The sequence below is a fragment of the Cereibacter sp. Soil_C_27 genome, from assembly GCF_057657095.1.
In genome coordinates this window covers 56,286-102,571 of the sequence record NZ_JBDGJD010000009.1, presented here as the reverse complement: position 1 = coordinate 102,571, position 46,286 = coordinate 56,286, and the positions used below count along the sequence as shown (strand labels likewise).

The window sequence follows — 46,286 nt, the reverse complement described above, 5'->3', positions numbered from 1 at the left end:
CGCGCTTCGCCGCCGAAGATGATCGCCGCATCGGCCATCAGAAACAGCAGGAAGGCGAAGACGGGAATCCAGAGCACTGTTTCAACGGTCGCGGAGCCATCCTCCTTGCGGACAAGCCGCCAGATCCTCGAGAAATCCATTCCTGCCATGCCCCTGCAGCCCCGAGCCGTCTAATTTAACGACAAAATTTGGGCTCAAATAGGGCAGACGGACCCGGGCCCGCCGCTTTTCGCGTGCGGCGGCCTCATGATCAAGCCGCCGCCTTGATGGGCCTCTCGCGGTCCTCCGCTAGCACATCGGAAGCTCCGCTTCGGGCCGCTCGGCGGGCTGGATTGCCATGATGTCGGACAAGTAAATCTTGCTGCGCGCAGGCACGGCGAGAGCCCCTACAAGTTTGCCGTGCGTATGCGGGCCCGTCTGCAACAGAGCAACCTCACGCGCTTGTCGGTCGGAGACACCGACGATGCACGCGTCGAGGACTGAACTCCAACTGTCACGCTCCCAACCACGTCCGGGCCAGTTCAGGCGCAGGCGGTCAGCGCGACCGCGTGCATCTCTAATCAGTCGTAGCGCACCACTTCACTGTAGACCCCAGCGACCCGCAACGTGACATTCGCCAGCGCATCGCCGCGGTTGCGCCAGAACCAACCGCGGTTACCGGTGAAGGCCGCTGCCAGTTCACCGGCGTCGCGCGGCACGGCACGGCCCTTCTCGTAGCTGATCGAGTCGCCACCGCCGTCGCCATGCAGGTCGAAGTTAACCTCTCCACCATCCACGCTCCAGTCGAACGGGGCGACGGCGCCTTTCCTCCACGGCGAGCTTGATCTCGATCCCTTCGCCTGGCTGGAGGGCAAAGGTGATCTCGTCTTTCCAGGCCGGCGCCTCCTGTGCGTGGGGCCGCACCGATGAGCAGGCCAAAGATCTTCCACCCAAACCGGACTGGTCGTCGGCAGCCTCCAGCATCTGCCGATCGGCTTCCGCCTTCTCAGCAAGCTGCTGCTTGATCTCGCCCATCTCGGTCAGTCCGAGGATGCCGCCGATCCCCGTCGGGGCGATGTTGTATTCGGACGGCAGCACGACGGTGGTGAGGATGACGGCCGCTGCACCGAGGGTAGGATCCCAGTTCACGGTCCAACTTAGACAAAGCCGCCCGCCATCTGGCCGATGCCCGCCTTGATGCCGCTTACTAGGCGGCACCATCAAATATCTTCTAACCCTTCGTAGTCAACTTCGTCAGTGACGTCAGGCAAGCTTCAGATTGGTCGCGGAGTCGCGTCCGTCCCGACCAGACTCGATGTCAAAGGTAACAGCTTGGCCATCTGCCAACTCGCGGATTCCCGAACGCTCCAAGGCGGATATGTGGACAAATACGTCGTTTCTGCCGCCCTCAGGCGCAATGAAGCCGAAGCCCTTGGTGCTGTTAAACCATTTTACCGTGCCTTTGGCCATCGCAAGATCTCCCCCCTGTGTGACAATAGTTTCCTATAAAGCCCAAGACCTGCTTTAGGTCAACGGTTGCGGTGCTGAGAGTATCCAATCGCGACGCTTGCAAAAGGTCCGGCGTGCGCGTCGAATGTTTATCTCAAGTAGCTACCCTTTCCCCATGTTCATTCTCTGGATGCCCAATGCCACCCGATCCCAAGAATACAGAGCCAAAGCCTGCACCTTCTGAACCGCGCCCGGTGTCCTTGTGGATCGTGGTGCTCGGCGTTCTCGGGCTGCTGCTGCTGGTGGCGACCGTAATCTACATGAACTGGAGCATTCTTAGCTCAGAGGTGTGACCTGCGGGCGGTGTCGCGTGCTCTCCACGAGACCATCGGCAAGATCAGCAGGTCGCGTGTCAAGTGAGAGGCAGCCGAAAGATGAAGCATGTCTCCGCGTCGGTCGAAGAGACGCCAAGTGATCCTCTGTGGGCTTTGGCGATTTGTGAACAGATGTAGAGGCCAAGCCCAAGCCCACTGGTCTCTCGCGCGCCCTCCCCGCGGACGAACGGTCGAAACAGCGAGGAGATCTGCTCCTTTGGGATGGCCTTGCCGCTGTTTGTCACTGTAAAGGTCACGTGGCCCTCATTTACCGCACTGACCAGCCGCACCTCGCCCTTCTCCGCACCGTGTTTGATGGCGTTGCCCAGGAGATTGGACAGCAGCTGCCCCAAGCGGACCGGGTCGCATTTTGCCTTTGCTGCGACAGAAACAGAGGTGATGCTTCGGTCTGGATGAATACTCCGCATCTCCTCGACAACCTGCGACACTACATCGCCCACCTCAACGCCATCTATCAGTGCAACGGGGATGCTATTGGAGATCCCGCTCTGAGCAAAATCCATCACATTGTTGATGATACGGAACATTCTGGCCGCGCTTCCGCTCATCAGCGAAAGGATTTCCCGGCCTTGTTCGTCAAGCGGTTGACGCTCGAGAAGCCGAGCGCCTGCCGCGATCGAGGACAGCGGATTTCGTAAATCGTGACCAAGAATGGCAACAAACTGCTCGCGCGCGGCAACACGCTGTCGTTCCACCGTCGCCCTGGCTTCGGCTGCCTGAACACGGGACTGCGCATCCAGTTGCGCGGCAATAAGGCTCGCGAAGAGCGTGAAGGATGTCAGAATTTCCGCTGCGCCGAGATCGTGCCTATGCGGATCGATGGCACACAAGGTGCCGAAGAAGCTGCCGTCCGCCAAGGTGATTGGCACCGAAATGTAGCTTTTCAGACCATAGCGCTTGGGTGTGTGGTGGGAGACATAGAGGGGATCTGCATCAACGTCATGAATGAGCACAGGCTGCCGGTGCTCACGGATCTCGTGGCAAATCGTGGACTCTAGCTCCAGCTCGTCGCCTTCCTTGAGGCCGAAGCCGATCCTGTCCAGGACGCTGCAGGCGATCCACCGATCGTCCGTGACGCGGGCAACAGCGGCGAACCCCATCCCCGTCATGCGGCAGACAACATCGAGGATCGCGCCGACAGAGGGGATTGTCGCTACGGCATCCACGGCTTTTCGGACGTCCCTTTGCATCTGCGCTCCCCCTGCTGACCGAGCGTTATCAGAGGCAGGAGCTGAAATGCAACGCACGCAGCGTCCTATAGCTCATCCCACACAGTTCAGTGACTACAGGGGCAAGATGGGGTGACGCAAAACTTGGCCACCCAGCCTGATCTGCCTCTCTACGTCCGCATGACCTCGAGCTCCGCGATGATCCTTGGCACTCCCCATTCCGTGCGGCTCTTCACGGTTCTGGGCTCACAGTTGGTGATCAAGGCGCAGGTCTCATAGCTATCGCCAAGCACGATGATGAGCATCAGCGTCTCCCGAAGCGGCACCGGCAACCGCAGAACAGCTATCACCGAGTCTTCAGACTTGATGCGCCCCGTCCAGTCCTGAGCCGTTTGCGCCAAGGGCCAGCTACCCGGACGTGGCCCTCTTTCATCGGCATCTTACCGCCAGTATAAAAGCTGCGACGCATGTTGATAAACAGCCAAGCGCGCGGATCGATATCGGACCAAAACCGTTGGTTGAGGGTCATGGCATTCAGCAAGGTATCGTGAATCAGCTCATTCGCTTCCGCTTCGCCACATGCCAGAGAGAGGACATAGGCACGAAGCGCTGAGATCACCGTAGCCACATCGCTCTTTGTATCGAGCTTGCGCCCAAGATCACTTACCTGTGTCACCTTCAGATTGCGATGCTTGACAGGGCCTGCAACTCCTATGGCTACTCCCGCATCCGCTGCATATAATAGCATGAGCCTGAAGGTTCATCTTCAATACATATTTGATCACGAGAGGCCGTTCTGATCAAATTCAATCAGCAGGTCGAGACCGAGCCCTCCGCATACAACACGACTCCACCAATCAAATGACGTTTGATCCCCTACGCTGCTTCGTCAATCGCTTCGCTCAGTTCCTGAAGGGTGAACGGCTTTTGTAGAACGACGCGTTCCTTGAACTCATCTGTCAGACCTTGGCGCCCATAGGCGGTTGCGAACATGAAGGGAACGCACCTGCGCATCAGGGCCGCCGCGATTGGCATGGACGTCTCGCCGGCGAGGTTCACGTCGAGGATGGCAAGGTCGAGGTCCTCCCCTTCGGCGAAGGCCAATCCTGGTCTAAGACGTGTAGCCGGTCCGATGACTTCGTGACCTAGCTCGGACAGATAGTCTTCCAGCATAAGCGCGATCAGGATTTCGTCCTCGACAACCAGAATCCGAAGAGCCGGCCGAGAAGTTTCATCGGATTTTTTCAACGTCTACTTCCAGCATGAATGTCAGGCCCTCGGGAGGATAGTCCAAACGAGCGGTGCCTCCAAGTTCAAGAGCCAAACCGCGCTCGATCAGCCGGGTGCCAAAACCGCGCCGGGTGGGCCGGGTGACCCGCGGTCCTCCAGACTCTCGCCATGAGAACATGAGGAGCGATGCGTTGTTCCCGGTCTCAAGGCCCCAGAATATCTCAACCCGACCTCCAGGGGCGGAGAGAGCGCCATGTCTCACAGCATTGGTAGCAAGCTCATGCAGGGCAAGAGACAACGCAGTCGCGGCAGAGGGCGTCAGTTTCAACGCCGGGCCCTCGATATGAAAGCTGTCGCTCGATTGGTCGAGATGGGGCAGCAGAGCCGAGGCAACGACCGCTCGAATGTCACCCTGCTCGCCCAAGGGGGTGGTTAACACGTCCTGCGCCCGCGCCAGAGCCCTTATCCTGTCCCCCAGCCTTTCGCTCGCCTCCTCGGTCGAGCTGGCGTCTCGCAAGGTGCGGGTGGCTATGGCATGCACGATCGCCAGAGTATTCTTGAGCCTGTGATCCAGCTCGCGCATCAGCAATCGCTGGTGACGCTCGGCGAGCACCCGATCAGTCACGTCAGAGCCTTGGATGAAGATGCGATCCACTTTCCCAGCTTCGCTTCGGATGGGCTGGAACACGAAATCGACGTATCGTTCTTCTTGCGGCTCGCCTTCCCGCCGCTGCAAAAATACCAGGAGACCAGTGCCCAAGGCGGCCTCACCGCTGCTGTAGGCACGGTTGAGCATTTCGAGAAACCCCTGCTCGACGACTTCCGGCAGTGCTTCTTTGACAGGTTTACCAATGATGTCCCTGGTGCCGACAAGTCGCTGATACCCGGGGTTCGCCATCTCGAAGATGTGGGTCGGCCCGATTGTCATCGCCATAAAGGTGGGAGCCTGCTCGAACAGGCGCTGCAGTCGTTCGTGCTCGGTCGCTATCCGCTTGGTCGCACGCACAAGGTCCGTCGTCTCGACCACGATCGCGAGCACGCCCACTACCTCGGCCGCTTCGTTCTCGACGGGTGAGTAGTCGAGGTTCATCCACACTTGTTCGGGATGACCGTTGCGAAACAATGTCAGTTCCTCATGTCGGTATGCAAGGGTCCGCCCAGCCAGCACCTCCTTCATGACGTTGTCGTTGAAGGCAGCGACCTCGGGCCAGCCATCCCTGACGCAGGACCCAAAGAGCGCCGGATGCCGCGCGCCCGCGAACTCTGCGTAGGCATCGTTGTAGATCATCACACCGTCGGGTCCCCAAAGGACGACCATCGGCACTTTGGACCGCATCACGAGATTGATCGCGATCCGGAGGCTGACAGGCCAAGCCTGCTGGGGCCCGATGGGTGTCGCTGCCCAGTCATGTGTCCGCAGCAACTTTTCCAATGTGGCGGGCTGCCCCCGGGGATCGAGGGGACCCTCAGCTGATCCAGCTTCTGTCATTTGCAAGCCTCCAAAGGCAGAGAGTCAACTAGGATCCCTATTCATTTCTCTGAACATGTCTGAACTTACTTGAAACATCATCTTGCTTTTGACGCGGCTTCCCTCAGGCGACACAGCTTGAGTGCCCGCTGAAGATCCTTCTCAGCATGATCCGCACCCGTGCGGCGGCAGAGCTCTGGCTCGCTTCCCACAATGCTCCCGCCGATGACGATGGGAGCATCTTCGCCCGCTCTACGGACCGCAAGGACGAGGCGCCTCAGGGTTTCCATCCTGTTACCTTGTGCGGCAGAGATCATGACCGCGTCAAAGTGCATGCCGGCGATCTTTTCAGATAGAGTATCCGGACGCGCGCCCAAGAGGAGGCGCACCGAGCACTCCTGACGACGCAGCTGCCCCAGCAGCACCATTGCGCCAAGAGTGTGATCATTATCATGAGATACGAGCAAAAGAACCCTTGGCTGTATGCTGATCCCCGGACGCTCCGGTCTCGGGCCCTCGTCAAGAGAGCGAAGCAAAGTCTGCAGCCGCGAGACCGATATCGTCACATCTGCGAAGGAAACTTCGTCCTGCATCCACTGCTCCCCGATCCAGCGAGCTGCTGCCGGGATGTGGTCATCGGCGACCGCGACTGCCGTTACGCCTATGCGCATCAACCCGTCAACCGCGCGTCGGCAAGCGTCGGGGTCAGGATTCAAGGCGGCTTCGCTAAGCTTGCGAACTTGGCGGAAAAAAACTTCAGGCCCGCGGACGGATGGGGATGTCGCGTTAGGGATCAAGAGGCATACTTCTCCAGATGGGGCAGAACATGCCCGGCACTTGGAAAGGAACACGTGTCGTCAACCCAACCCCGTCAACATCATCTCTCAAAGCGGAGTTAGCAACGACGGGCAGATCTCTTCTCGGCTCTGCGCTGCAGAGACCCAGCTACAGCGCAGGCGGCTCGAAGATGAAATCGCACAGCTGACAGTCAAGCTCTGTAGCCGAACCGTTCTTCCATCAACACTTGCGTTATTGGACAGGTTCCCGCGATACTCTACCAGTGGTAGATTGTTATGAAGATCTTCCTGCCCGGTGATCTAGACGTTGAAGCAGATCAGGCTGAGGTTGCCGTGGCGATATTTTTGCACATTATCAACAGCGCGATGTCGATCGCCACCTTGGCCATGATCTACGGCGCAATCCAACGGTCACCGTGGGGAGTTAATGTCAGGCATGTCGCTCTCGGTATTTGCTTTGGCCTTGGCGCGGTCATCGGCATGCTTCAGCCACTCTCACTGAGTCCGCAAGCAATCGTCGATGCACGCGCGCTGTTCTTGGGCTTTGCCGGTGCGTTCCTCTCCCCACTGGGGGCCTTCACGGCACTGGTGGTGGCAGTGCTCGGAAGGATCCTGATCAACGTCAACTCTTATACGGTCGTAGGAATCGCCTCGATATTTTCTGCTGTTCTGATGGGAAGCCTCTGGCCAAAAGTGCGCGACCGCCTACGCGTCTCGGGGATCCCAGCGCTCCTCGTGCTTGGAGCTATGATGTCAGTCTCCTTGTTTGGTGCCTACCTAGCACCGACCGATGGCAATCCTGTTCATCTGGTTCTGGTTCTGGCTGCATACAACCTGTGCGGTTCCGTGGTCTTTGGCACGATCATCCAAAGGCAGCTTCGCCGTGCATTGAGAGAGCGCGCGGCGCAGATTGACGCCACGACAGATCCTTTGACCGGTCTCCTGAACCGACGGAGCTTCGAGCGTCTTTATCAGCAAAGCAAGGATCAGCAAGGGTCGCGCGGCACTGCCATTCTCCTTATCGACATCGACCGCTTCAAGGGCATCAATGATCGGTTTGGCCACGCTTCGGGCGACAAGGTATTGAGAAAACTAGCAAAGACCTTGCGTGGTGTTGTGGCAGTCGAGGATAGTGTTCTTCGCCTGGGCGGAGAAGAGTTCGGCGTCATCCTCCAAAACAGGACTATCGAAGGGGCGATGCGAGCGGCAGAGAACATTCTCAGCGAGCTGAGGATCCGTTTAATTCTTGATGACACAACGACGATTTCTGTAACAGTAAGCATAGGCATGCACCACGTTACGGTGCCAACAACAACATTAAGCCAAGCCCTAAAGGCTGCCGACGAGGCTCTTTATGCGGCAAAAGCAGAAGGACGTGACAGACTTGTCATTAGCAATCCTCAAGAAAAAATCGAACTACAGCTTGCTTGACTAGCACACCATACAAGAAACGCCGATAGCCGTTGAAACCATCGTCAGACGTGGATAAGTAGGTTTTCCAAACAGGAGTGCGTCATGTCCATCGATCTTGAAAACCTATCTCTCAAAGAGTTGAAATCTCTCCAGTCGCAAGTCGCGAAAGCCATTGCTGATTTTGATGGTCGCCGCAAACAGTCGGCGCTGACCGAGCTCGAAGAAAAGGCACGCGAACTGGGCTTTTCGCTCGCAGAACTGACAGGTGTAACCGTTGGGCGCAAGCGCTCTCCAGCAACTCCCAAGTATGCTAATCCTGCGGACGCCCGCGAGACCTGGAGCGGTCGTGGCCGGAAACCGCGTTGGTTCGAGCAAGCCCTTAAAGACGGCGCAAGTGCCGAAAGCATGGCCATTTGAGAGCATGTAGGGCGAAACAGAGACGGCTCGTTCCCCGTCAGGTCGGTTGATCAGGCGGGGTCTGCGCCGATCAAGGTGCGCCGGCTCAAAACGCAGTGGACGCCCTCCTTTCCATTAACTACTTGAGTAGTGCGCAGGTCGGCACAAATGCTGGCGTGCCTCCAGGCTTCGGCGCAGCCGAGCCCTGTGTGTGCTGTTATCCAAACGAGCGTCCAAGCGGTTACGTCTCTCGCCGCCACGTCGAGCGTCTCGTGAAATGCCATGATTACAATCAGGCCGCACAGTTCAATCTCTTGCGCTGCGGAGGCGGTGCCTTCTCGAGCATGAAGCGGAAATGGCCATTAAACGCCGTCTCGAGGGCCGTGTCTCAGGCCTCACCGTCGCCCTGAAGCGCAGGTCCATCGCTAGCAAAAAAAAGCCCGCCCGGACAGAAGACAGGGAATGCAATCCGCGGGCCCTTTTAAAGAACCGAATGTCCACGGTGCCCTCAAAAGAGCCGGGCGCGACTGAGCTGACGCAACCCACATCGAGCGGTGGTGCGACGGCGTGTAGAGGCTGGATCAATTTCCCCAAAAGTGCTGTCGCAAAAATCCTCACCTCGCCGGTTCGGCGATCAGCCGTGCATGTTTTGATGGGGGCCTCCGTTCTTCGGCGGCCATGGATGCATGACAGTTACCGCCGGGACGCCCTCAAGCGCGCTGGAATTTGGCTGCGTGTATTTCACAAACGCACACAAACATTCGGCACGCGGTAGGATGCTGAGCTGACAGCTTTCCGGCTGCCTGCCCTGGAGGGAGCTGATGCCGATCTCCGGCTTGCCGTGCTCGCCTGCTCAAGCGTCGCGCGCGGCTCGGCGCTCTGCGCAGCAAGGGCCATGCCGCATGGCGACTACCAATTGCAGAAACTGTTTGACTCAGGTCAGCAAATTCTCGGTTTTAACAGGCCGAGACACCGGATTGGCAGCGTGTTCTTCGATGTGGCGCGCCTCTGTCTCGGCATCGAACTGCATCGTGGGCTGGCGAAAGAAGCCGGCACTCCCAAGACGATTTGGCATCAGACCGCCGCTCCTTCTACGAGGGCTACAGCGCGATACCGTCGAGACAGGTAGCGCTTCATGATCTCGTCGAGGATCTGGTGATATTGCGGAATTGGCATCATTTTCACGTCCGCCCGCAAAGCGCGGACTGCCGCAGAAAGGCAGCTCTCCTGCGTAACTCGCTAATTCAACGCGGCTTGTTGGGAACAGAGGTGCCCGATGCCCGGCCGGGCAGGCTCGTAGCGCCTCTGCTGCGCAGCATAGTCTGGACCGAGCAGGCACCGCGCTCGTGATGCTGTCCAGACGTTGTGTGGGTTCGTTATCATCAGTTGGCGGCAGCGCTGTGTCTATTTCCGCGAATGGGCTAACTGGATCAATCTTGACGGTGCTGTGCAGGGGCAGGATATTCGAAGCCGCCGCCGCGTCGCGCGGCCCATCTGCAAGTTAAAGACGGTGGTTTCAGGCCTACCGGCGCTATGAAATTGGGGCTGAGGCCTATTCGCCGTCGTCACCCACGTCAAGATTGGCGTTGTGGGCGGCGATGGCCTCCTCGACATCCTCGTAATAGACTAGCTTGCCCTGCTCCAGCACCGCGCCCGCCTGACACATCTTGCGCAGTTGCTGTGCCGAGTGGGTCACCACGATCGCACCCGAGTTGCGCATCCGCTCGTCGAAGATCGCCCGGCTCTTCGCGCGGAAGGAGGCGTCGCCCACGGAGGTCACCTCGTCCACCAGATAGGTGTCGAAGGGGATGCCCAAGGAGACGCCGAAGGCCAGGCGCGACTTCATCCCCGAGGAATAGGTCCGCACCGGCAGGTTGAAATGCGAGCCGAGCTCGGCGAAATCGGCGACGAAGCCGACCAGCGAGTCGGTATCCACCCCGTAGATCCGGGCGATGAAACGGACGTTCTGCACCCCGGTCATGTCGCCGTGGAAGCTGCCGCCGAAGCCCACCGGCCAGGAGATCGTGCCGGTCGAGACGATCCGGCCCGAATCCGGCCTGACCCGCCCGCCGATCATGCTGAGCAGCGTCGACTTGCCTGCCCCGTTGCGCCCCAGAAGCCCGACGGAGAGCCCGCCGGGGATGGTGAGGGTGATGTTGTCGGCCACCATCTTGCGCCCGTCCGGGGTGCGGAAGCCCTTGGTCAGGTTCTCGAACCGGATCATCGCCCATTCTCACTCATCGGCGGGTCTCAGCGGCGGTCGCGCAGCGAGTAGTAGACGAGGCTTAGGATCGACCAGAGCAGGAAGCTGAACAGCGCCACCAGACCGACGATCAGCCCGCGCTGCGGGAATTGCGACTGCTCGGCCACCGTCGGCTTGATATAGGCCGCGAGATAGCGGCTCTGCCGGTTGGCCTGGGCCACCGCCGCGTCATAGGTGGCCAGCGCCGTGACATAGGCCCGCTCGGCGAACTGGCTGTCGACGCTCATCCGCTCGAAGTTCGACAGGGTGGTGGCGTAGTTCTCGCCGCCCTCGACCAGCGTGCCGGAGCCGAACTTGCGCCGCTCCTCGGCGATGCGGCTCTCGATCACCGCGATCCGCCGCTGCGCCTGCGACAGGCGCGGGTCGTCGGAACGGGTGTTGCCGACCAGGAGGTCGAGCTCGATCAGCGCCTGCGCCAGCTGGCCCTGCAGCCGGTTCAGCAGCCCCATCTGGCCCTCGGCATCCGCCACCGGGTCGACGATCTGGTTCTGCACGCGGTAGGCGGTCAGCGCCTCGCGCGCGGTCTTCAGCCGTTCCACCGCCGTGTCGAGATCCTCGCGGGCATAGCGCGTCGCATCCTCGCGGGCGATATCGGAAAGATTGTTGATCATCGCCGAACTCTCGTCGAAGATCGCCCCGGCGATGAGCCGGGCCTCCTCCGGATCGAAGGCCAGCACGTTCAGCTCCATCATCCCGGCGCTGGCATCGTAGGTGATCCGCACCATGCGCTGCCAGTAGTCGGTCAGATCCTCGATCGTGCTGCCTTCGGGATGGAACCCCAGGAGCGGATCGCTCTCGACATGGCGCGCATAGAGCGTGCGCAGGTCGAGCCGCTCGTCGATCGCCTGCACGATGTTCTGGCTGCGGATGAATTCATAGAGGATGTCGCCATCCTGCGTGGTCGAGCTGCCGACGCCGAGGCTGCTCAGCCCGCCGAGGATCGCCGAGGCGCTGCTGCCCGTCTCCTCGCTGCGCACGGTGAAGGCCAGTTTCGAGGCATATTGGTCGGCGGCGCGCAGGTAGAGATAGGAGGCCGAGGCCAAGACCGGCAGGAGCACGATCAGCGCGAAACTGGCCAGAAGCCCGCGATGGCGCAACTGGAAGCGCGCCGCCTTGGCCACCGGATGCAGCCGGGCCTTGTAGGCCTTGCCCTGACGGCCGCCGGGGCTCTTGTTCGGCTTGGCCGGGGCCTCTTCGGGCTCCACCGCCGGGGCGGGAGCGGGGGCCGCGACCGGCGCGGCAACGGGGGCGACAGCGGGGGCCATGCGGGCGGCGGCGGCCTTGGGGCCTCCTCCGCCGGATCCGGCTCCGGCGGAGGCGCGCGGCGCGGCATCGGCCTTGGTCGAGAGCGGCGGCGGGGCGGCGAGGCGGACGGCGGGCTCGTCGCTGTCGAGCGGCTGGGTCCGTGCGACGGCCTTCAGCACGGGCGGAACACGCGCACCTGTGGATTTCGTCATCAGAACAGGCCTTCCCCCATCCGTGGCGCCGCCCAGCAGGGCGGCCTTGCGATCTGCACGCGCCACCCGCTGGTGGACGGCGTCATTGCGGCCCCTGCGGCCGCGGAGCCCGTCGCGGATGCCCTGCCACATCAGGCTGCGGTAGAGGGAACGCTCTTCGGGACCGTAATGTTTCGCCTTGCGGCTCCAGCTCAGGATATACCAAGCCAGAGCAGCTGGATAGACCACCGGCCCCGCCGCCTGACGGGCGATCGCCACGCCGTTGCGGCAATGGTAGTAGACCTTCCAGAACGGCCGGTAGGTGAAGCCCGTGCCCATGGTGGCGCAGTCATGCTCGAAGCGCACCGAGGGCCAGAGATCGATGCTGAGCCCGGCGCGGCGCAGCCGGAGGCTGTAGAGCACATCGTCGCCATAGATGAAGAGCCCGCCTTCCGGCAGGCCCGCGCGGCGCACCGCCCCGCGGCTGACGAAGAAGCCGACGAAGGAGGCGACATCAATCGGCAGGGCGGGGGCATCGGCGGCGAAATCGGGGTTCTTCAGGTGAAAGCCCGCCCGGGTGCCGCGCCGCAGGGTGCGCAGGATCAGCCGCGGGTGCCAGAAGGGGTTGCGCGAGGGCCGGTTCATCTCGCAGACCCGGCGCCCGCCGGGCAGGAACACCGCCGCCGCCACCGCGCCGAGCGCCCGTCGCCCACACGCATCGGGGTCGATGCCGGCTGCCGCCGCGCGGAACTCGGCCATGGCGCCGCGCATCGGGCGGGCGTCATCGTCGAGAAGCACCATCCAGTCGGGATCGAACCGGTCGGCCGCCGCTGCCATCCCGGCCTCGAACCCCCCTGCCCCGCCCATGTTCTCGGCCAGCCGCAGCACGGTGATGCGCGAATCGTGCGGCCGGGCGAGGAAGGCCGCGGTGTCATCGGTCGAGGCATTGTCGACCACGATCACATGGTCGATCTCTTCCGCCATCAGCCGCCGCAGGGTGATCTGCAGCTGCGACAGGCGGTTGTAGGTCACGACCACCGCCGCGACCCGGAGCGGTCCGGCAGGGGCCGGGCCCGGCTGCAGCCTGCGCGTCACAGCGGAGCCACCGCGAAGACCGGGGCGGGCCGCGCCGCCTCGCGGGCGGCGAGCCAGCCTGCCGCCGCATCCAGCGCCTCGCGGATCGTCACGTCCATGTCGAGATAGCGGTAGGTGCCGAGCCGCCCGAGGAAGGTCACGTTGCCCAGACCCTCGGCCAGCGCGATGTAGTCGCCGAGCAGCGCCTTCTCCTCGACCAGACGGATCGGGTAATAGGGGATGTCCTCGGGCCCGCAGGCCCGCGCGCTCTCGCGGTAGAGCACCGACCCCTCGTGGCTCTCCCAGGGCGAGAAATGCTTGTGCTCGGTGATCCGGGTGAAGGGCACGTCCGGATCGCCGTAGTTCATCACCGCGCAGCCCTGCCAGTCGCCCGTGGCGCGGAACATCTCGAAATCCAGCGTCCGGTAGCCGAGCCGCCCGAGGCTCGCCCCGAAGAAGCCGTCGAGCGGGCCCGACCAGAACACATGGTCCCAGTCGCCCGCCCGCGCCGGATCGAAGGGCCGCGACAGATGCAGGTCGATGCCCGGATGATCGAGGATAGCCTCGACCAGCGCGGTATAGCCCGCCTCGGGCATGCCCTGGAACTTGTGGAAGAAATAGTCGTCGTTATAGGAAAACCGCACCGGCAGCCGCTTCAGGATCGCGGCGGGCAGCTCGGTGGGCGAGCAGCCCCACTGCTTTTCGGTATAGCCCTTGAAGAAGGCCTCGTAGAGCGGGCGGCCCAGCATCGACAGGGCCTGCTCCTCGAAGTTCTGCGGATCGGTGATGCTGCGGTCGGCTTGGGCCGCGACGAAGGCGCGGGCCTCGTCGGGGCGCAGCGTCTTGCCGAAGAACTGGTTGATCGTGTGCAGGTTGATCGGCAGCGAGAAGACCTGCCCCTGCACGGTGGATTTCACCCGGTTGCGATAGGGCTGGAACGTGCCGAAGCGGTTCACATAGGCCCAGACCTCGGCATCGTCGGTATGGAAGATGTGCGGGCCGTAGACATGCACCATCACCCCGGTCTCGGAATCGCGCGCGGTGTGGCAGTTGCCCGCCGCATGCGGCCGCGCATCCATCACCGTCACCCGGTGGCCCGCTTCCGCCAGCCGCCGCCCGACCACCGCGCCGGACAGCCCGGCCCCGACCATCAACAGTTTTTCCGTCATTCCTGTCTGAAATCCCCGCCGGACTCTCTGCCCGGTTGCCTGAAATCCCCGCCGGGCGCTTCGCCCCGCCTCTCTGCTCTTGCGGCTCTATAGCACATTGTCCCGCCACGGACAGGTCAAAGCCCTCTGCCCTGCCCCGCAGCCCGGCAAAACCGGCAGTCAAGCGCGCAAGGCGCTGCTGCAGGGCGGCACGGGCGATTGACCCTGCGCCGCGCCTCGGTATGGTGCACGGACTTTCCTGCCCGCCGCGGGAAGCGACCCGAGAAACGACCAGCCTGGGAGGCTATATGGGCATCCGATACCGCCGCGCGACGGCGCTTGTCCTGAGTCTCGCACTTGCAGGCTGCACCACGCCGCGCGGCGCCGGTTTCGAATCCGAGGTTCTCTCGGCGAGCAAGGTCAAGGATCCGCAGAACCCGAACGGCGAGAAGATCGCCGATTTCACCGTGCATCCGGTGACCCGCGATTCGCTGGCGGTGCTGGCCAGCTGGCCCGCCACCGGCCTGCGCAGCTACTCCTGGATCCCGCGGCGCGAGCAGCCCGCCTCGATGATCATCGCCCCCGGCGACACGGTCGACGTGCATGTCTGGGACACCGAGGACAATTCGCTGCTCGCCGGCCCGGGCGAGCGGGTGGCCAACCTGCAGAACGTGCGCGTCTCGCCCTCGGGATCGGTCTTCCTGCCCTTCATCGGCGAGATGAAGATCTCCGGCATGGCGCCCGAGACCGCCCGTGCCCGGATCGAGGAGCGCTTCCTCAGCTCGATCCCCTCGGCGCAGGTGCAGCTCTCGGTGGCACCGGGGCGCGAGAACACCGTCAACCTGGTCTCCGGCGTGGCCAATCCCGGGGTCTACCCCCTGCCCGACCGCAACGTCACCCTGCTGACCCTGCTGGCGCAGGGCGGCGGCGTGCAGCCGGTGCTGAAGAACCCGCAGGTCCGGCTGATGCGCGACAACGGCATCCACGGCATCTCGGTGCAGCGGCTGTTCGAGGAACCCTCGCTCGACACCACGCTGCAGGGCGGCGACCGGGTGATCGTCGAGGAGGACGAGCGCTACTTCCTGTCGCTCGGTGCCGCGGGCACCGAGGCGATGCATCCCTTCCCCAAGGATCAGGTCAGCGCGCTCGACGCGATGTCGCTGATGGGCGGGCTCGAGGAAAACACCGCCAATCCCAAGGGCATCCTGATCCTGCGCGAATATCCCGTCACGGCCCTGCGGCAGGACGGCAGCGGCCCGGCGCAGCCGCGCATCGTCTTCTCGATCGATCTGACTACCGCCGACGGGTTGTTCAGCGCCGGGCGCTTCAGCATCATGCCGGGCGATCTGGTCTATGCCACCGAGAGCCGCGTGACCTCGGCCCGCACCGTGCTGGGTCTGGTGGGCACCGTCAGCGGGCTGGCAAACCGATTCTGAGCAAGAATCCACCCAGAGAGGAGCGAAATATCCACTCTGGGTAGCAATACGGCTAAAAATGCGCTGAAATTGGCAGGTAATGCCTCGCATTATCCGGATCCCGTCCGTTTGCCTGAAAATGGTCTTGTTTACGTCAGAACGGCACCCACTTTGGCGCTGATCATGATCGCTGCCGTCACCGTCGCTCTTCCCTGCCAGGGAGAGCCGCAGAGCATTGGAGCCCCCATGGCCATCTCCGCCGCCGAACAATATCTTCTCGAACTGATCAACCGTGGCCGGCTCGATCCGCAATCAGATGCGGCGCGCTTCAAGCTCGACCTGAACGCGGGCCTCGCTTCCGGCACGATCAACGGTTCGGCCCGGCAGGTTCTGGCCAGCAATGCCGAACTCGAGAAGGCGGCCACCGTGCATTCGGGCTGGATGCTCGACGTCGACAGCTTCAGCCACGACGGCCCCGGCGGCAACGATGCGGGCGATCGGATGCGCCAGGCGGGCTATGACTTCGACCAGCCGGGCAGCTGGGCCTGGGCCGAGAACCTGTCCTACCGCGGCGGCACCGGCGGCACCGAAGGGATGATCCAGGCCCATTACGAACAGCTCTACCGCAGCGCCAGCCACCGTGAACACACCTTCGACGGAAAGATGCGCGAGGTCGGCCTCTCCGAGGTGATGGGCAACTACCAGTCGAGCTCGGGCTCGATGCTGACCGAGAACTTCGGCCTGGCGGGCCAGGATGTCTTCGTGACCGGCGTGGCCTACAAGGACAAGAACACCAACGATTTCTACAACATCGGCGAGGGTCGGGGCGGCATCCGCCTCACGGCGGAGGGTCAGGGCGCCACCACCGCGGGGACGGGTGGCTATTCCATCGGCGTGACGCCGGATTCCAGCGTCGACATCACCGTGCAGAAGGCCGGCAAGGCCATCGGCGCGCTGACGATGGATCTCTCGCAGGGCAACGGCAAGCTCGACCTCGTGCAGCAGGGCAATGGCAGCTGGGAGGTGGCGCTTTCCTCCAGCGCCACGCTTCAGAGCGGCATCTCGCATGGCACGCTGCTCGGCGTCGCCAGGCTCGGGCTGACCGGCAATGAGGCCGGCAACCGGCTCACCGGCAATGACGGCGCCAACCTGCTCGACGGCAAGGGCGGCAAGGACACGCTGCGCGGCGACGACGGCGCGGACAGGCTCCTTGGCGGCAACGGCAACGACAAGCTGTTCGGCGACGGCGGCAAGGACAGGCTGGAGGGCCAGAATGGCAACGACCGGCTCGTGGGCGGCGGCGGCAACGACAGCCTCTGCGGCGGTGGTGGCAAGGACAAGCTGCTGGGTGGCAGCGGCGCGGATGCCTTCGTCTTCAAGTCCGCGGGCGACAGCCCGGTTGGCAACAAGCGCGACACCATTCTCGATTTCGGCAATGGCAACGACCGGATCAACCTTTCCGCCATCGATGCCGACAGCACCGCGGCGGGCAACCAGAACTTCCACTTCATCGGCGCGAAGGGCTTTTCCGGCGAGGCCGGAGAGCTACGCTACAGCGGCTCCGGCAAGGGGCTGATGGTAGAGGCCGACATCGACGGCAACGGCAAGGCCGACATGCAGATCTTCGTCGACCAGCTCGGGCATTTCTCGGCAAGCGATTTCATCCTCTGATTGCATCGGCGGCGGGTCCGGGCACTGCCCGGCCCGTCGCGTTTTTCCCGCGACCCTCAAACCCCTTGCGTGACGCTGCGGAAACGGCAACGCTTCCCCGGACAGGTCGTCCGGTGGTTCATGGTGAGGGCTCAGATTTCAGGCGGATTCCGGCCCTTCCCCGTTCTGCGGCCGCTCTCCCTCGCCCTGGGCCTCGTCTTGGGCCCGCCGGTCCTTGGTCTGTCCGCCCTCCCCTCCCCCACCCTCGCCGGACCGACGCCTGCCGACGGACCTCCTGCGCAGACGGACATCACGGGTGAATTTCTCGCCCCCGACGTGCTCTGTCCCCGCTTCCGCCTCATTGATGGCGAGGAGATCAGCCTTGACTCCCTGCCGTCCGACCCGGCGCTGCGCCCCGGGGCGCGGCTGCGGCTGACCGGGCGCTTCCTGCGCGTTTCGCGCTGTCTGCAGGGCCGCGCCTTCGATGTGAGGAACCTTACTCACCTCCCCTAGCTTTACTCCAAAATTCTTTTTCCGACGGAGCCTTTGCGATGATCCCACCTGCCGACCCGTTCTATCAGAAGCAGTGGCATTTCGCGCTGATCGGTGACATCGAAACGGTCTGGAAAGATTACGATGGCAGCGGGGTGACGGTCGGCATCTATGATGACGGGGTGGATTACCGGCATGGCGACCTCGACGGCAATTACGACGCCGCCCTGCAGGTGACCGATGCCGCGGGTCAGCCGCTCGACGGCTTTCCCAGCGCCTATATCCCCGGCGGCTTCGGCACGAGCGACCTGCATGGCACGGCAGTGGCCGGGATCATCGCCGCCGAGGCCAATGGCAGCGGCGGCACCGGCCTTGCCCCCCGCGCCTCGATCACCGGGATCAACATCTTCGGCACGGATGTGCCGGGTAATGTGAACACCGACCCCGAGACCTTCTTCGCGCTGGCGGCGCAGGGCGACCGTTTCGCCATCTCGCAGAACAGCTGGGGCTCCATCCCCTGGCAGCTGGCCGATTCCAGCCTTGCCGATCCGCAGGGCTTCGCGGGCCAGCTGGAAACGGCCTATGCCGGGATCGCCGCCAGCGGGCGCGGCGGGCTCGGCACCGTCATCACCCAGGCCGCGGGCAATGACGCGCTGGATGCCAACCGCGACGGGGTGAATGCCTCGCGCTACACCATCACCGTCGCCGCCACCGACCCGAGCGGCTTTGCCGCCGCCTATTCCAACTTCGGCGCCAGCATTCTCGTCGCCGCTCCCGCGGCCTCGGTCACCACCGATCTCGCGGGCTTCGCGGGCGACACGACGGGCGATTACCAGACCGGCTTCGGCGGCACCTCGGCGGCGACGCCGGTGGTCTCGGGCATCGTGGCGCTGATGCTCGAGGCCAATCCAACCTTGGGCTGGCGCGACGTCCAGGGCATCCTCGCCGCCTCGGCCACCCATACCGGCAGCGATTTCGGCGGCCTGATCTGGCCCGAGGACGGGGAATGGACGCTGAACCACGCCGGGGGCTGGAACGGCGGCGGCATGCATGTCGCCTCCAACTACGGCTATGGCATGGTGAACGTGTTCAATGCCGTGCGCATGGCCGAGGTCTGGTCGCTGTTCCAGCCCGCACCGGCCACCAGCGCCAACGAATGCCGCGTCACCTCCACGGGCTTTACCGGCAGCCTCGCGGTGCCCGACGGCGGTTCCACCGGCAGCAGCCTGCGGCTGACGGTCGGGCAGGGTATCACCATCGAGCATGTGGCGCTGACCCTCGACATCAAGGCGCAGCGGATCGGCGACCTGCGCGTCATGCTGGTCTCGCCCCAGGGCACCGAGGTGGTGGTGGCGCTGGAGCAGCGCCAGCTGCGTCAGGGCGTCGACGGCACCTGGATCTACGGCATCGACGGCCTGCGCGGCGAGCTCTCCGCGGGCGCCTGGACAGTGACGCTGGTCGACCGGCTGGCAGGCAATGCCACCACCCTGCACAGCGCCGCGCTGGAGATCTACGGCAGCCCCACCAGCGCCGATGACGTGCATCACGTCACCGACGAGTTCCGGATGATGACGGCGCTCGATCCGGCCCGGGCGCGGCTGAACGACACCGATGGCGGCATCGACTGGCTCAGCTTCGTCACCGTGGCGGGCAATGTGGTGCTGAACCTCCTGGCGGGGCAGGCCTTCTCGGTCGGCGGCCAGATCTGGGGCAGCCTCGCCGCGGGCAGCAGCTTCGAGAATGCGGTGACCGGCAACGGCGCCGACAACCTGATCGGCAATGCCTTGGCCAACTGGCTGGAGGGGCGGCGCGGCAATGACACGCTGGCGGGCGGTGAGGGCCACGACCGGCTCGAGGGCGATCTGGGCAATGACCGGCTCGACGGCGGCAGCGGCCATGACACGCTCTCGGGCAGCGACGGCAAGGACCGGCTGTTCGGGGGCGGCGGCAACGACAGTCTGATCGGCGGCGGCGGCGACGACAGGCTCAGCGGCGACGCGGGCGATGATGCGCTGAAGGGCGGCACCGGCAACGACACGCTGCAGGGCGGCAGCGGGGCCGACACGCTCTCGGGCTTCGACGGCGCCGACTGGCTCGACGGCGGCGAGGGCGATGACAGGCTGAGTGGCGAGACCGGGCAGGACAGGCTCTTCGGCAACGAGGGCGACGATCTGCTGGACGGAGGCGCAGGAGACGACAGGTTGCATGGCGGCACCGGGACAGACACGCTCTCGGGCGCCGACGGCAGCGACCGACTCGAGGGTGGCGAGGGCGACGATCTCTTGCAAGGAGCAGGGGGCGCCGACAGCCTCTCGGGCGACGCGGGCCGTGACCGGCTCGAGGGCGGTGCGGAAAACGACCTTCTGGAGGGCAAGGCGGGCAGCGACAGCCTGCAAGGCGACGGTGGCCATGACCTTCTGAAGGGCGGCGCCGGCAACGATGTTCTGGACGGTGGCAAGGGCAACGACGCGCTGAAGGGCGGGGCAGGCAGCGACCGGTTGAAGGGCGGCGACGGCAACGACCGGCTGATCGGCGGCAAGGGCCAGGACTGGCTCGACGGCGGTCATGGCGCGGATCTTTTCGTCTTCAAAAGCACGGACGACAGCGGCACCGGGGCAGAGGACCGCGACATCATCGCCGTCTTCGAGCGAGGCCATGACCGCATCGATCTCGCGGGCTTCGATGCCGACAGCAGCAAGGGCGGCATCCAGGGCTTCGACTTCATCGGCGACGATACCTTCACCGAGGCGGGCCAGCTGCGCTGCAAGGTCACGGGCAAGGGGGTGATCGCCGAGATGGACATCGACGGCGACGGACGGGCCGAGATGCAGATCCTCGTCCAAGAGCTGGACTGGCTCGGGGCAGGGGATTTCCTGCTCTGAGCCGGGCCGGAGCGGGGCTCTCGGCAAGGATCGGCCCCGGGGGACGGAGAGCCGAGTTGTTTTCCGCCCTGTCACATGGCAAGACGCGCCCGTCCTGCCCTAGAATGAACTGTCAGCGAGCATGCCCCCTTCCACCAGCTTTCCCGGCCTCCGCAGCACCTCGCAGCGCGTCGGTCTTCTCTCGCACTGGTTGATGGCGCGGCTGCGCCAGAAGGTGCGGGTCGAGGCGCCGCCGCTGCGCGGCCCCGGACCGGACCGCCCGCGGGTCGTGCTCTTCATCGGCCACCACAAGGTCGGTTCTTCCTCGCTGCAGGATTTCCTGTCGCGCAACGCGCTGGCGCTGCTGCGGGCGGGCATCCTCTATCCCAGCGTCGAGATGCAGGGCCATGCGCTGATGCTGGCCGCCGCGCTGCGCGGCCATGACGGCATGACCGCTCTGCCGCTGAACCTGCGCGAGGCGCATAACGCCCTGGCCTTCCGCATGATGTCCGAGCACAAGCAGACCGAACCCCCGGCGCATCACCCCAACCTGCCCGGCTCGGACCAGATGCTTCTCGCCATCCGCCATCAGATGGAGGCGCTGCGCCCCGAGGCGGTGGTGCTCTGCGCCGAGGTCTTCTCGAATTTCGCCGCCACCAATATCGGCATGATCGAGCGGCTGCGCGACTTCTTCGCCGGCTGCGACGTGACCCTGATGGCAACGCTGCGGCGGCCCGACGAATATCTGGTTTCCTGGGAAAGCCAGCGGATGAAGTTCGGCCAGTCGAGCCAGCCGCTGCGCCATCCCCGGCGGCTGGTCTGGACGTCGCGCAACATCCACCTGAATTACGAGCTGATGCTGCGCGGCTGGATCGAGACTTTCCCCGAGGCGCGGATCGTGCTGCGCGACTATGCCGAGGTGATGCAGGCCGGCGGCTCGATCGCCGATTTCCAGGCGCAATCGGGGCTCGACTTCCCGCAGGGGCTGATGCCGGTGCCGCGCTCCAACCCCAGCATCAAGATCGCCCTGCTGGAGATCATGCGCCGCATCAACGAGACCTTCCCGGGCCCCGCCGCGCATCGGCTGCGCGATGCGGTGCAGACCCAGGCCAGACAGCTCGACCTGCCGGCCAATGGCGAGATCGAGATGTTCGGCGCCGAGAACCGCCAGCAGCTCATGGAGCTCTTTGCCCCCTCCAACGCCTATCTGCAGCAGGTGACGGGCAAAGCCGCCTTCTTCGCCGATTACGACCGGATCGCCGAGCCCCGGCCCCTGCCGCAGCTCGATGTCAGCCGGGCGGCGCTGGAGGGGCTGAAGCCGCTGATCGCCGTCACCGACCTGCCGGAGGACATGCGCGCCTTCATCGCCGGGCTGGAGCTCTGACGCCGGAGCCCCGCCCGAATGTTTCGCGCACGAAACATATTATGTAATCCTTAACGGGCCTCGCGCAGCAGGGCCAGCAGCCGGGCGCGGAAGGCCGGGTCGGCCAGCGCCGGGCCCTGCAGCTTCAGCCCGCCGTCGGCCAGTTCGGTCAGCACCAACCCCTCGCGCAGCTCCTCTGGCTCAAGGCGCTGCGCCCCCTCGGTCCGCAATTCAGGCGCGGCTTCGGCCTCGGGCGCGGCCTCTGCCGGGGCGATCATCGACCGGGCGATGACCCGGGCCTCCTCCTCGGCGCTCTGCACATCGGCGGCGCGCAGCGCCTCGACCAGCCGCGCCTCCAGCCCCTCGTCCCGCTCCAGCCCCGCCGCCAGCGCCAGCCCGGCCTTCTCGCTGAGCGAGGCCGGAAAGTGCAACACCGCATCCAGCGCCCGCACGATGCGCAGGAAGGAACCGATCTTCGACCGCTTCGCCCGGGGGGCGGCGGCAAACAGCGCCGCGAGCGCCACCCGGTCGTTGCGATAGACCCCCTTCTCCACGGCGCGGACCACGATGCGGGCCCGCTCGTAGAAGGACAGCCCCACCCGGATCTCGTTCTCCTCGACCATGGCGAGATAGGCATCCCCCGCCTCGGTCGGCTGGCGGGCGATGGCCAGCACCGTCCCGGGCCCCCCGCCCTCGGCCCGCAGCCGCTTCAAGGCGGAGAGCCGGCGCCAGCCCGAGATCAGCCCCCAGCGGCCATCGCCGAGATCGGTCACTTCGATGGCGGTCTGCTGGCCGCGGGCGCGCAGACTGTCGCAGAGCACCTGCATCTCCTCCTCGCCGACCTCCATCCGGTCGCGCACCAGATAATCCTCCTCCACCGCCTCGAGCGGCAGACGCTGGATCAGCCGGCCCTCGGCCCGGGCATCGGCGAGGTTCTGCGCCACTTCCTCGAAAGCCGCAGCCGTGGCGGCATCGCCTGCCACATCGGCGATCGGCGCGCGGCGCGGGCTTGTCTCGGCAAAGCGCGGGAAGATCGATTTCGTCTCGAGCCCGGCCGGAAGGGTGTCGGGGTCGTGCAGCCCGTCCAGACGGGCGGGCATCAGCCGCTTGCGCTTGGCCATCAGCTTTGTCCTCTCGATGGGGCAGGGGGCGTGAGGGCGGTCATTCCGCAGCCGCCTTCGCCGCCAGATCCTCGCGGCGCCAGATGCCGACCAGGAGCGCCTTGAAGGCGGCATAGGTCTCGTCGAAGGTCTCGCGGCCCCGGGCATAGGTCTCGCGGTTGAAATCGCGGTAATCGGCCTCGTAGATGCCCTGCACCTGCTCGCCCGCCTGACCGATCAGCGCGGTGAAATCCTGCCGGTGCGGGCTGAGCGTGCGCCCGAGATAGGCCTGCATCAACGAGGCGAGTTCGGCCTGCTGCGCCCCGTCATAGCGGGTGACCACGGCGCGCACCGCATCCCACTGGAAGGCGGTCTCGGGTGTGCCGAGCGCCCGGGCCGCCAGATTCTCGCCCTCCTCGATCGAGCGGAAGGTAGTGTGCAGCATGTCGAAGAACCGCCCCGTCGAGTCGAACTCGAGAAAGGACGCCCCGACTGGCACCAGCAGGATATCCGCCGCCGCCAGCCCGTTGATCGTCAGATAGCCGAGGGCAGGGGGAGTATCGAGGAAGACGAGGTCGTATTGGTCTAGGATACCATCCTCGCCCAGCACATCGGTCAGCGCATCCCAGAGCTTCCAGCCGCGTGCCTGCATCCGCCAGACCGGCACCTGGAACTCGGCCCAGTAGAGGTTCAGCTGCGCCCCGATCAGGTCGATGTTGGGCCAGTGCGTCTTCTGGATCAGCGTCTCGGCCTTCACCGCCAGCGCCTCGGTCAGCGTGTCGTCGAGCGGGGTCGGCATGTCGCCCCGGTCCATCCGGCGGCGGTTCTCGGCCCGCAGATGGGTGGCGTAATGCCGGGCCAGCAGCGGGAAGACCGTCTGCCATTCATCCTCGACCTTGCCGCCGAAGACGCTCGTCATCGAGGCCTGGCTGTCGAGGTCGATCACCAGCACCCGGTAGCCGTCGAGCGCCGCCGACATCGCGAGATGCGCGGCAGTAGAGGTCTTGCCGACACCGCCCTTGAAGTTGGCCACCGCCACCACCTTGGCCGCGAGACCGGCGGGACGGTAGGGCAGGTAGTTCTTCGCCTTCGAGCCCTCGGCGGCGAAATGCGTGCGCAGCCGCAGCACCTCGTCCAGCGTGAACCACTTGGCGCCGCCCTCGGTCTCCGACAGGCCCTGCGGCAGATCCGGGTTGGCCTTCAGCACGCGGCGGAAATGCGCGGGCGCCACCGGGATCAGATAGCGGGTGATCTCCCAGGTCGAGAACAGCCGCAGCCGGCGCTGTCCATCCTCGCCCAAGCCGCGCCCGGCCAGATCGTCGCGCCCGGCCTCGCAGGCCCGGGCGATGGCCGCGAAGCCTTCGGTCGTGGTGGGGGCACCAAGTTCGGCCAGAGCCGAATCCGGGTTGATGTTGAAGTAGGGAGGAATCGGCTGGCTGCTCATGTTATCCCCGCATGTCGCGTGTTTTCGGCAAGATATCACAAAAGGCAGCATATGTAAGCAGAAGTGGCAGGAAGTTTTATTTCCAAGCAAATACAACAATTTGCGGCATGAGCGACGTATGGGGTCCTTGGCGCCCAATCGCGCTTCGCAAAGTTATATTCAGTTAAATGATATGTTATGCCCAAATCACCTGTCACCAAACCGTTGAAGCTGCAGGCAAAATTCTGCTCTTTTCGGCAAGGGGCGACTCTGATCCTCCGTTGCGCCGACTCTGATCCGCCGATCCTCCGACTCCGATCCGACGTTCGCGGCTGACGCCGGACTGGACGAAGCATGTGGATAACTTTAGGGTGGGTGTCACTGAAACCCCGAAGCAATCGGGGGCAGGCAAGGGGGCCCGCCAGAGGCCCTCAGCAGAGGCAGACGGGCAGATGCAGCAATGACGACCGTTCCGGGCGCCGCCCTGGCGCGCATGGGCAATCCATTGGACGCAGGCGCGGGACCGATCGGGTCTGGCGGACCGCGGGATTTCTTCCTCTGCGATATCTTCGATGCCAGTCCCAAGGACGATCTCGGCACGATGGAACATCCGATGTTCTCGCTCTCGACCCGGCCCGACCGGACGATCCGCAGCTACGAGCACAACGGCATGCAGATCACCGTGACGCCGTCGGTGCGCGGGCGGGCGACGATCCATGACAAGGACATCCTGATCTATTGCATCAGCCAGCTGATGGCGGCGCTGAACGCGGGCCGCGCCATCTGCCGCACGCTGCGCCTCACCGCGCATGACCTGATGGTGGCGACCCGGCGCGACACCGGCGGCGACAGCTATGCCCGGCTGATCGAATCCTTCGAGCGGCTGGCGGGCACCCGCATCACCACCAACATCGCCTCGGGCGGCTACGAGGCGACCTCGGGCTTCGGCCTGATCGAGGCCTGGGAGATCCTGCGCAAGAGCCGCGGCGGGCGGATGATCTCGGTCAGTGTCACGCTCTCGGAATGGCTGTTCCGCGCGGTCCTGACGAAATCGGTGCTGACGCTCAGCCGCGACTATTTCGGGCTGAGGAAACCCCTCGAGCGGCGGGTCTACGAGATCGCCCGCAAGCATTGCGGCCAGCAGCGCGAGTTCCGCATCGGCCTGCCGCTTCTCCATGCCAAGGCCGGCTCCGAGGCGCCGGTCCGGGTGTTCCGTGCCACAATCCGCAAGATGATCGAGGCGGATCTCTTGCCCGACTACCATCTCTCCGAAGAGCCGGGCGACGTGATCCGCATCACCCGGCGGCAGCTGGTGGAAGAGACCGCGGCCCCGCTCTTCGGCGCCGCGGTGCTGGAGCAGGTGCGCGCCCTCGCCCCCGGCTGGGACCCCTATGCGCTCGAGGCCGAATGGCAGGGGTTCTGGGCCGCCACCGGGCGGCCGAAGCTGCGCGTCCCGGAGAAGGCCTATCTCGCCTGGGTCAAGGGCCGCGTCGCCCGCGGCTGATGATTTGGATCCTCGCTGTGGTATAGTCAGATTAGGTGCTACGAAAAATCTAAGACGATGCCGCCGTCGCGTTTCTCGCGTTGGTGCAAATCTTCAGAGCCGCCGTGGTGTAGGTGATAGCCTGTTCCGGTTGACGCTCATTGCCAAATTGCCGAAGCAGGCGGCAACCCCGGAGACCCTGCCGATGACACCCTCTCTGCCCACTGATCCTTCCCCCGTGCCGGAAACTGTCGAGGCGCTGCTCTCGGCCCAGTTGGATGCGCTGCAGCAGACCGCCGAGTCCCAGCAAGCCGAGTTGCGCCGCTTGCGCGTCGAAGGAGACGCACTGCGTGCGGAAGGCAATGCGCTGCGCACCGAGCGCGATGCGGCGCAGGCTGGGCGCGAGAGGGCCGAGGCGGAGGTCGCAGCGATGCTCGGCTCGACGTCATGGCGCATTTCTGCACCGCTGCGCTGGTTTCGCCGCCGCTTCGCCTGACCCGCAGGTTGTCTTCTCCCGAGGTTTGACTGTAGCGTGCAGCCGCAGAAAAAATCGCCCTCTTCAGGAGACTCCCCCTTGACCCGCACAGCGCTCATCACCGGCATCACCGGGCAAGACGGCTCCTATCTTGCGGAATTCCTTCTGGAAAAGGGATATGAGGTGCATGGCATCAAGCGCCGCGCCTCGCTGTTCAACACCTCGCGGGTCGATCACATCTATCAGGACCCCCATACTGACAATAGCCGCTTCCGGTTGCACTACGGCGATCTCACCGACAGCTCCAATCTGACGCGCATCCTGTCGGAAGTCCGGCCCGACGAGGTCTACAACCTCGGCGCGCAAAGCCATGTCGCCGTCAGCTTCGAGGCACCGGAATATACTGCCGATGTCGATGCGATGGGCGCGCTCCGGCTCCTGGAGGCGATCCGCTTCCTCAAGCTCGAGGAGAAGACCCGCTTCTACCAGGCCTCCACCTCCGAGCTCTACGGTCTGGTGCAGGAAGTGCCGCAGACCGAGACTACGCCCTTCCACCCGCGCTCGCCCTATGCCGTGGCCAAGATGTATGCCTACTGGATTACGGTGAACTACCGCGAGGCCTATGGCATGCATGCCAGCAACGGCATCCTGTTCAACCACGAATCCCCGCGCCGCGGCGAGACCTTCGTCACGAGGAAGATCACCCGCGGCCTCTCCAACATCGCGCTGGGGCTGGAGCAGTGCCTCTACATGGGCAACATCGACTCCTTGCGCGACTGGGGCCATGCCAAGGACTATGTCCGCATGCAGTGGATGATGCTGCAGCAGGACGAGCCCGACGATTTCGTCATCGCCACCGGTGTGCAATATTCGGTGCGCGAGTTCATCTCCTGGGCGGCGGCCGATCTCGGCATTACCCTGCGCTTCGAGGGCAGCGGCACCGAGGAGGTGGCGGTTGTCGAGACGGTCAGCGGCGGTCTGGCGCCGATGGTGCGCGAGGGGCAGGTGGTGATGCGCATCGACCCGCGCTACTTCCGCCCCGCCGAGGTGGAGACGCTCTTGGGCAATCCCGCCAAGGCCAAGGCCAAGCTCGGCTGGGAGCCGGTGATCACCGCCCGCGAGATGTGCACCGAGATGGTGGCCGAGGACCTGCGCGCCGCCCGCCGCCATGCCCTGCTCACCTCGCACGGGCTGAACCTGCCGGTTTCGCTGGAGGGCTGAGGCATGAAGATCTATCTGGCCGGTCATCGCGGCATGGTGGGAGGCGCGATCCTGCGCCGGCTGCAGGCGCGCGGCGACGAGGTGGTGACGCGGACCCATGCCGAGCTCGATCTGACCGATCAGGCGGTGGTGCGCGGCTTCATGGCCGAGGAGAGGCCCGATGCGGTGATCCTCGCCGCGGCGAAGGTTGGCGGCATCCATGCCAACAACACCTATCCCGCCGATTTCATCTACGACAACCTTCTGATCCAGACCAATGTCATCGGTCAGGCTCATGCCGCCGGGGTGCAGGATCTCCTGTTCCTCGGCTCCTCCTGCATCTACCCGCGCGAGGCGGCGCAGCCGATGTCGGAGGATGCCCTGCTGACCGGCGTGCTCGAATCCACCAACGAGCCCTATGCGGTGGCCAAGATCGCCGGCATCAAGCTCTGCGAGAGCTTCAACCGCCAGCATGGCCGCAACTACCGCTCGGTGATGCCGACGAACCTCTACGGCCCGGGCGACAACTTCCACCCCGAGAACAGCCATGTGCTGCCGGCGCTGATCCGCCGCTTCCACGAGGCTGCGCAGGCCGGGGCGGAAGAGGTGGTGATCTGGGGTTCGGGCAAGCCGCGGCGCGAGTTCCTGCATGTCGACGACATGGCCGAAGCGAGCCTCTTCGTCATGGATCTCGACGCCGCCACCTACGAGGCCGAGACGAAGCCGATGCTGAGCCACATCAACGTCGGCACCGGCAGCGACGTGTCGATCGCCGAACTGGCACAGATCGTGGCTCGCGTCACCGGCTTTCAGGGCCGGCTGGCCTTCGATGCGAGCAAGCCCGACGGCACGATGCGCAAGCTGATGGATGTCGGCCGGTTGAAGCGGCTTGGATGGGTGGCGGGCGTCGATTTGAGGACGGGGATAGAAAAAACCTATCGATGGTATGTCACGAACGAGGCCCGGCAGTAGCGGAGCATATGAGTGATGGCGCTATATCAAGGGAGTATTAAATGAAAGTTCTCGTTTTTGGTTTTAGCGTAACTGCCGAGGCAGCGGGATATGTCGAGCGGTGGAGTGCGGAAAATGGCAGCTCCTACCCTGATCTGAGCATCTCGAAAGTCGGAATTGGGGGGCTTCAGCCGTTTTCCATACGTCATCTTCTGGGAGGAATTCTCGACAAGAACGATCCTGATGCGTTGATCGTGGAGATCGCCACCGCGGCAACCCGCGGATTGCCTCCTTTGAAGGAGAGGTCGGAAGACCATCAGGATACGGTGACTGCAATATTTTCAGAGTGCCAGCGCCGCGGCATCAAATGCGGATTTCTGGATCTGCCTTTGACCGGAGTCAACCCGAACAAGGACTGGATGGCCCAGGTTCATTTTCAGTTGTGCGCTCAGCATAAGGTGCCCAGGGCTGTCGTTGAATACCGGGAGGGAACCTTGCGAGATAACGTCCATCCTAATGATGTCGGAAAAGCAATCTACGCTGATGCTTTCGCGGGCCTCTTGAAGGATGTTCTCGAGGCAGAGTGCAGCTTCGAGGGTTTGGAGGGCGCGCGTAGATTTGGTGCTTATACGGTCGATATGTTGACGGTGGACGGCGGCACGAGGCGAGAATTTTCCCGCGGCGGTTTTCTTGTCCCCGCACTATCTATTCCTGCTGGCGAGACTGTTGTGATAACACTGCCGAATGAGGTGGTGGTAAGCGGGGTTCTGGCCCTCATGGGGCCGCAGACCGGCTTCGTGGAAATCGATCTGGCGGGAAAGCCCCAGAGCGTCTGTTTCTATGATCCGCATTGCTATTATGAAAGGGTGGGAGGGAGAAGAGTTGAACCTGCCGTCACTTCGAGACTTACCATAACTCAGACAGAGGAAGTTCCGGCTATCGAGCTGCTCAAGGGCGAGAAGAACACATCTTCGCGGATTGGCGGCCTGACGCATATATTGTATGAGCTGCAGTGAGGCGACGTTACCCCTGTTTGTGTCCGTAAAAGGGACTGGAGCGTCCTTGAGTTTTCCCAGTCCCCAGCAGTGAAGCAATCGAGAAACCACATGATCACTCCCGTTCTCCTCTGCGGCGGTTCCGGCACCCGGCTCTGGCCGCTGTCGCGCAAGAGCTATCCCAAGCAGTTCTCGGCGCTGATGGGGGCGCAGAGCCTGTTCCAGGCCTCGGCGCTCCGGCTCGAGGGGCCGGAGTTCGCCGCCCCGCTCGTGATCACCGGCGAGGAGTTCCGCTTCATCGTCTCCGAACAGCTCTGCGAGGCGGGCTGCGCCAGCAGCGACGTGCTGATCGAGCCCACAGGCCGCGACACGGCGCCCGCGATCCTTGCCGCGGCGCTGCATCTGGCGGCGACCGATCCCGAGGCGATGATGCTGGTGGCGCCCTCCGACCACGTCATCCCCGATGCGGCGGAGTTCCGTGCCACCGTGGCCGCGGCCCTGCCCGCCGCCGAGGCCGGGCGGCTCGTGACCTTCGGCATCGCCCCCGACCGGCCCGAGACCGGCTACGGCTATCTCGAGCTCGACGCCGTGCCGCCCGCCGGGGCCACCCCCGCCCCGGTGCCGCTGCGCGCCTTCGTCGAGAAGCCCGATGCTGCCCGCGCCGCCGCCATGCTGGCCGAGGGCCGCTATCTCTGGAACGCCGGGATCTTCCTCTTCAAGGTCTCGAGCCTGCTCGAGGCCTTCCGCGCCCATGCGCCGGATCTGATCGCCCCGGTGCAGGCGGCGCTCGACGGGGCCAAGCGCGATCTGGGCTTCACCCGGCTCGACGCCGGCCCCTGGGCCAGGGTGCAGACGATCTCGATCGACTATGCGGTGATGGAGAAGGCCCGGAACCTCTCGGTGGTGCCCTACGCGGGCCGCTGGTCCGATCTCGGCGACTGGGCCTCGGTCTGGCGCGAGACGGCGGACGAGACCGGCGTGGCGCTCTCGGGGCCGACGCTGGCCATCGACTGCACCAACACGCTCCTGCGCTCCGAAGGCAGCGGTCAGCGCGTGGTGGGCATCGGGCTCGACGACATCGTCGCCGTGGCCATGCCCGACGCGGTGCTGATCGCGCACAAGTCGCGCACCCAGGAGGTGAAGGCCGCCGTCGCCGCGCTGAAGGCCGAGGGCGCGCCTCAGGCCGAGACCTTCCCGCGCGACCATCGGCCCTGGGGCTGGTTCGAGAGCCTCGTGGTCGGCGAGCGCTTTCAGGTGAAGCGCATCGTCGTCCATCCCGGGGCCGCCCTGTCCTTGCAGAGCCACCACCACCGCTCGGAACACTGGATCGTGGTGCAGGGCACCGCGCGGGTGACGGTGGGCGAGGAGGTGCGTCTGGTGACCGAGAACCAGTCGGTCTACATCCCGCTCGGCGCCGTGCACCGGATGGAGAACCCGGGCAAGCTGCCGATGGTGCTGATCGAGGTGCAGACCGGCAGCTATCTGGGCGAGGACGACATCGTGCGCTATCAGGATGTTTATGCCCGCAGTTGAATACCCTCAGGTGGCAGATCCTCAACGGCCTAGCTTGCTGGTGCAGGACCATGACTGGTAGTTCCCTGCCATCACCGAGTAACATGCCCTTCACCGATTACGGAAGGCGGGCATCCCGCTCTATACGCTCCATGTGGCTACTTCCCGAGGTTGAGGATCGGCAACATATTCTGGTCGCGCGCCATGCTGCAAAAATCTGATGACGCTAGATGTCTCCAGCGACTGACTTTTCCTACTCTATATTGGAATCTTGGAGAAACGCACGTTCCGGAGCAATTGGATTATTCGGTTTGCTTTTAATGAGGTTTTAAGGCTGCCTGGTGGCTGTTTCCATTGACTGAGCAGCGGCTCTCTGTTCAATGAGAATTTCAAGCTGAGCGAGGGCTTCGAGAGCGCTTGGGCTAAAATACTGAACTTTGCTTTGAAGGTCCGGATTTTTGTGATTAGCCACGATTGATAGATCCATCTCGGCAATCAAAATACATGCGTCAACAAAAGCAGAGACTTGTTCGTCAAGATCAGACATAAGATCTATCCCATAAATTCAATTTTAAGTATGATTAACTTTATTTTTTTACCGAAATTTTTTATCGTAATGATCACATCTGGATATTTCAGCCCCACCATAACCCAAGAAGCTCGAACATTATCAAGTGTATCATAATATAGATGAATCGTCTGTAAATGGCTTGTTCATCTCCCGTTCATCTAGAGGTTGCTCAGAAAAGTTATACACTCAAGCTGTTTTGGCACCTCTCATAAAAAATCTTGCTGACAGCAACGGCAGTAGCTGCTCAAAGGTTAGGCTTAGACAAGTCATGGACGGCTGTGTGACCCCCGCATAGAGTGCCGCCGAACCCGGCCCGGCCGCAGAGAGGACAAGACATGCCCCCCAAATTCGGCACTAGCGGCCTGCGCGGCCTTGTCACCGAGCTGACCCCCGAACTGGTGATGGCCCATGTCGCGGCCTTCCTGCGCGCCTGCCCGGTGGGGACGGGGCTGTTCGTCGGGCGCGACCTGCGGCCCTCCTCGCCGGATCTTGCCGCGGTGGTGATCGCGGCGGGGCGGGCGGCGGGGCTCGCGGTCACCGACTGCGGCGCGCTGCCGACGCCGGCGCTGGCGCTGGCGGCGATGAATGCGGGGGCGGCGGCGGTCATGGTGACCGGCAGCCATATCCCCGCCGACCGCAATGGGCTGAAGTTCTACACTCCCGAAGGCGAAATCACCAAGGCGCATGAAACCGCGATCCTGGCCGGGTTGGAGACGGTTTCGCCCGCCCTGGCCGGTCCCGAACCGCGTCTGGACGGCGCCGCCGGCCCGGCTTGGGTCGCGCGCTATGTCACCGCTTTCGGGCCGCAGGCACTGGCAGGGATGCGGATCGGCGTCTACAGCCATTCCTCCGTGGCGCGCGATCTGATGGCCGAGACCCTTGCGGCGCTGGAGGCCGAGGTAGCCGATCTCGGGCGCTCCGACCAGTTCATCCCGGTCGATACCGAAGCGGTGGATGCCGCGACCCGGGCGCAGCTCGCGTCTTGGGCGACCGAGGGCTTCGACGCCATCGTCTCCACCGATGGCGATGGCGACCGGCCGCTGATGACCGATGCAACCGGACGGGTGATCCCGGGCGATGTGCTGGGCCAGATCACCGCCGCCAGCCTCGGGGCGGAGACGGTGGTGACGCCGGTCTCCTCCAACACCGGGGCCGAGGCCTCGGGGCGCTTTGCCCGGGTGATCCGCACTAGGATCGGCTCGCCCTTCGTCATCGCCGGAATGAAGGCAACGGGCGGCAAGGTGGTGGGTTACGAGGCCAATGGCGGCTTCCTCCTGGGCTTTACCGCGCAAGGCCCCGCCGGCCCGCTGCCCGCGCTGATGACCCGCGACAGCCTGCTGCCGCTGATCACGCCCTTGGCCGCCGCCCGGAGTTGCGGCCTCGCCGCCCTCGTCGCGGCGGAGCCCGCCCGCTTCACCGCCGCCGACCGGCTGCAGGAGGTTCCGGTGGAGGCCTCGACCGCGCTGGTGGCGCGGCTGATTGGCGACGAGGGCGCGCGGGAGGCCTTCCTCGCCCGGCTCGGCGGCCGGGCGGTGGCCGAGGACCGCACTGACGGGCTGCGGCTCACGCTGGATACCGGCGCCATCGTGCATCTGCGCCCCTCGGGCAATGCGCCGGAGCTGCGCTTCTATGCCGAGGCTGCGAGCCCCGAAGCCGCCGAGGCGCTGCTGGCGACCGGGCTCGATCTGCTGCGCGAAACGCTTCGCTGATCAGGCCGGCCCCAGATTGGCGAGCCGCGCCATCTCGGCCCAGAGCGTGGCGCGCAGCCGTGCCCGCTCGGCGAGCCAGATCCGCGGCGCCCCGAAGAGCCGCGCCAGGGCGTGCTGCGCTGCGGCATAGGCGGCGAACTCCGGCTCTTCCGCGGCATCGACCCGCGCGGCGGCCTGGCGGCTGTCGAGCCCCCAGAGGTTGATCCAAGCGCCCTCCGGCAGGCCGAGCCCGTGCAGCCGGTGGCCGGGGCTTGCCATCGCCAGCGGCGCGGCACCGCAGGCGAAGGCGTCGAACAGCTTTTCCGACAGGTAGGTCGGCTGATGCGTGTTCTCCAGCGCCGAGATCATCCTCGCCCGCCCGTCGAGCTGCACCAGCTTGTCGAGATGCCAGTTGTCGATGTCGAAGCGCGAGGGCCCGCCCTGCCAGCTCGCCCCCAGCCGCTCCACCCCCCGGCTGCAGGCCTCGGCCAGACGGGTGCGCCAGGCGCAGAGGCCGAGGATATCGCCCTCGGGGAAGGCCACGTCATGGAAGGCCTCGGGCCGCCGCTCGGCCATGAAGACGGTCCGCAGCGGGCGGCGGGCGAAGGCCGCGCGCCAGTCCTCGGGGCCGAGCGCCGCGTTGCGGGCGAAGCGATGCGCATAGGCCGGGGCGAAGCGGTGGTCAGTCAGCAGGAAATAGGGGATCACGTCGAAATCGAAGATCGCCGAGCGGTGATGGTTCACCTGATGCAGCCTAAGTCCGCCCGTCAGCGTGATCGCCGAAGCCAGCGGATCGGGGCTGAAGATCGTGTCCCAGAAGGGTTCTTCCGACACCAGCGCCAGCGGCTTGCGCCCGGCCTCGCGCAGCGCCTCGGGGCGGGCAGTGGCCAGATCCATCGGATGCGCCCAGATGATCAGATCGGCCTCGGCGGGATCGGCGGTCAGCGCGATCCGGTCCTGCCAGAGCGGGGCCAGCGCCGGATAGGCGAAGGGGGTGCGCCGGGCATGCGGCCCCTCGCAGGCGATGCGCAGCGGCGCGCCGCCCAAGGTGGGGGCCGCGAGGGCGGGATCGGGGCAGAGCCTGCGCATCGCCTGCGGCGCGCCCTGCCGCAGCGCGGCGATCCCCTCTTGCAGCGGAGCGGGCGTCAGGGCCTGCCAGCCCTCCGGCAGGGCAAGGGCCAGCGCCTCGGCCGTGGGGCGGGCGGCGGCGGCAGCCCCGGGGGGCAGATCGTCGAGGAGTTCCGACAGGCCCTGCATCAGCCAGCCTGCCCGTTCGGGGGCCTCGCGCAGCAGGGCGAGGCTCGCGGCAAAGAGCGCGGGCCCGGCGGAGGGCAGCGGCGGCAGGTGGGCGAAACCCTGATCCGTCCGCCCCTGCCGCAGGGCCCGGGCGGCGGCGCCCGACAGCAGCCGCAGATCGCCCTGCGCCGCGCGGCCCTCGTCGCAGCGCAGCCGCGGCGTTTCGAGCAGCGCCCGGCGCAGGATCACACGATGCATCGAGGGCGCGCCCGGGGCGGCGAGCAGGTCGAGATCCTCCGCCTCGAGCCGGGCGCGGGCTTGGGCGAAGCCCTCGGGGTCGAGCCGCGCCTGTCCGGGCAGCAGCAGCACATGGCGCGCCTCCGCCGCATCCAGCGCCAGATTGGCGGCGATGCCGAGATCGCCCTGCCCGCGCGCCGCCGTAGCGATCCGCGTGACCCGCACCCTGGCGCCCCAGCCGCGCATCGCCGTAGCCCGGCCGATCCAGGCCAGCGTGTCGTCCCGCGAGCCGTCATCGACCAGCACCACCTCGTCGCCGGGCCGGGCCAGCGCCGCGACATCGCCGGCCAGATCGTAGAGCCGCACGCCCGCGTCGCGGATCAGGATCAGAAAGCCGAGGCTCATGCCATCCGCTCCCCGAGCCGGGCGGCCAGCGCCGCATCCTCCGCGGCGATGCCGGGCAGCCAGTCTGCCATGCGCCGGGTCAGCCAGCGCGCCTCGGCGGCGCGGAAGGTCTGGCGCAGGCCGGGGTCGAGCACGCCCTCGACCCAGTCGGCCAGTCCCAGCGCGAAATCGGCCAGAGCCGCCTGCCAATGCGGATCGCGGGCCGCGGCGGCCACCGGGTCGAGCGCCTCGAAGACCTGCAGCCGCTCGGCCCCGCGCCGGTTGGTCAGCCGCCCGCCTGCCGGATCGACATGGTGCCAGGCGCAGATCCGGTCCGAGACCAGCACCCGGCGCGCGGTGAGAAAGCCGAGCCAGTGCAGCGGGATGTCCTGATGCACCTGCGTGTCGGCGCAGCCGATGCCATGCGCGCGCAAGAAATCGCTGCGGTAGATCTTGTTCCAGGGGTAATTGGCGGTCCGGGCGAGGATCGGCAGGGCGCGGGTGTCGGCCTCGCGCAGGGCGCCGATGCCATGGCCCGCCGCCTGCCAGAAGCGGTCGTCCCAATCGGGCTGGCCCCAGCGTGCCTCGGCGCCGACCCGGATGTCGGCATATTTGAACAGGCAGAAGTCGAAGGCGGGTGCCTCGGCCAGATCGGCCAGCAGCAGCGGCAGTTCGGCGGTCAGCAGATCGTCGGCATCGAAGAACAGCAGGTGCTCGGTGTTGACGGCTGTCAACCCGAGATTGCGGGCGATGCCGCCGCCCCGCGAGGTCTCGTGCCGCAGCAGCGTGAGATCCGCCGCCCCCGGCACCGGCGGATCGGAGCCGTCGTCCACCACGACGATCTGGGCGAAGACCGCCATGGCCCGCGCCTGATCCAGAAGCCGCGCCAGCCCCTCGGGGTCGTTCCAGACCGGGATCACCAGCGCCAGATCGAGCTTCGACGCGGGCACAGGAGCTTCGGGCAGGGCCTCCGGCGCGGGATCGGGGGGCGGGAGGCTCACAGCGCGAACAGCCGCAGATCGTGCAGCGCCCAAGCCAGCGGGCGATGCGGCGGCAGGAAGAGGACGATCTCGCGCCAGGGCGCCCTCTGCGGCAGATCGGGGCAGCGGTCGGGGGCCAGCATGTCGAGATGGTCGCTCTCGGCGGGCTGCGACAGCAGATGCCGGTCGAAGAAACAGTCGCGGAACCCGCCCGCCGCCAGACCCGAACGCAGGCAGACCCTGACCGCCAGCGCCTCGGAGGCGGCACTGCGGGCGGCAAGGCCGATCCAGGCGAGGGGCGAAAGATCGTCCAGCGGCAGCGGCAGATGCAGCCCGAGCCAGCGGCCCGGGGTCTCCGGCCGGGTTTCCAGCTCCAGCAGCCGGCCGCGCGGGCTCTGCCAGCGCCCGCTGCGCGGCGCCTCGGGATCGGCATGCAGCACGAGGCCCGGCGGCAGGGGGGCCGCGAGATCGGCCCAGGGCAGAACCGCAGGGCGCAGCGCCGCGAGCGGGGCGTTCAGCCGGTCGGTCAGGCTGGCTGCGGCGTCGGGCGCAGTATCGGGCGGCGTCTCGGGCATCGGGGCACTCCGTCTGGCAGGCAGAGGGGCCCCGCGGTGCTCTCCCCCGGGCGTTCCCTCCGCCTCCGGCCCTGATAAGCGTTTCGGGCCGCGCGGAAAAGCCGCGATCCGTTGCCCCGCGTCAAGCCTCGGGGGCCGGCGAGGCGGGTGCCGGATCTGCCGGGGCGGCCAGCGGCACCGGGCCGCGGGCGAATTCGGCGCGCCAGAAGCCGCGGCTGGCGATCTCGGGGTAGCGCGCGCGGTAGGTCTCGCGCAGTGCGGGATAGGCCCGCTGCCAGCGCAGCGCCAGCCGCAGCGCCCGCAGGCCGAGCCCGAAGGCCCGCGCCTTGTCATGCCGCACGGTATAGCCGCGCCCGGTCGCCGCATCGACATAGCTCAGTTCCGCCGCGCCCCAGACCGGCCAGAGCAGCGCGCGATCGGCGATGCCGAGCCGCACCCGCCGCCCGAACCGGCCGAAGAAGGGCAGGAGATGCCCGTTCAGCGTGAGCTTCATCAGCTGCGGCAGGGGCCGCCGCAGGTCGTGGGGCTCCTCCACCCCGAGATCGGTCGCCGGCTGCCAGGCCTCGCTGCGGATCAGCCGGCCGATCTCCGCGCGTTTGGCAGTCATGTCGGCATTGTCGGTGAAATGCTCCGGCCCCTGCATCACGCTCTCCCAGGACAGAAGCTGCGCCTCGGCGCTGTCGTAATGCATCCGCACGATGGAGCGGGCGAGGAAATGCAGCGCGATCCGTGCCGTGCCCCAGGCGCCGATCTCCATGTCCGGCTGCACCAGATGGTGGTGCAGGTGGTTGCGCAGGTCGAGAAACAGCGTCTGCGCGCTTTCCTTGGCGGCGAAATCCTCCTGGAAGGAGACCACGCCGTTCAGCGTCGCCGTGTCGAAGCGGTTGGCCAGCGAGAAGGAGATGTCGTCGCCGCGCACGAAGAAGGGGAAGGGATGGCGGGTGACGCCCGCCAGCGGGAAGGCGAAGAACCACCAGCCGCCGTAGAAGCCCGGCGGTTTCGGCCGCGCCGTGGCCAGCTCCATCCGCATCACCTCGAGCCGCAGCCGCAGATCGGCCAGATGGCAGAGCGGGCGGCAGAAGCGGTCGAAGCGCGCGCCGTTCTCCCAGATCGCCCAGGGCTTGCCCGCCGAGATCATCGCCCCGGCCAGTGCCGCCCTGGGGCTGGTGGCGAGGCTGAGGAAGGCGAAGCAGCGGATCAGGTTCTCCATCTGGAAGGAGGCGTCGTCATCCATGAACAGGCAATGGCTGAAGCCCTGCGCCTCGGCCTCGGCCAGACCGCGGGCAAAGCCGCCCGCCCCGCCGAGATTGCGGTTCGGGATGACGCTGACCCCCGGGGTCGGCGGCAGGTTCAGGCTCTGGCCGTTGTCGATGACGAAGACATGGGCCGAGGCGCCGATCCACGCCCCGGCACCGGTCTCGGCGAAGAGCCCGGCGATGCGGGCCACCGTCTCGGCCACGGCGGCCTCGCGGCGGAAGGTGGTGATGACGATGCCGAGCCGCGGCGGCGCGGCGTCGGGCAGAGGGGTGACAAAGGCGCCATGGCCCAACCGGGCCGGGCCCAGGGCGGTCAGCGCCACCACCAAAAGCCCGCGCTGCCCGGCGGGGGCCTCGAGGCAATCTCCCAGATCGACCGCCGTGCCCGTGTCCTGCAGCTCGAGATCGAGACTGCGGATCACCGTCTCCTCCGGCGCGCCCTCGATCCCCTGGACCCCGCAGAGCACCCGCGACAGCCGCAGCCTGACCCGGCCCTCGCCCGAGAATTGCAGCGCGAGCCCCTCGAGCCGGCAGCGGCCCTGCCAGGTCTCGAGGTTGAGCAGGTTCATGTAGCTGCCGAAATCGGCCTCGGCCCCCGCCGCCGGAAAGCGGATGCTCTCTCCCTCCAGCGCCGCCCCGCCCGAGAGCCGCAGGAACAGCACGGTCTGGTCGCTGATCGCCGGATCGGGCAGGCAGAGGCTCTGCAGCACCAGCGCCTTCCCGCTCTGCTGCGGCTCGGTGCTCGGGGCCCCGGTCGTCTGCCGAAGGGGCGGGACAAAGGTCTGGGTCATGCGGGTCTTCTTCCGGGAAGGCGGTGCGGGGGAGGAGGGTGCGGGCTCTCTATGGAAAACTCCGCGCCCCGGCGCAACCCGGCGCGTCTCCTGCCCGCGGCGGGCCGCTCAATCCTCCAGCGTGGCGAGATAGCCGCGCCGCAGGAAGATCAGCGCCACCGCGATCAGCACCATCGACACGCCGAAACCGTAGGTCAGCGAGACATAGGGCGCGTAATAGGTGGAGTAGAAGCCGCGCCGCACCAGCCCGATGGCATGGATCAGCGGGTTCCACCACAGTATGGCCTGGATGTCCTTGGAGAGGTCGTCATAGAGGAAGATCACCCCGGAGGCGAGCATCAGCGGGCTGCGGATGATGCCCCAGATCCGGTCCCAGGTTGGGAAATAGCCGGTGAGCAGCGAGTTCATCAGCCCGACCCCGGTGGCGAAGGCGACCGCCATCGCCAGCCCGGCGAGAATCGGGCCGATGTGGAACATGCTGCGGATGTCGACGAAGGCGAGGATGCCGCCCATGACGAGGCAGAAGACCACCGCCTCGGTCAGCCCGTTGAGGATGAGCCGCGCCAGCATCGCATCGAGCCAGTTCACCCGCGGATAGGCCAGGAGCGCCCGCGAATAGCGCACGGCGCCGCCGATCTTGTTCGAGAGCGTGCCGAAGATGCCGAAGGGCAGGAAACCCGTGGCGTAGAACAGGATGAAGCTCGTGCCGAGCGGCGGGGTGCGCACCAGGAGCGAGAAGCAGAGCGCCATCACCGTGATGCTGCCGACCGGCGAGGCCAGCGCCCAGATGTAGCCGCCCGGCGAGCGCCCGTAGGTCGAGCTCATCTCGCGCAGCACCAGCGCGCCGATCACCCGCAGCGACTGGAACCGCGGCGGCGGCAGCGTCACGTCCCGTGTGGGCAGAGGAGCATCGGTGGAGGCCATGCGGGTTGAAAAGCACAGCCGCCGCCGGCTGGCAAGTCCTTCGCGTGGAGGGACGGCGGGCGGTTGCCCGGCAAGGCCGCGCCGAAGGGCGTTCACGATTGCAGAGGCAGGCCGGCTGATCCGCGGGCTGGCCGATACCGGCGAGGGTTCGGCCGGGGTCACGCGCTTGCGGGGCGACGGGGTCAGCCTTCCAGCAGCCCGCGCAGATAGGTCCCGTAGTCGTTCTTCGACAGCCGTTCGGCCATGGCGGCCATGGCGTCGCGGCTGATCCAGCCCTGGGCGAAGGCGATCTCCTCGGGGCAGCCGGTCTGCAGGCCCTGGCGCTGCTGCAGGGTGCGCACGAAGTTTCCGGCGTCGAGCAGGCTGGCGTGGGTGCCGGTGTCGAGCCAGGCGAAACCCCGGCCCATGCGCTGCACCTCGAGCGTGCCTTCGGCGAGATACATCTCCAGGAGCGAGGTGATCTCCACCTCGCCGCGGGCGGAGGGCTTCACCCGATGGGCGAACTCGCTGGCGCGGCCGTCGAGGAAATAGAGCCCGGTCACCGCGTAGTTCGAAGGCGGCACCGCGGGTTTCTCGACGATTTGCGTCACGCGGCCCGCCTCGTCCATCGCCACCACGCCATAGCGTTCGGGATCGGCGACATGGTAGCCGAAGACCGTGCCGCCCACCTCTTTCGCATCCGTCGCGGCCAGGAGTTCGGGCAGGCCATGGCCGAAGAAGATGTTGTCGCCCAAGACCATGCAGGAGGGCGCGCCGTCGAGGAAGTCCTCGGTCAGCGTATAGGCCTGCGCCAGCCCGCCCGGATGCGGCTGCACAACGTAGTGCAGGCGCAGGCCCCACTGGCTGCCGTCGCCGAGCGCGCGGCGGAACTGGTCCTGATCGAGCGGCGTGGTGATGAGGGCAATCTCGCGGATGCCGGCCAGCATCAGCACCGACAGGGGATAGTAGATCATCGGCTTGTCGTAGATCGGCATCAGCTGCTTCGAGACGCCGAGCGTGATCGGGTAGAGCCGCGTGCCGGAGCCCCCGGCGAGGATGATGCCCTTGCGTGCGGTCATTGGGTTGTCTCCAGCTCTGCCAGAACCTGCGCGAGGCCCGTGCGCCAGTCGGGGCGGGGGATGCCAAAAGCCTCGGTAAGGCTGGTGTTGTCGAGCCGCGAATTGGCCGGGCGCGGCGCCTTCTGCGGATAGTCGCGGCTGGGGATCGGGGTGATGCGGCAGCCGAGGCCCGCGGCTTCCATGATCGCGGCGGCGAAACCCGCCCAGCTGACATCCGGGGCGCCGGAGAGGTGATGGGTGCCCGACAACTCCGGGGTCTGCTGCAGGGCCTGCGCCAGGGTCAGGCAGGCCGCGGCGATGGCGGCCGCAGGGGTCGGCCCGCCGATCTGGTCGTCGACCACCGAGAGGCTGTCACGGCTGGCTCCGAGCCGCAGCATGGTCTTCACGAAATTCGTGCCATGGGCCGAGAACACCCAGGAGGTGCGCAGGATGGCATGGGGGCCGCCCGCCGCCCGCACCGCCATCTCGCCCGCCAGCTTCGTGCGGCCATAGGCGCCGAGCGGGCCGGTGGGGCTGTCGGGGGTCCAGGGCGTCGCGCCGCTGCCGTCGAAGACGTAGTCGCTGGAGATCTGCACGAAGGGGATGCCGAGCCCGGCGCAGGCCCGGGCCATGGCGCCGGGGGCCTCGCCGTTGATGGTCGTGGCCGCGGCTTCGTCCTCCTCCGCCGCATCCACCGCCGTCCAGGCCGCGGCATTGATCACCGCCCGGGGCGCGTGCCGCAGGATCGCGGCGGCGCAGGCCTCCGGATCGGCCAGATCGGCCTCGGCACGTGACAGGAACGTGGCTCCGGGCGCCAGACGCGCCAGCTCGCGCGCCACCTGCCCGCTCCGGCCGAAGACGAGGATCATGGCGCGGCCCCCGCCACATGCCCCGCCGCCTGCCCCAGCCTTTGCCCCACGCCGTCGCGCGCCTGCAGCGCCCGCCACCAGGGCTCGTTGTCGAGGAACCATTGCACGGTGCGCTCCAGCCCCTGATCCAGCGTCACCGAGGGCCGCCAGCCGAGTTCGGTCCGGATCCGGGTCGGGTCGATCGCATAGCGCAGGTCATGGCCGGGGCGATCGGTGACGAAGGCGATCTGCCCGGCGTAAGCCCGGGCCTGCGGCCGCATCCGGTCGAGCAGCGCGCAGATCTTCTGCACCAGATCGATGTTCGTCACCTCGTTCTCGCCGCCGATGTTATACGTGCGCCCCACCGCGCCCCGCCGCAGCACGGTCAGCAGCGCATCGGCGTGATCCTCGACATAGAGCCAGTCGCGGACGTTCAGGCCCTGCCCGTAGACCGGGATCGGCTCTCCCGCCAGCGCCTTCAGGATCACCACCGGGATGAGCTTCTCGGGGAAATGGTAGGGGCCGTAGTTGTTCGAGCAGTTGGTCAGCACCCAAGGCAGCCCGTAGGTCTCGCCCCAGGCGCGCACCAGATGGTCCGAGGCGGCTTTCGAGGCGGAATAGGGGCTGTTCGGCGCATAGGGCGTCGCCTCGGTGAACTGCCCGGTGGCGCCCAGGCTGCCATAGACCTCGTCGGTCGAGACGTGGTGGAAGCGGAAGCCTTGGGGTCGGCCCTGCTCTTGCCACCAGGCCCGCGCCGCCTCGAGAAGCACGTAGGTGCCGCGCACATTGGTGTCGATGAAGGCGCCCGGCCCGTCGATCGAGCGGTCGACATGGCTCTCGGCCGCCAGATGCATCACCGCATCGGGGCGATGGGCGGCGAAGATCCGCGCCATGGCCTCCGCGTCGCGGATATCGGCCTGCTCGAAGGCATAGGCCGGATGGTCCGCCACCATCGCCACATTGGCAAGGCAGGCGGCATAGGTCAGCGTATCGACATTGACGACGGCATGGCCGTCGCGGATCGCCTGCCGCACCACGGCCGAGCCGATGAAGCCGGCGCCGCCGGTGACGAGGATCTTCATTGGGGTCATTTCAGGCCTCGAAGCTGAAGGGAGAGCGGAAATCGGCAAAACCCTGCGCCGCGCGGTCCTTGTCCGACAGCACCGCCTGCGCCGGATCGATGCCCCAGTCGATGCCGAGATCCGGATCGTCGAAGCGCACCGCCCCGTCGCACCCGGGCGCATAGACGTCGGAGCATTTGTAGAGCACCTCGGTGTCTGGCCGGAGCGTCACAAAGCCATGCAGGAAGCCCGCCGGGATGAAGAGCTGCCGCCCGTTCTCCGCCGAGAGCTCCACCCCGACAGAGCGGCCGTAGCTCGGCGAGCCCCGCCGGATATCCACCGCCACATCGAGGATCGCCCCCGCGCCGCAGCGCACCAGCTTGGCCTGCGCATGCGGAGGCGCTTGGAAATGCAACCCCCGCACCGTGCCCGCCTGACGGCTGAGCGAGTGGTTGTCCTGCACGAAATCGATGTCGATCCCGAGCCCGGCCAGCGTCTGCCGGTTCCAGACCTCGGAGAAATGCCCCCGCGCATCGCCATGCCGCCGCGGGGTCAGGATCAGCACATCCGGCAGGGCCGTCGGTTCAAGGATCATGTGACATTCTCTGCGGCCCCCATCCGGCCCCGGCTTACAGCAAGCCCGCAGGGCTGTCATCCGCGGCAGGGCGGAAGCGCCTGCCGGCAGAAGGCCCTGGAGCGCGCTCCAAGGCAGCGCCAACGCGTGGCTCATGGCAACCCAGGGCCGCACAGCCCAGCTTGGAAGCCGGCATGCGGCGGCTCTTAGCCTTGCGGTTCGGCCACGATCCGCATCAGATCGTCCGAGATCCGGTTGAAGAAGCCGATCCTGGCATCGATGAACGCGTCGAAGTTGCGGAACAGGTCGCGCAGCCGTCGCTGTGCCTCGGCATAGGCTTCGACGAACTCGGAATCCGCCCGGAAGGAGGTGATGCGCGCCACAGCCGCGTCCGGCTCCATCCCGAACAGGTTGATGTAGGACTGAGGCGGCACCAGCCGGTTCGCCGCATGGCCGGATGGGCACCAGTAAAGCGGCACCCCCCGGCAGGCAAAGGCATCGAAGATCTTCTCCGACACATAGTCGTTCTGGCTGGTATTCTCGAGAGCCGAGACGATGAAAGAGCGGCCGCGCAGCGTCGCGATCTTGTCCAGATGCCAATCGGGCAGCGCCTGCCGCATCACCTCCGTGCCCCAGCCCCGACCGACCCGCAGCGTATCGCCCGGCATCTTCTGCGCGACGCGGCTGCGATAGACCGAAAGTCCCCAGGTCTCGATCTCGGGATGGGCGAAGGCGTATTTCTCCTCCACATCGCGGAACTCAGCGAAGAAGGCGGCCCGGATCGCGGGAGCCGACCAGGCTTCGGTCAGGGCGGAAGTGGAGAGAGCGGCGTTCTGCGCGAAATACTGGGCATAGCGCAGATAGAAATCATCCGTCGTGGTCAGGAAATAGGGCAGGTGATCGAAGCGATAGGCCCCGGATGTGTGATGGTTGATGACGGAATATTTGAACGTATAGTGATCGGCATTGCGCAAGTTATGGCGCAGGCGAAAGTCGCCGCTATGCGCCGTATCCCACAGCGGTTCCTCGGAGACGACGACGATCCGCTGGGCGGGATTGAGGTCGCGCAGTTGGGCCAATTTGGCAAAGTTCTCATATAGGTCTGCCACATAGGCCAGAATGATGACATCGGCATCCTCGGGCCGCGCGACATAGTCGAAGCGGGTTCTGAACAGGGCCTTGTAAGGCGCATAGGAAAACGGGGTCCGGCGCCAGTGGCTGCCGAGAACGAAGATACGCATCATGCCTCCCAAGCCGTCGTCAGGTCGCGGGAGGCGAGAGCCCGGGCAAAGATCGCCTGCTGCGAGGCAGATGCTCTGCCCAGCAGATCCAGGATCCGATCGCGCTCGTCGCGCAGCTTCGGAGCGGCGGTGGCAGGCGACAGCAGGATTTCGGTCGTGATTGCATTGAGGCTGGATCCGCCGCTGCCCATCGCAGCCTCAGGGATTGCCTTTGCTGGCCTCGGATCGATCCTGACCTCCTGATACCGTTCCATCATCAATTTGCGGATGTCGTAGACGAAACCGTCGATGCCATAGAGATCCCAGATCTGCGCCATGGCATGGCGCTTGCGCTTCAGCAGCGCCGGATCGGCATGGATGGCTTTCAGGCGTTGGGGCAGCGCGAGAATGCTTGCGCGATCCTCGGCGCAGAAGACTGCGGCCTCCTCCCAAAGCGCGGGATTGCCCGGAAGGGCCAGCGTATCGGCCATGATCACCGGAATGGCGCCAAGCCCGATCGATTCCCAGAGCCGGATCGAATTCGGCCCCGTGCCGGAGGGGCAGAGCGAGAACACGCTTTGCGCCAGAACGCGCCGGAAGGCTTCGGATTGCGTGGTATCGACCAGCGCATCGGATGTCTTCGCCAGACCGCGCACCTGATGGTCGTAGACCACCTTGTTGTAATGCCAGGTTTCATTGCCGACGACGAGACCGCCCGCGGTTTTCAGCTCTTCGATGATGATGTTGCGCGCATCGGTCAGATAATACTGGTTCGCCTTGGCCCCCATGAAGGAGAACAGGTGCTTTTTCGGCTGCGCCGGATCGATGACGAAATCCTTGGCCTGAACCGGGTAGAGCGGGAAAGGATGCAGCCGGATGTCAGGATGGCTTGGCAGGACGGTCTGGCCCTTCACGGCATGCGACCAGAAGATATCGGTGATGCCGAGATCGCGGAACAGACCTTGGAACTTCAGCATATCGATATGCTGACAGGCGGTCACAACCGTGCGCGCGCCCTGCAAGCGCGGGATGAAAGACAGCAGCTTCTGCTTCAGAAACTCGGTCTTCTCGGGATTCGTCCTGTTGTGCAGCAGATTGTCGATCAGCGTCGCCCAAGGGTAAGCGAAATAGATCACCCGCCCCTCGTCTTGCCGCAGCGCCAGCGTCTCGCGGAGCCGCTTGTAGGCATATTGTTCGGTGATCGCAGGAAATTGCCAATTGGCATCATAGGCGACGATGCAGTCGGACTGATCGGTGCGCGGCGCCGAAGACAGCTGCTTGGAGCGAGTTCGAAAGGCCGTGCTGTTCACCTGGGCCTTGCCCACAGGCTCCGCATGCTGCGTCAGGATATCGAACGTCAGTTCGGATTTCTGCGTCAGGGTCTCCGAAGGATAGATCCAGGCGGTCCCGCCGAGAACAGGCATATCCAGAGCGGCATCCTCGCGCGGCTGGGGCTCGTGCAGATGACAGGCCCGCACGAAGTTGCAGGGGTTGAAGATGTCGTAGCCGTGGATGGAAAACAGATACCCGATCTTGTTGTGGCAGCGCGGCACGCCCAGCGGGATGTCGAGCTTGCTCCGCAAGGCCGCAGGCAGCGGACGGCGACCATCGACCGCCCAGACATCCTGCGACCAATGCGGGTTCTTGTGCAGCGCCGCTGCCTCGCCGGCGATCTCGTGGCGGCTGATCGCGACAAAGGCCTGGGGCTGTTCGGTAAAGATGGCCGCGAGTTGCCTGATCGTCTCGTCAAGATAGATGTCCGAGCTC

General features: G+C 65.6%; 40 protein-coding genes (1 of these 40 only partly in view). 13 read left to right on the top strand and 27 right to left on the bottom strand.

The genetic code is table 11. The features are described 5' to 3' along the window. The 9 genes from AC3A5Z_RS22420 to AC3A5Z_RS22380 all read right to left on the bottom strand — a co-directional run. The coding region (locus AC3A5Z_RS22420) for a TadE/TadG family type IV pilus assembly protein (protein ID WP_487521497.1) at positions 1-140 on the bottom strand (140 nt) is incomplete at its 3' end. A gap of 420 nt (positions 141-560) precedes the next feature. Beyond that, positions 561-776, bottom strand: a complete 216-nt coding sequence (locus AC3A5Z_RS22415; RefSeq protein ID WP_487521492.1) for a hypothetical protein — start codon at positions 774-776, stop codon at positions 561-563. Next, entirely contained in the window at positions 757-1,128 is a 372-nt protein-coding gene (locus AC3A5Z_RS22410; RefSeq protein ID WP_487521491.1) for a hypothetical protein, read from the bottom strand. The genes AC3A5Z_RS22415 and AC3A5Z_RS22410 overlap by 20 nt, the downstream gene beginning before the upstream one ends. A 114-nt stretch (positions 1,129-1,242) precedes the next feature. After that, complete coding sequence (locus tag AC3A5Z_RS22405; RefSeq protein ID WP_487521490.1) at positions 1,243-1,449, bottom strand: cold-shock protein; 207 nt, start codon at positions 1,447-1,449, stop codon at positions 1,243-1,245. Positions 1,450-1,840: 391 nt separating this feature from the next. Beyond that, a complete protein-coding gene (locus AC3A5Z_RS22400; RefSeq protein WP_487521489.1) occupies positions 1,841-3,013 on the bottom strand; it encodes a GAF domain-containing sensor histidine kinase in 1,173 nt (390 codons plus the stop codon). A gap of 325 nt (positions 3,014-3,338) precedes the next feature. After that, complete coding sequence (locus tag AC3A5Z_RS22395; RefSeq protein WP_487521488.1) at positions 3,339-3,620, bottom strand: hypothetical protein; 282 nt, start codon at positions 3,618-3,620, stop codon at positions 3,339-3,341. 248 nt (positions 3,621-3,868) lie between these two features. Continuing rightward, positions 3,869-4,240: a response regulator gene (locus AC3A5Z_RS22390; protein WP_487521487.1), complete on the bottom strand. Its 372-nt coding sequence runs from the start codon at positions 4,238-4,240 to the stop codon at positions 3,869-3,871. Further along, positions 4,224-5,540, bottom strand: a complete 1,317-nt coding sequence (locus AC3A5Z_RS22385) for a sensor histidine kinase (RefSeq protein ID WP_487521496.1) — start codon at positions 5,538-5,540, stop codon at positions 4,224-4,226. Before AC3A5Z_RS22385 ends, AC3A5Z_RS22390 begins: the two co-directional genes overlap by 17 nt. A gap of 248 nt (positions 5,541-5,788) precedes the next feature. Beyond that, positions 5,789-6,283: a cobalamin-dependent protein gene (locus AC3A5Z_RS22380; protein WP_487521486.1), complete on the bottom strand. Its 495-nt coding sequence runs from the start codon at positions 6,281-6,283 to the stop codon at positions 5,789-5,791. A 480-nt stretch (positions 6,284-6,763) separates the two neighbouring features. Here AC3A5Z_RS22380 and AC3A5Z_RS22375 point away from each other — a divergent pair, with 480 nt between their 5' ends. After that, on the top strand, positions 6,764-7,918 hold the full coding sequence (locus tag AC3A5Z_RS22375; protein WP_487521485.1) for a GGDEF domain-containing protein: 1,155 nt from the start codon (positions 6,764-6,766) through the stop codon (positions 7,916-7,918). A gap of 84 nt (positions 7,919-8,002) precedes the next feature. Beyond that, positions 8,003-8,317, top strand: a complete 315-nt coding sequence (locus AC3A5Z_RS22370) for an H-NS histone family protein (protein ID WP_487521484.1) — start codon at positions 8,003-8,005, stop codon at positions 8,315-8,317. 913 nt (positions 8,318-9,230) lie between these two features. Here AC3A5Z_RS22370 and AC3A5Z_RS22365 read toward each other — a convergent pair. From AC3A5Z_RS22365 to AC3A5Z_RS22350, 4 genes are all read right to left on the bottom strand, one after another. Further along, a complete protein-coding gene (locus AC3A5Z_RS22365; RefSeq protein WP_487521483.1) occupies positions 9,231-9,371 on the bottom strand; it encodes a hypothetical protein in 141 nt (46 codons plus the stop codon). A 477-nt stretch (positions 9,372-9,848) separates the two neighbouring features. Next, complete coding sequence (locus AC3A5Z_RS22360) at positions 9,849-10,520, bottom strand: ABC transporter ATP-binding protein (protein ID WP_487521482.1); 672 nt, start codon at positions 10,518-10,520, stop codon at positions 9,849-9,851. Positions 10,521-10,546: 26 nt separating this feature from the next. Continuing rightward, positions 10,547-13,090: a glycosyltransferase gene (locus AC3A5Z_RS22355; RefSeq protein ID WP_487521481.1), complete on the bottom strand. Its 2,544-nt coding sequence runs from the start codon at positions 13,088-13,090 to the stop codon at positions 10,547-10,549. After that, positions 13,087-14,238: a UDP-galactopyranose/dTDP-fucopyranose mutase family protein gene (locus AC3A5Z_RS22350; protein WP_487521480.1), complete on the bottom strand. Its 1,152-nt coding sequence runs from the start codon at positions 14,236-14,238 to the stop codon at positions 13,087-13,089. The genes AC3A5Z_RS22355 and AC3A5Z_RS22350 overlap by 4 nt, the downstream gene beginning before the upstream one ends. A 287-nt stretch (positions 14,239-14,525) precedes the next feature. On the opposite strand from AC3A5Z_RS22350, the gene AC3A5Z_RS22345 reads away from it, so the two are divergent. The 4 genes from AC3A5Z_RS22345 (at position 14,526) to AC3A5Z_RS22330 (ending at position 22,019) form a co-directional block, all read left to right on the top strand. Next, positions 14,526-15,653, top strand: a complete 1,128-nt coding sequence (locus tag AC3A5Z_RS22345) for a polysaccharide biosynthesis/export family protein (protein ID WP_487521479.1) — start codon at positions 14,526-14,528, stop codon at positions 15,651-15,653. A 225-nt stretch (positions 15,654-15,878) separates the two neighbouring features. Continuing rightward, a complete protein-coding gene (locus AC3A5Z_RS22340) occupies positions 15,879-17,303 on the top strand; it encodes a M10 family metallopeptidase C-terminal domain-containing protein (protein WP_487521478.1) in 1,425 nt (474 codons plus the stop codon). Positions 17,304-17,833: 530 nt separating this feature from the next. Further along, complete coding sequence (locus AC3A5Z_RS22335) at positions 17,834-20,656, top strand: S8 family serine peptidase (RefSeq protein ID WP_487521477.1); 2,823 nt, start codon at positions 17,834-17,836, stop codon at positions 20,654-20,656. A gap of 121 nt (positions 20,657-20,777) precedes the next feature. Then, positions 20,778-22,019 carry a hypothetical protein gene (locus AC3A5Z_RS22330; RefSeq protein WP_487521476.1) on the top strand — a complete coding sequence of 414 codons (1,242 nt, stop codon included), beginning with the start codon at positions 20,778-20,780 and terminating at the stop codon, positions 22,017-22,019. A gap of 50 nt (positions 22,020-22,069) precedes the next feature. On the opposite strand, the gene AC3A5Z_RS22325 is transcribed toward AC3A5Z_RS22330, so the two are convergent. Then, the gene (locus AC3A5Z_RS22325) at positions 22,070-23,119 is read right to left on the bottom strand and encodes a ParB/RepB/Spo0J family partition protein (protein ID WP_487521475.1); all 1,050 of its coding nucleotides are present in this window, start codon (positions 23,117-23,119) and stop codon (positions 22,070-22,072) included. 40 nt (positions 23,120-23,159) lie between these two features. Further along, positions 23,160-24,542, bottom strand: coding sequence for an AAA family ATPase (locus tag AC3A5Z_RS22320; RefSeq protein WP_487521474.1), 1,383 nt, complete (start codon positions 24,540-24,542; stop codon positions 23,160-23,162). Positions 24,543-25,014: 472 nt separating this feature from the next. Here AC3A5Z_RS22320 and AC3A5Z_RS22315 point away from each other — a divergent pair, with 472 nt between their 5' ends. The 6 genes from AC3A5Z_RS22315 to AC3A5Z_RS22290 all read left to right on the top strand — a co-directional run bounded on the left by AC3A5Z_RS22315 (position 25,015) and on the right by AC3A5Z_RS22290 (position 31,158). Continuing rightward, the gene (locus AC3A5Z_RS22315; RefSeq protein WP_487521495.1) at positions 25,015-26,025 is read left to right on the top strand and encodes a replication initiator protein A; all 1,011 of its coding nucleotides are present in this window, start codon (positions 25,015-25,017) and stop codon (positions 26,023-26,025) included. A gap of 184 nt (positions 26,026-26,209) precedes the next feature. Then, on the top strand, positions 26,210-26,500 hold the full coding sequence (locus tag AC3A5Z_RS22310; protein ID WP_487521473.1) for a hypothetical protein: 291 nt from the start codon (positions 26,210-26,212) through the stop codon (positions 26,498-26,500). 78 nt (positions 26,501-26,578) lie between these two features. Further along, complete coding sequence (gmd, locus tag AC3A5Z_RS22305; protein ID WP_487521472.1) at positions 26,579-27,700, top strand: GDP-mannose 4,6-dehydratase; 1,122 nt, start codon at positions 26,579-26,581, stop codon at positions 27,698-27,700. 3 nt (positions 27,701-27,703) lie between these two features. Next, on the top strand, positions 27,704-28,651 hold the full coding sequence (gene fcl / locus AC3A5Z_RS22300) for a GDP-L-fucose synthase (protein ID WP_487521471.1): 948 nt from the start codon (positions 27,704-27,706) through the stop codon (positions 28,649-28,651). Positions 28,652-28,692: 41 nt separating this feature from the next. Further along, a complete protein-coding gene (locus AC3A5Z_RS22295) occupies positions 28,693-29,646 on the top strand; it encodes an SGNH/GDSL hydrolase family protein (RefSeq protein ID WP_487521470.1) in 954 nt (317 codons plus the stop codon). A gap of 90 nt (positions 29,647-29,736) precedes the next feature. Then, positions 29,737-31,158, top strand: a complete 1,422-nt coding sequence (locus tag AC3A5Z_RS22290; protein WP_487521469.1) for a mannose-1-phosphate guanylyltransferase/mannose-6-phosphate isomerase — start codon at positions 29,737-29,739, stop codon at positions 31,156-31,158. Between the two features lie 307 nt (positions 31,159-31,465). On the opposite strand, the gene AC3A5Z_RS22285 is transcribed toward AC3A5Z_RS22290, so the two are convergent. Beyond that, the gene (locus tag AC3A5Z_RS22285; protein ID WP_487521468.1) at positions 31,466-31,684 is read right to left on the bottom strand and encodes a hypothetical protein; all 219 of its coding nucleotides are present in this window, start codon (positions 31,682-31,684) and stop codon (positions 31,466-31,468) included. 359 nt (positions 31,685-32,043) lie between these two features. Between AC3A5Z_RS22285 and AC3A5Z_RS22280 the strand changes: the two genes are divergently transcribed. Continuing rightward, positions 32,044-33,417 (top strand): phosphomannomutase, encoded by a 1,374-nt coding sequence (locus AC3A5Z_RS22280; RefSeq protein WP_487521467.1) that lies wholly within the window; start codon positions 32,044-32,046, stop codon positions 33,415-33,417. Here AC3A5Z_RS22280 and AC3A5Z_RS22275 read toward each other — a convergent pair whose 3' ends face one another. The 11 genes from AC3A5Z_RS22275 to AC3A5Z_RS22225 form a co-directional block, all read right to left on the bottom strand. Further along, entirely contained in the window at positions 33,418-35,274 is a 1,857-nt protein-coding gene (locus tag AC3A5Z_RS22275) for a hypothetical protein (protein WP_487521466.1), read from the bottom strand. Further along, positions 35,271-36,254 carry a glycosyltransferase family 2 protein gene (locus AC3A5Z_RS22270; protein ID WP_487521465.1) on the bottom strand — a complete coding sequence of 328 codons (984 nt, stop codon included), beginning with the start codon at positions 36,252-36,254 and terminating at the stop codon, positions 35,271-35,273. Before AC3A5Z_RS22270 ends, AC3A5Z_RS22275 begins: the two co-directional genes overlap by 4 nt. Continuing rightward, positions 36,251-36,808, bottom strand: coding sequence for a hypothetical protein (locus AC3A5Z_RS22265; protein WP_487521464.1), 558 nt, complete (start codon positions 36,806-36,808; stop codon positions 36,251-36,253). Before AC3A5Z_RS22265 ends, AC3A5Z_RS22270 begins: the two co-directional genes overlap by 4 nt. A 121-nt stretch (positions 36,809-36,929) precedes the next feature. After that, a complete protein-coding gene (locus tag AC3A5Z_RS22260; protein WP_487521463.1) occupies positions 36,930-38,855 on the bottom strand; it encodes a glycosyltransferase family 2 protein in 1,926 nt (641 codons plus the stop codon). 108 nt (positions 38,856-38,963) lie between these two features. Next, entirely contained in the window at positions 38,964-39,779 is an 816-nt protein-coding gene (locus tag AC3A5Z_RS22255) for an ABC transporter permease (RefSeq protein WP_487521462.1), read from the bottom strand. Between the two features lie 182 nt (positions 39,780-39,961). Next, positions 39,962-40,837 carry a glucose-1-phosphate thymidylyltransferase RfbA gene (rfbA, locus tag AC3A5Z_RS22250; protein ID WP_487521461.1) on the bottom strand — a complete coding sequence of 292 codons (876 nt, stop codon included), beginning with the start codon at positions 40,835-40,837 and terminating at the stop codon, positions 39,962-39,964. Beyond that, a complete protein-coding gene (rfbD, locus tag AC3A5Z_RS22245; RefSeq protein ID WP_487521460.1) occupies positions 40,834-41,685 on the bottom strand; it encodes a dTDP-4-dehydrorhamnose reductase in 852 nt (283 codons plus the stop codon). The genes rfbA and rfbD overlap by 4 nt, the downstream gene beginning before the upstream one ends. Further along, positions 41,682-42,746 (bottom strand): dTDP-glucose 4,6-dehydratase, encoded by a 1,065-nt coding sequence (gene rfbB, locus AC3A5Z_RS22240; RefSeq protein ID WP_487521494.1) that lies wholly within the window; start codon positions 42,744-42,746, stop codon positions 41,682-41,684. Before rfbB ends, rfbD begins: the two co-directional genes overlap by 4 nt. A 10-nt stretch (positions 42,747-42,756) precedes the next feature. Next, on the bottom strand, positions 42,757-43,320 hold the full coding sequence (gene rfbC, locus AC3A5Z_RS22235) for a dTDP-4-dehydrorhamnose 3,5-epimerase (RefSeq protein ID WP_487521459.1): 564 nt from the start codon (positions 43,318-43,320) through the stop codon (positions 42,757-42,759). Between the two features lie 185 nt (positions 43,321-43,505). Further along, positions 43,506-44,540: a glycosyltransferase family 10 domain-containing protein gene (locus AC3A5Z_RS22230; RefSeq protein WP_487521458.1), complete on the bottom strand. Its 1,035-nt coding sequence runs from the start codon at positions 44,538-44,540 to the stop codon at positions 43,506-43,508. Continuing rightward, positions 44,540-46,286, bottom strand: partial view of an exostosin domain-containing protein gene (locus tag AC3A5Z_RS22225; protein WP_487521457.1) — the 3' portion only. It continues 413 nt past the right edge of the window; only the last 1,747 of its 2,160 coding nucleotides appear in the window; its start codon lies beyond the right edge, outside the window; it ends in the stop codon at positions 44,540-44,542. The genes AC3A5Z_RS22230 and AC3A5Z_RS22225 overlap by 1 nt, the downstream gene beginning before the upstream one ends.

Excerpts from the sequence above, each read along its gene's own strand:
- AC3A5Z_RS22405 (WP_487521490.1), bottom strand. The coding sequence starts at position 1,449 with ATGGCCAAAGGCACGGTAAAATGGTTTAACAGCACCAAGGGCTTCGGC.
- AC3A5Z_RS22400 (WP_487521489.1), bottom strand. The coding sequence starts at position 3,013 with ATGCAAAGGGACGTCCGAAAAGCCGTGGATGCCGTAGCGACAATCCCC.
- AC3A5Z_RS22385 (WP_487521496.1), bottom strand. The coding sequence starts at position 5,540 with ATGGTCGTCCTTTGGGGACCCGACGGTGTGATGATCTACAACGATGCC.
- AC3A5Z_RS22380 (WP_487521486.1), bottom strand. The coding sequence starts at position 6,283 with ATGCAGGACGAAGTTTCCTTCGCAGATGTGACGATATCGGTCTCGCGG.
- AC3A5Z_RS22375 (WP_487521485.1), top strand. The coding sequence starts at position 6,764 with ATGAAGATCTTCCTGCCCGGTGATCTAGACGTTGAAGCAGATCAGGCT.
- AC3A5Z_RS22370 (WP_487521484.1), top strand. The coding sequence starts at position 8,003 with ATGTCCATCGATCTTGAAAACCTATCTCTCAAAGAGTTGAAATCTCTC.
- AC3A5Z_RS22365 (WP_487521483.1), bottom strand. The coding sequence starts at position 9,371 with ATGCCAAATCGTCTTGGGAGTGCCGGCTTCTTTCGCCAGCCCACGATG.
- AC3A5Z_RS22360 (WP_487521482.1), bottom strand. The coding sequence starts at position 10,520 with ATGATCCGGTTCGAGAACCTGACCAAGGGCTTCCGCACCCCGGACGGG.
- AC3A5Z_RS22350 (WP_487521480.1), bottom strand. The coding sequence starts at position 14,238 with ATGACGGAAAAACTGTTGATGGTCGGGGCCGGGCTGTCCGGCGCGGTG.
- AC3A5Z_RS22345 (WP_487521479.1), top strand. The coding sequence starts at position 14,526 with ATGGGCATCCGATACCGCCGCGCGACGGCGCTTGTCCTGAGTCTCGCA.
- AC3A5Z_RS22340 (WP_487521478.1), top strand. The coding sequence starts at position 15,879 with ATGGCCATCTCCGCCGCCGAACAATATCTTCTCGAACTGATCAACCGT.
- AC3A5Z_RS22335 (WP_487521477.1), top strand. The coding sequence starts at position 17,834 with ATGATCCCACCTGCCGACCCGTTCTATCAGAAGCAGTGGCATTTCGCG.
- AC3A5Z_RS22330 (WP_487521476.1), top strand. The coding sequence starts at position 20,778 with ATGCCCCCTTCCACCAGCTTTCCCGGCCTCCGCAGCACCTCGCAGCGC.
- AC3A5Z_RS22325 (WP_487521475.1), bottom strand. The coding sequence starts at position 23,119 with ATGGCCAAGCGCAAGCGGCTGATGCCCGCCCGTCTGGACGGGCTGCAC.
- AC3A5Z_RS22320 (WP_487521474.1), bottom strand. The coding sequence starts at position 24,542 with ATGAGCAGCCAGCCGATTCCTCCCTACTTCAACATCAACCCGGATTCG.
- AC3A5Z_RS22315 (WP_487521495.1), top strand. The coding sequence starts at position 25,015 with ATGGGCAATCCATTGGACGCAGGCGCGGGACCGATCGGGTCTGGCGGA.
- AC3A5Z_RS22310 (WP_487521473.1), top strand. The coding sequence starts at position 26,210 with ATGACACCCTCTCTGCCCACTGATCCTTCCCCCGTGCCGGAAACTGTC.
- fcl (WP_487521471.1), top strand. The coding sequence starts at position 27,704 with ATGAAGATCTATCTGGCCGGTCATCGCGGCATGGTGGGAGGCGCGATC.
- AC3A5Z_RS22295 (WP_487521470.1), top strand. The coding sequence starts at position 28,693 with ATGAAAGTTCTCGTTTTTGGTTTTAGCGTAACTGCCGAGGCAGCGGGA.
- AC3A5Z_RS22290 (WP_487521469.1), top strand. The coding sequence starts at position 29,737 with ATGATCACTCCCGTTCTCCTCTGCGGCGGTTCCGGCACCCGGCTCTGG.
- AC3A5Z_RS22285 (WP_487521468.1), bottom strand. The coding sequence starts at position 31,684 with ATGTCTGATCTTGACGAACAAGTCTCTGCTTTTGTTGACGCATGTATT.
- AC3A5Z_RS22280 (WP_487521467.1), top strand. The coding sequence starts at position 32,044 with ATGCCCCCCAAATTCGGCACTAGCGGCCTGCGCGGCCTTGTCACCGAG.
- AC3A5Z_RS22275 (WP_487521466.1), bottom strand. The coding sequence starts at position 35,274 with ATGAGCCTCGGCTTTCTGATCCTGATCCGCGACGCGGGCGTGCGGCTC.
- AC3A5Z_RS22265 (WP_487521464.1), bottom strand. The coding sequence starts at position 36,808 with ATGCCCGAGACGCCGCCCGATACTGCGCCCGACGCCGCAGCCAGCCTG.
- AC3A5Z_RS22260 (WP_487521463.1), bottom strand. The coding sequence starts at position 38,855 with ATGACCCAGACCTTTGTCCCGCCCCTTCGGCAGACGACCGGGGCCCCG.
- AC3A5Z_RS22255 (WP_487521462.1), bottom strand. The coding sequence starts at position 39,779 with ATGGCCTCCACCGATGCTCCTCTGCCCACACGGGACGTGACGCTGCCG.
- rfbA (WP_487521461.1), bottom strand. The coding sequence starts at position 40,837 with ATGACCGCACGCAAGGGCATCATCCTCGCCGGGGGCTCCGGCACGCGG.
- rfbD (WP_487521460.1), bottom strand. The coding sequence starts at position 41,685 with ATGATCCTCGTCTTCGGCCGGAGCGGGCAGGTGGCGCGCGAGCTGGCG.
- rfbB (WP_487521494.1), bottom strand. The coding sequence starts at position 42,746 with ATGAAGATCCTCGTCACCGGCGGCGCCGGCTTCATCGGCTCGGCCGTG.
- rfbC (WP_487521459.1), bottom strand. The coding sequence starts at position 43,320 with ATGATCCTTGAACCGACGGCCCTGCCGGATGTGCTGATCCTGACCCCG.
- AC3A5Z_RS22230 (WP_487521458.1), bottom strand. The coding sequence starts at position 44,540 with ATGCGTATCTTCGTTCTCGGCAGCCACTGGCGCCGGACCCCGTTTTCC.